General features: G+C 66.7%; 57 protein-coding genes and 2 tRNA genes (2 of these 59 cut by a window edge). 30 read left to right on the top strand and 29 right to left on the bottom strand.

Going from position 1 to position 55,949, the window contains the following annotated elements; all coding sequences use genetic code 11:
• A protein-coding gene (locus KNO15_RS09260; RefSeq protein WP_241703334.1) for a DUF4287 domain-containing protein crosses the window boundary here: on the bottom strand, positions 1–51 show its 5' portion. Its footprint begins 207 nt before the window's first position; only the first 51 of its 258 coding nucleotides appear in the window; it begins with the start codon at positions 49–51; the stop codon falls past the left edge of the window.
• Positions 52–147: 96 nt separating this feature from the next.
• Here KNO15_RS09260 and KNO15_RS09255 point away from each other — a divergent pair, with 96 nt between their 5' ends.
• The gene (locus KNO15_RS09255) at positions 148–543 is read left to right on the top strand and encodes a hypothetical protein (RefSeq protein ID WP_241703332.1); all 396 of its coding nucleotides are present in this window, start codon (positions 148–150) and stop codon (positions 541–543) included.
• A 32-nt stretch (positions 544–575) separates the two neighbouring features.
• Positions 576–1,640 (top strand): AAA family ATPase, encoded by a 1,065-nt coding sequence (locus KNO15_RS09250; RefSeq protein WP_241703331.1) that lies wholly within the window; start codon positions 576–578, stop codon positions 1,638–1,640.
• On the opposite strand, the gene KNO15_RS09245 is transcribed toward KNO15_RS09250, so the two are convergent.
• Positions 1,637–1,819 carry a hypothetical protein gene (locus KNO15_RS09245; protein ID WP_241703330.1) on the bottom strand — a complete coding sequence of 61 codons (183 nt, stop codon included), beginning with the start codon at positions 1,817–1,819 and terminating at the stop codon, positions 1,637–1,639. The two genes, KNO15_RS09250 and KNO15_RS09245, sit on opposite strands and share 4 nt — an antisense overlap.
• 161 nt (positions 1,820–1,980) lie before the next feature.
• On the opposite strand from KNO15_RS09245, the gene KNO15_RS09240 reads away from it, so the two are divergent.
• Together KNO15_RS09240 and KNO15_RS09235 are read left to right on the top strand one after the other, a co-directional pair.
• A complete protein-coding gene (locus KNO15_RS09240) occupies positions 1,981–3,783 on the top strand; it encodes a sensor histidine kinase (protein WP_241703329.1) in 1,803 nt (600 codons plus the stop codon).
• A complete protein-coding gene (locus KNO15_RS09235; RefSeq protein ID WP_241703328.1) occupies positions 3,774–4,439 on the top strand; it encodes a response regulator transcription factor in 666 nt (221 codons plus the stop codon). The genes KNO15_RS09240 and KNO15_RS09235 overlap by 10 nt, the downstream gene beginning before the upstream one ends.
• Positions 4,440–4,481: 42 nt before the next feature.
• Here KNO15_RS09235 and KNO15_RS09230 read toward each other — a convergent pair whose 3' ends face one another.
• Positions 4,482–5,762, bottom strand: a complete 1,281-nt coding sequence (locus tag KNO15_RS09230; RefSeq protein WP_241703327.1) for a serine hydrolase domain-containing protein — start codon at positions 5,760–5,762, stop codon at positions 4,482–4,484.
• Between the two features lies 1 nt (position 5,763).
• The gene (locus KNO15_RS09225; protein WP_241703326.1) at positions 5,764–6,987 is read right to left on the bottom strand and encodes a serine hydrolase domain-containing protein; all 1,224 of its coding nucleotides are present in this window, start codon (positions 6,985–6,987) and stop codon (positions 5,764–5,766) included.
• A gap of 164 nt (positions 6,988–7,151) precedes the next feature.
• Here KNO15_RS09225 and KNO15_RS09220 point away from each other — a divergent pair, with 164 nt between their 5' ends.
• From KNO15_RS09220 to KNO15_RS09210, 3 genes are all read left to right on the top strand, one after another.
• Complete coding sequence (locus KNO15_RS09220; RefSeq protein ID WP_241703325.1) at positions 7,152–8,447, top strand: serine hydrolase domain-containing protein; 1,296 nt, start codon at positions 7,152–7,154, stop codon at positions 8,445–8,447.
• Positions 8,448–8,575: 128 nt separating this feature from the next.
• Complete coding sequence (locus KNO15_RS09215) at positions 8,576–9,292, top strand: hypothetical protein (RefSeq protein WP_241703323.1); 717 nt, start codon at positions 8,576–8,578, stop codon at positions 9,290–9,292.
• 45 nt (positions 9,293–9,337) lie between these two features.
• Complete coding sequence (locus KNO15_RS09210) at positions 9,338–10,891, top strand: hypothetical protein (RefSeq protein WP_241703321.1); 1,554 nt, start codon at positions 9,338–9,340, stop codon at positions 10,889–10,891.
• A 64-nt stretch (positions 10,892–10,955) separates the two neighbouring features.
• Here KNO15_RS09210 and KNO15_RS09205 read toward each other — a convergent pair whose 3' ends face one another.
• From KNO15_RS09205 to KNO15_RS09170, 8 genes are all read right to left on the bottom strand, one after another.
• On the bottom strand, positions 10,956–11,102 hold the full coding sequence (locus KNO15_RS09205; RefSeq protein WP_241703319.1) for a hypothetical protein: 147 nt from the start codon (positions 11,100–11,102) through the stop codon (positions 10,956–10,958).
• A 134-nt stretch (positions 11,103–11,236) separates the two neighbouring features.
• Entirely contained in the window at positions 11,237–12,286 is a 1,050-nt protein-coding gene (gene glsA / locus KNO15_RS09200; protein WP_241703318.1) for a glutaminase A, read from the bottom strand.
• A 428-nt stretch (positions 12,287–12,714) separates the two neighbouring features.
• Positions 12,715–14,088, bottom strand: coding sequence for a replicative DNA helicase (gene dnaB / locus KNO15_RS09195; RefSeq protein ID WP_241703316.1), 1,374 nt, complete (start codon positions 14,086–14,088; stop codon positions 12,715–12,717).
• Positions 14,089–14,633: 545 nt separating this feature from the next.
• Positions 14,634–15,086: a 50S ribosomal protein L9 gene (gene rplI / locus KNO15_RS09190; protein ID WP_241703314.1), complete on the bottom strand. Its 453-nt coding sequence runs from the start codon at positions 15,084–15,086 to the stop codon at positions 14,634–14,636.
• Between the two features lie 11 nt (positions 15,087–15,097).
• Positions 15,098–15,361, bottom strand: a complete 264-nt coding sequence (rpsR, locus tag KNO15_RS09185; protein ID WP_018189012.1) for a 30S ribosomal protein S18 — start codon at positions 15,359–15,361, stop codon at positions 15,098–15,100.
• Between the two features lie 65 nt (positions 15,362–15,426).
• Positions 15,427–15,930: a single-stranded DNA-binding protein gene (locus tag KNO15_RS09180; RefSeq protein ID WP_179604164.1), complete on the bottom strand. Its 504-nt coding sequence runs from the start codon at positions 15,928–15,930 to the stop codon at positions 15,427–15,429.
• A 4-nt stretch (positions 15,931–15,934) separates the two neighbouring features.
• A complete protein-coding gene (gene rpsF / locus KNO15_RS09175; protein WP_055922121.1) occupies positions 15,935–16,309 on the bottom strand; it encodes a 30S ribosomal protein S6 in 375 nt (124 codons plus the stop codon).
• A gap of 239 nt (positions 16,310–16,548) precedes the next feature.
• On the bottom strand, positions 16,549–17,988 hold the full coding sequence (locus KNO15_RS09170) for a CCA tRNA nucleotidyltransferase (RefSeq protein WP_241703313.1): 1,440 nt from the start codon (positions 17,986–17,988) through the stop codon (positions 16,549–16,551).
• Between the two features lie 128 nt (positions 17,989–18,116).
• On the opposite strand from KNO15_RS09170, the gene KNO15_RS09165 reads away from it, so the two are divergent.
• The 6 genes from KNO15_RS09165 to KNO15_RS09140 all read left to right on the top strand — a co-directional run bounded on the left by KNO15_RS09165 (position 18,117) and on the right by KNO15_RS09140 (position 25,904).
• Positions 18,117–20,408 (top strand): DUF6049 family protein, encoded by a 2,292-nt coding sequence (locus tag KNO15_RS09165; RefSeq protein ID WP_242599394.1) that lies wholly within the window; start codon positions 18,117–18,119, stop codon positions 20,406–20,408.
• Entirely contained in the window at positions 20,401–22,008 is a 1,608-nt protein-coding gene (gene murJ / locus KNO15_RS09160) for a murein biosynthesis integral membrane protein MurJ (protein ID WP_241703309.1), read from the top strand. Before KNO15_RS09165 ends, murJ begins: the two co-directional genes overlap by 8 nt.
• A gap of 83 nt (positions 22,009–22,091) precedes the next feature.
• The gene (trxB, locus tag KNO15_RS09155; protein ID WP_241703307.1) at positions 22,092–23,075 is read left to right on the top strand and encodes a thioredoxin-disulfide reductase; all 984 of its coding nucleotides are present in this window, start codon (positions 22,092–22,094) and stop codon (positions 23,073–23,075) included.
• Positions 23,076–23,088: 13 nt separating this feature from the next.
• Positions 23,089–23,415, top strand: coding sequence for a thioredoxin (gene trxA / locus KNO15_RS09150; protein ID WP_055922107.1), 327 nt, complete (start codon positions 23,089–23,091; stop codon positions 23,413–23,415).
• A gap of 148 nt (positions 23,416–23,563) precedes the next feature.
• Complete coding sequence (locus KNO15_RS09145; RefSeq protein ID WP_241703305.1) at positions 23,564–24,886, top strand: aminotransferase-like domain-containing protein; 1,323 nt, start codon at positions 23,564–23,566, stop codon at positions 24,884–24,886.
• A gap of 61 nt (positions 24,887–24,947) precedes the next feature.
• Complete coding sequence (locus KNO15_RS09140; protein WP_241703303.1) at positions 24,948–25,904, top strand: D-alanine--D-alanine ligase family protein; 957 nt, start codon at positions 24,948–24,950, stop codon at positions 25,902–25,904.
• A gap of 595 nt (positions 25,905–26,499) precedes the next feature.
• Here the strand turns inward: KNO15_RS09140 and KNO15_RS09135 are convergent.
• The 8 genes from KNO15_RS09135 to rpmH form a co-directional block, all read right to left on the bottom strand.
• On the bottom strand, positions 26,500–27,453 hold the full coding sequence (locus KNO15_RS09135; protein ID WP_241703301.1) for a ParB/RepB/Spo0J family partition protein: 954 nt from the start codon (positions 27,451–27,453) through the stop codon (positions 26,500–26,502).
• Positions 27,453–28,370, bottom strand: coding sequence for a ParA family protein (locus tag KNO15_RS09130; RefSeq protein ID WP_308220433.1), 918 nt, complete (start codon positions 28,368–28,370; stop codon positions 27,453–27,455). Before KNO15_RS09130 ends, KNO15_RS09135 begins: the two co-directional genes overlap by 1 nt.
• Positions 28,371–28,512: 142 nt before the next feature.
• A complete protein-coding gene (rsmG, locus tag KNO15_RS09125) occupies positions 28,513–29,142 on the bottom strand; it encodes a 16S rRNA (guanine(527)-N(7))-methyltransferase RsmG (protein ID WP_241703300.1) in 630 nt (209 codons plus the stop codon).
• A 14-nt stretch (positions 29,143–29,156) separates the two neighbouring features.
• Positions 29,157–29,648, bottom strand: coding sequence for a Jag family protein (locus KNO15_RS09120; RefSeq protein ID WP_241703894.1), 492 nt, complete (start codon positions 29,646–29,648; stop codon positions 29,157–29,159).
• A gap of 71 nt (positions 29,649–29,719) precedes the next feature.
• Complete coding sequence (yidC, locus tag KNO15_RS09115; protein ID WP_241703298.1) at positions 29,720–30,688, bottom strand: membrane protein insertase YidC; 969 nt, start codon at positions 30,686–30,688, stop codon at positions 29,720–29,722.
• Positions 30,689–30,697: 9 nt separating this feature from the next.
• Entirely contained in the window at positions 30,698–31,009 is a 312-nt protein-coding gene (gene yidD / locus KNO15_RS09110; RefSeq protein ID WP_208038706.1) for a membrane protein insertion efficiency factor YidD, read from the bottom strand.
• Positions 31,006–31,422, bottom strand: coding sequence for a ribonuclease P protein component (gene rnpA, locus KNO15_RS09105; protein WP_241703296.1), 417 nt, complete (start codon positions 31,420–31,422; stop codon positions 31,006–31,008). Before rnpA ends, yidD begins: the two co-directional genes overlap by 4 nt.
• A gap of 23 nt (positions 31,423–31,445) precedes the next feature.
• Positions 31,446–31,583 (bottom strand): 50S ribosomal protein L34, encoded by a 138-nt coding sequence (rpmH, locus tag KNO15_RS09100; RefSeq protein ID WP_055922080.1) that lies wholly within the window; start codon positions 31,581–31,583, stop codon positions 31,446–31,448.
• 442 nt (positions 31,584–32,025) lie between these two features.
• On the opposite strand from rpmH, the gene dnaA reads away from it, so the two are divergent.
• The 10 genes from dnaA (at position 32,026) to KNO15_RS09050 (ending at position 42,962) form a co-directional block, all read left to right on the top strand.
• Entirely contained in the window at positions 32,026–33,450 is a 1,425-nt protein-coding gene (dnaA, locus tag KNO15_RS09095) for a chromosomal replication initiator protein DnaA (protein WP_241703295.1), read from the top strand.
• 426 nt (positions 33,451–33,876) lie between these two features.
• Entirely contained in the window at positions 33,877–35,022 is a 1,146-nt protein-coding gene (dnaN, locus tag KNO15_RS09090; protein ID WP_241703292.1) for a DNA polymerase III subunit beta, read from the top strand.
• Between the two features lie 36 nt (positions 35,023–35,058).
• Positions 35,059–35,946, top strand: a complete 888-nt coding sequence (gene gnd, locus KNO15_RS09085; protein WP_241703290.1) for a phosphogluconate dehydrogenase (NAD(+)-dependent, decarboxylating) — start codon at positions 35,059–35,061, stop codon at positions 35,944–35,946.
• A gap of 6 nt (positions 35,947–35,952) precedes the next feature.
• Positions 35,953–37,107, top strand: coding sequence for a DNA replication/repair protein RecF (gene recF, locus KNO15_RS09080; protein ID WP_241703288.1), 1,155 nt, complete (start codon positions 35,953–35,955; stop codon positions 37,105–37,107).
• A gap of 26 nt (positions 37,108–37,133) precedes the next feature.
• Complete coding sequence (locus KNO15_RS09075; protein ID WP_241703893.1) at positions 37,134–37,580, top strand: DUF721 domain-containing protein; 447 nt, start codon at positions 37,134–37,136, stop codon at positions 37,578–37,580.
• Positions 37,581–37,703: 123 nt separating this feature from the next.
• Positions 37,704–39,713: a DNA topoisomerase (ATP-hydrolyzing) subunit B gene (gyrB, locus tag KNO15_RS09070; protein WP_241703287.1), complete on the top strand. Its 2,010-nt coding sequence runs from the start codon at positions 37,704–37,706 to the stop codon at positions 39,711–39,713.
• A 43-nt stretch (positions 39,714–39,756) separates the two neighbouring features.
• Positions 39,757–42,315, top strand: coding sequence for a DNA gyrase subunit A (gene gyrA, locus KNO15_RS09065; protein WP_241703285.1), 2,559 nt, complete (start codon positions 39,757–39,759; stop codon positions 42,313–42,315).
• Entirely contained in the window at positions 42,305–42,718 is a 414-nt protein-coding gene (locus KNO15_RS09060) for a DUF3566 domain-containing protein (protein ID WP_208038698.1), read from the top strand. The genes gyrA and KNO15_RS09060 overlap by 11 nt, the downstream gene beginning before the upstream one ends.
• A gap of 66 nt (positions 42,719–42,784) precedes the next feature.
• Positions 42,785–42,861: transfer RNA gene (locus KNO15_RS09055), tRNA-Ile, on the top strand.
• 28 nt (positions 42,862–42,889) lie between these two features.
• Positions 42,890–42,962 (top strand) — tRNA-Ala (locus KNO15_RS09050).
• 33 nt (positions 42,963–42,995) lie between these two features.
• On the opposite strand, the gene KNO15_RS09045 is transcribed toward KNO15_RS09050, so the two are convergent.
• Positions 42,996–43,457: an Lrp/AsnC family transcriptional regulator gene (locus KNO15_RS09045; protein WP_241703283.1), complete on the bottom strand. Its 462-nt coding sequence runs from the start codon at positions 43,455–43,457 to the stop codon at positions 42,996–42,998.
• Positions 43,458–43,550: 93 nt separating this feature from the next.
• Here KNO15_RS09045 and KNO15_RS09040 point away from each other — a divergent pair, with 93 nt between their 5' ends.
• Positions 43,551–43,985, top strand: a complete 435-nt coding sequence (locus tag KNO15_RS09040; protein ID WP_241703282.1) for a rhodanese-like domain-containing protein — start codon at positions 43,551–43,553, stop codon at positions 43,983–43,985.
• Here the strand turns inward: KNO15_RS09040 and KNO15_RS09035 are convergent, their stop codons facing one another.
• Complete coding sequence (locus KNO15_RS09035) at positions 43,986–44,849, bottom strand: Fpg/Nei family DNA glycosylase (RefSeq protein ID WP_241703280.1); 864 nt, start codon at positions 44,847–44,849, stop codon at positions 43,986–43,988.
• 48 nt (positions 44,850–44,897) lie between these two features.
• Between KNO15_RS09035 and KNO15_RS09030 the strand changes: the two genes are divergently transcribed.
• Positions 44,898–45,338: an NUDIX hydrolase gene (locus KNO15_RS09030; protein WP_241703278.1), complete on the top strand. Its 441-nt coding sequence runs from the start codon at positions 44,898–44,900 to the stop codon at positions 45,336–45,338.
• 22 nt (positions 45,339–45,360) lie between these two features.
• Here the strand turns inward: KNO15_RS09030 and KNO15_RS09025 are convergent, their stop codons facing one another.
• Both KNO15_RS09025 and KNO15_RS09020 read right to left on the bottom strand, forming a co-directional pair.
• On the bottom strand, positions 45,361–45,564 hold the full coding sequence (locus KNO15_RS09025; RefSeq protein WP_241703277.1) for a PspC domain-containing protein: 204 nt from the start codon (positions 45,562–45,564) through the stop codon (positions 45,361–45,363).
• A gap of 88 nt (positions 45,565–45,652) precedes the next feature.
• On the bottom strand, positions 45,653–46,207 hold the full coding sequence (locus tag KNO15_RS09020; RefSeq protein WP_241703275.1) for a hypothetical protein: 555 nt from the start codon (positions 46,205–46,207) through the stop codon (positions 45,653–45,655).
• Positions 46,208–46,331: 124 nt separating this feature from the next.
• Here KNO15_RS09020 and KNO15_RS09015 point away from each other — a divergent pair, with 124 nt between their 5' ends.
• Positions 46,332–46,871: a peptidylprolyl isomerase gene (locus tag KNO15_RS09015; RefSeq protein WP_241703273.1), complete on the top strand. Its 540-nt coding sequence runs from the start codon at positions 46,332–46,334 to the stop codon at positions 46,869–46,871.
• A gap of 47 nt (positions 46,872–46,918) precedes the next feature.
• Entirely contained in the window at positions 46,919–47,770 is an 852-nt protein-coding gene (locus tag KNO15_RS09010) for a rhomboid family intramembrane serine protease (protein WP_241703271.1), read from the top strand.
• 175 nt (positions 47,771–47,945) lie between these two features.
• On the opposite strand, the gene KNO15_RS09005 is transcribed toward KNO15_RS09010, so the two are convergent.
• Entirely contained in the window at positions 47,946–48,206 is a 261-nt protein-coding gene (locus tag KNO15_RS09005) for a cell division protein CrgA (RefSeq protein ID WP_208038690.1), read from the bottom strand.
• Between the two features lie 108 nt (positions 48,207–48,314).
• Here KNO15_RS09005 and KNO15_RS09000 point away from each other — a divergent pair, with 108 nt between their 5' ends.
• Genes KNO15_RS09000 through KNO15_RS08990 form a run of 3 tightly spaced genes read left to right on the top strand, consistent with a single transcriptional unit; the run spans position 48,315 to position 49,919 of the window.
• Positions 48,315–49,121 carry a class E sortase gene (locus tag KNO15_RS09000; RefSeq protein ID WP_241703269.1) on the top strand — a complete coding sequence of 269 codons (807 nt, stop codon included), beginning with the start codon at positions 48,315–48,317 and terminating at the stop codon, positions 49,119–49,121.
• 4 nt (positions 49,122–49,125) lie between these two features.
• Entirely contained in the window at positions 49,126–49,284 is a 159-nt protein-coding gene (locus KNO15_RS08995; RefSeq protein WP_241703268.1) for a DUF4175 domain-containing protein, read from the top strand.
• Positions 49,281–49,919: an anthranilate synthase component II gene (locus KNO15_RS08990; protein WP_241703266.1), complete on the top strand. Its 639-nt coding sequence runs from the start codon at positions 49,281–49,283 to the stop codon at positions 49,917–49,919. Before KNO15_RS08995 ends, KNO15_RS08990 begins: the two co-directional genes overlap by 4 nt.
• 55 nt (positions 49,920–49,974) lie before the next feature.
• Here KNO15_RS08990 and pknB read toward each other — a convergent pair whose 3' ends face one another.
• The 4 genes from pknB to KNO15_RS08970 all read right to left on the bottom strand — a co-directional run.
• Positions 49,975–51,669 carry a Stk1 family PASTA domain-containing Ser/Thr kinase gene (pknB, locus tag KNO15_RS08985; RefSeq protein WP_278046497.1) on the bottom strand — a complete coding sequence of 565 codons (1,695 nt, stop codon included), beginning with the start codon at positions 51,667–51,669 and terminating at the stop codon, positions 49,975–49,977.
• Positions 51,670–51,776: 107 nt separating this feature from the next.
• Complete coding sequence (locus tag KNO15_RS08980) at positions 51,777–53,486, bottom strand: serine/threonine protein kinase (RefSeq protein WP_241703264.1); 1,710 nt, start codon at positions 53,484–53,486, stop codon at positions 51,777–51,779.
• Entirely contained in the window at positions 53,483–54,937 is a 1,455-nt protein-coding gene (locus tag KNO15_RS08975) for a peptidoglycan D,D-transpeptidase FtsI family protein (RefSeq protein WP_241703263.1), read from the bottom strand. Before KNO15_RS08975 ends, KNO15_RS08980 begins: the two co-directional genes overlap by 4 nt.
• Positions 54,938–54,940: 3 nt before the next feature.
• Positions 54,941–55,949, bottom strand: partial view of an FtsW/RodA/SpoVE family cell cycle protein gene (locus KNO15_RS08970; RefSeq protein ID WP_241703262.1) — the 3' portion only. 386 nt of this gene lie beyond the right edge of the window; 1,009 of the gene's 1,395 nt are visible here — the last part of the coding sequence; the start codon falls outside the window, past its right edge — the gene reads right to left on this strand; its stop codon occupies positions 54,941–54,943.

Genomic DNA, 55,949 nt, shown 5'->3' with positions numbered 1-55,949 from the left:
GACCTTCTCGCCCGGTGCGATGGTCGGGGCGAGGACGCGATGCTCGGACATGCCGCGATCCTATCCCGGCATCGTGCAGCCCGAGGCTGTCGATCCTGCCCCCTCACGTTCGACGTTCTGACGACGACCGACGAACGGAGAACATCCATGAACACGACATCGCGACGCGCGGCGGCGGCCGGCGTCGCCCTCCTGCTGGCGGCGCTGCTCGCCGGCTGCACGACGGGGACGAACAGCTCCGTCGACGACTTCCCGGTGCAGGCCACGAGATCGACCTCCCTCCCCGCCGACTTCCCGCGCGTCCAGGTGCCGCTGGTCGCCGGCAGGGTGGTCGCCGCGATCGGCGACGCCGCCCACGGCTGGATCGTGGCCATCGCCCCCGCGGGCGACCAGGGCCTGGCCGAGGCGACGAACCGCCTCGCCGCGGCGGGCTACCTGACCCGGTCGCTGCGGCCCGCCCCAGCGAGTTACACCGGCCCCGGGTACGACGTGCGGCTGACCGACGCGGGCGGCACGATCGTGTACGCGGTGCGGCGGAGGTGAGGGCTCGAGCCGGCGCGCCCTAGTCTGACCGGATGGATGACGTCGAGCCTCGCACGCTGCCCCGGATCCTCATCGCGATGTGCGGGCGCTCCTTCTCCGGCAAGTCGACTCTCGCCCGCGAGATCGCCGGGACGCTGGCCGCCGAGGTGGTCGGCCTGGACGCGATCAACGAAGAGCGAGGCCTCCGTGGTGGCGACGGCATCCCGGTGGCCGAGTGGGTGCGCACCAACGAGCTCGCCGCCGAGCGGGTCGCTGCGGTCCTGCGCGCCGGCCAGTCGGTGGTCGTGGACGACACCAACTCGCTGAGATTCCTGAGGGACGGGTGGCGGCGCATCGCCGACGATGCGAGCGCTGCGTTCGCCCTGGTCTACGTGCACGCTCCGGACGAGGTCATCCGGCAGCGCCTGAGGGACAACCGGCGGTCGGCCGACAGGCACGACGTCGCAGACGAGGTCATGGCGGAGCACCTCGCGCAGTTCGAGGAGCCGGACGCGGAGGAGGACGCGATCGTCGTCGAGTCCGTCGCGGGCCTGACGGGAGAGGACGTACTGCGGGCGATCGGAGCGCGGACCGGCCCGGCCGGGACCGACCTCATCGTCATCGGAGGTCGCTCGGGGAGCGGCAAGACGAGCGTGGCCGCTGAAGCATCCCGCATTCTGGCGGAGGCCGGCATCCGTCACGCGGTCATCGAGGGCGACAACCTCGACCGGGCGTTTCCGGAGCCGTGGCGTGACGGCATCGACCTCGCCGAGAGGAACCTGGCAGCCATGTGGCGCAACTATCGGGCGGTCGGCTACACGCGGCTGATCTTCACGAACACGGTCAGTGTGCTGCAGCTGCCGACGCTGACGGAGTCCCTCGGCACGAATGTGCGTTCGTTCGGTGTACTGCTGACGGCGTCGGACGAGACAGCAGCAGACCGGCTCGCATGTCGCGAGATCGGCACGGGGCTCGACGAGCACATCGCACGCAGCAGCGCGGCCGCGGCCCTGCTCGACTCCGCTTCGAGCGCGTACCGGATCGCGACGGACCATCGCTCGGTGCACGACATCGCCGGCGAAGTCCTCCGCGCCTCAGGCTGGCAGGCGAAGAGCTAGGCGCCCGGCCCCTGCCGGGAGGGGAAGCCCGTTCGATCGAGGGTGTCGCCCGGCATGCGCTGGATGACGCCGCCGCTCGGGAGGCGCTGGATCGTGTCCTCGGTCAGCCGGCCGGCCGGCGGCTGGTAGCCGCGCTGACGCCGGAGCCAGCGTGCGATGCGTTCGCGAAGAGTGCTCACGGTGTCAAGATACGCCGTGGGCGTGTGGCGCGGAAGCTCGGCGCCCTCCGGCGATGAACTCGCGCACACCGGACCCAGATCCATTGCCGTGCCCGCTACCGGACCGCGATCATGTGCGGGTAGAACCATCGTTCCCTCCAGGGAGGAAGCAGCGCCGACCCATGACGGAAACAGCGGATGCGGTTGCGACCGAAACGCCGTCGGCGGCGGCCACGGCGGCCTGGCTCACGTCTGGAACCGCCGGCCGGTCGACCGACGCAGGACTGCGCCCCGCCCGCGGTCGATCACGGTCGGCCGCGCTCACCATGGTGGCGGTCTTCGCGTTCCTGCTCGGGGGCGTGCAGATCGCGCTGGGGCTCGAGAACCCCGAGCTGGCCTGGGCGGTCGATCTCTTCACAGCGGAGTTCTGGATCTGGGTCGCGGCCGGGCTGGTGGCCTGGTGGCGCCGTCCGCACAACGCCACCGGCCTCCTTCTGGTGATCGGCGGCGTCGGCTTCTTCCTGTCCGGGCTCGCCAATCTCGGCATCCCAGCCCTCACCGTGGTGAGCGTCATCTTCGCGACGAGCCCGCTCGCTCTGACGGTCCAGCTGTTGCACGCGTTCCCGTCCGGCCGGCTCCACGGGCGCTTGTCGATCACGACCGTCGTGCTGGGGTGGGTGGCCTCGCCCGTGCTGCAGCTGGTGCCGTTCCTGGCGCCCACGAACCCGGCCGTGTACGCCACCGTCTCGACCATTCAGATGTGGCTGGGCATCGTGGTGATGGTCCTGACCGCGATCGTGCTGACCCGGCGTCTCATCGCCGCAGACGCCCGGCATCGACGGGTGCTCCTGCCCCTGTTCAGCTACGGCATCATCGCCGTGCTGCTGCTCTCGTTCGCGAACCCGGTCGTACTGTCGCTCGGGCTCGACCCGAAGCTGGGCGGTGTCATCCAGCTCATCCTGTTCGCGGCGATCCCGATCGCCTTCCTGATCGGGGTGCTGCTCGGAGGATTCCAGCGCACGGGTGAGCTCGAGCCGCTGAGTGCGTGGCTGGGGATCACGGGCGCAGGCAGGCCCGCCGTCGCGCAGGCGCTGGCGAGCACGCTCGGAGACGACTCTCTGCGCGTGGTCTACTGGTCGGACGAACAGGAGGAGTTCGTCGACGAGTTCGGCGCGCCCGTGGGGACGGAGCAGCACGGACCGGACCGAGGGTGGTGCGAGGTCCGCGTCGAATCCCGGCTCGTCGGCGCGATCGTCTATGACACGCGGATGACGGCCGACCCCGAACCCGTGCGCCGGGCGGGCGATGTGCTCGCCATCGCCGTCGATCGGGAGCGTCTCACCGCTCAACTGCTTGCGACCAACGAAGCCCTCGTACAGTCGCGCATCCGCCTCGTCCAGACCGCCGATCGCGAACGCGCCCGCATCGCGCAGGATCTCCATGACGGCATCCAGGTGCAGCTCGTGCTGCTCGCGCTCGCCGCCCAGACCATCGCGAATGCTCCGGACGCGACGCCCGCCGTGAGCGAAGCCTCCGCCCGGCTCCGGCGCGGACTGGACGAAGCCGCCGCCGACCTGCGCCGCGTCGTGCACAACGTGCTGCCGGTGACGCTCACGGAGCAGGGGCTGACCGCCGCCGTGGAGGACCTGGTCGACCGGCTGTCGATCCCGGCGACCCTCGTGGCCGACGTCGACGACGAGGCGATCCCCGCCACGACGGTTCACACCGCGTATCTGATCATCGCCGAGACGCTGACCAACGCCGTCAAGCACTCGCGCGCGTCAGCGGTGCGGGTGTCTCTGCACGCCGAGGGCGGTCTGCTGCGCATCGAGGTGCGTGACAACGGCGTCGGCGGAGCGAGCATCAACCACGGCGCCGGCCTGCGGAGCCTCCAGGACCGCGCCGACGTGCTGGGAGGCAGGCTCGACGTCCAGTCGCCGCCCGGCCACGGCACCCGAGTGAAGGTCGAGCTGCCATGCGCGTGATCATCGGCGAAGACGAAGTGCTGCTGCGCGAAGGCCTGCGGCACCTGCTCACCGACGGGGGCTTCGAGGTCGTCGCCGTCGCCGGCGATGCCGAATCCCTCCTGCGCGAGGTCGCGCTGCTCCATCCCGACCTGGTCATCACCGACATCCGGATGCCCCCGACCCACACCGACGAGGGGCTGATCGCCGCCCTCCGCATCCGCGAGTCGGATCCCGCCATCCCTGTCGTCGTGCTCTCGCAGTACGTGCAGCGGCGGTATGCGACCGAGCTGTTCGACCAGAACATCGGCGGCTTCGGCTACTTGCTCAAGCAGCGCATCGCCGATGTGAAGACCTTCACCGCCGACCTGCGCCGCGTCGCAGCGGGTGGGACCGCGCTCGACCCCGAGGTGGTGTCGGTGCTCGTGACGCGCGCGAGCCGTGCCAGCGGAGCGGTGGGCTCGCTCACCCCGCGCCAGCTCGAAGTGCTCTCGCTCATGGCGGAGGGACGCAGCAACGCACGGATCGCGAGTCAGCTGTTCCTGACCGAGAAGGCGGTCGTGCAGCACACCTCGAACATCTACACGGCGCTGGGCCTGCCCCCGGATGCCGACGACCACCGACGCGTGCTCGCCGTCATCCGGTTCCTCGCGTCAGTGGCTGACGAAGACCGCTGACGAGGACGCTGACCGGAACGCTGACCGGCTCGCCGGCACGGCCTACGAGCGCGGCGGCGGCTCGTAGGCCGTGCCCAGCTGACCGCTGAGAGCGACCAGGATCCGCACGGCGGGAGTCTGGCAGATGGCGTCGCCGGGGTCGTCGGTCAGCGTCGGCGACTGCGTGCAGCCACCCGAGGCGATATCGCTGTTGGTCTGCACCGCCACCGTCGTGTCGGTGCTGGTGTCGTAGAACAGGGACGTGTTGTAGCCGGACACGTCGCCGGTGTGGCCCACCCACCCGTTCGAGCAGCTCATCCCGAACCCGTAGCCGATCTCGGAGAACGAGGTGAGTCGTGCCTTCTGGGTCTTCGCGTCGACCAGGCCCTGCCCTGTGCCCAGGGCGCGGCCCATCGTGAGCAGATCGTCGATGTCGGAGATGATCTCACCGGACGTGAACGTCCACGACGGGTTCCAGTCCGTGGAGTCGGTCGGAGCGTCGGGCGTCGCAGTGTTGCCGTTGAGAGTGAAACCGTGGGCGTAGGGCTCGGGGATGGCGGCCGACGTTCCGGGCCACGAGGTGTTGCGCAGGTGCAGCGGGTCGAAGATGCGCTGCTGCAGCTCGTCGGCGATCGAGCGGCCGGTGACCTTCTCGATCACGAGACCGAGCAGCGCAGTGTTCGTGTTCGAGTAGTTGAAGCTCGTTCCCGGTGCGTACAGCGGCGAGAGCTCGACGCCCGCTTTCACGACCTCCTCCGGCGTGAACACCGCCGAGGGGTCGGCGAAGTACTTGTCGAGGAGTGCCTCGTTCATCGTGTAGCTGGCGAGGCCGCTCGTCATGTCGGCGAGCTGAGTGAGGGTGATCCGATCGCCGTTCGGGATGCCGGGGATGTACCTGCCGATCGTGTCATCGAGGGAGAGCTTGCCCTCCTCGGCGAGCTGAAGGACGATCGTCGCGGTGTACATCTTGGTCAGCGAGGCGATCCGGGTGTGCATCCCGACGGCCATGGGTGTGTTGGTGGCAGGATCCGCGGAGCCGTAGGCCTTGGTCCACGTGCCTTGCGGCGTGCGCACTCCCACGATCGCACCGGGGGACGCGCCGAGCTCGAAGGCCTTCTGCGCAGCCGCATCGAGCGCGGCGACCGTCTTCGCGGGCAGTGCGGACTGCGTGCGGTCGCGCGCCTTCGCTGCGACGGCCGCCGTCGGGTTCGCCACGCACCCGGCCGCAGCAGGGGTCACTGACGGCGAGGGGACGGGGTCGGACGCCGCGGTGCATCCGGCCAGCGCGAGAACGCCGACGATCGCGGTGGCGGCCGCCACCCGGAACAGGGGCGTCGAGGTCATGTCATCCTCCGTAGATGCTCGTCATGAGTCGCGTGGCGATCGTGGCCGCGGGCGGTCTGCCGTCTGCGGCCGGGGCGAGGTTGGTCCAGACGACGATCGTGACGCGGTGCACCGGGTCGTAGCCCATGAACGAGTTGTACCCGGGCAGTTCGCCGGTGTGACCGTAGAGCTGGCCGATCTTGGCGATGCCCCAGCCGTACCGGGGGTCGGGGAGGTCGACCGGCACCGTGCGGACACTGGCCAGTCGCTCCTTCTGGAGTTTCCCGTCGAGCAGTCCTCCTCCACCGAGCGCCTCGACCCATTTCGCCAGGTCGCCGATGGTCGAGATCACTCCTCCGGCCGCCCATGCCCAGGACGGATTGACGTTCGTCTGGTCGCTCGGCAGCAGCGTGCCCGCTTTCGCGCGGGCCAGTTCGTCAGCGGGCAGCTTCGCCGACTCCATCGTGTCGACGTTGTTCGAATACATGTAGCCGTGCGTGTACGGCTCCGGCAGGGACGCATCCGTCGCCGCGGGAAGGGCGGTCTGGTTCAGGCCGAGCGGTTCGAAGAGCCGCTTCTCGAAGATGGTGCTCAGCGGTTCGCCCTCCAGCTTCTGCGCGATCAGGCCGAGGAGCACGGTGTTCGTGTTGGAGTACGACCAGTCGTCGCCCGGCGCAAAGTTCGGCTTCTCGGCGAGGCCCATCGCGGCCAGCTCCTCTGGCGTCCACACGCGCTGCGGCTCCTCGTCGAGCGCGGTGTTCAGGGCGAGGGTCGCCGTGTAGTTGGCGAGGCCGCTGCGCATGTCGAGAAGCTGCTCGATCGTGATGTGGTCGCCGTTCGGCACGTTCGGCAGGTAGGTCGAAACGGGATCGTGGAGGGCGATCCTCCCCTCCTGCACGAGTTGCAGGATGACGGTGCCGGTCATGGTCTTGGTGTTCGAGCCGACGCGGAAGTGGTCGGCGAGCGAGACCGGAGTCGACCCTCCGAGTTCGGTCACGCCATAGGTCGCGGTGACGTCGCCGGCCGGACTGCGCACGAGCATCGCGGCTCCGGGCACCTGCAGGCTCTTCGCCAGCCGGGCGAACTCCGCCTTCAGAGTGGCCGCATCGACCGTGACCGGGCTCGCGGACGTCCCACGAACGGGTCCGCCCGCCGCACAGCCCACCAGCAGCAGGGCCAGCGCGACGACGACGCCTGCCGTCGATACCGCACGGCGTGATCGACGACTACGAGTCGTTGCCAACACTTCGGTTCCCCTTTGCGGCGCGCCGCGGCGGTTCGACAGTCCACGGATCCCCCCAGTGTTCCGGCTGCGTCGCTGCGCCGACATGGGCCTAGGTCCATTCCGGAGCGGGATCCACCCACGCGAGAGTGTGGTGCATCCCGTGTACCCGTCCGAAGGAGACTGCCGTGGTCCCGCCCCGTTTCGCGAAGGCGCTCGTGCTCTCCGTCGCCCTCGCCGCCCTCGTCGGCTGCACGGCGCAACCGCAGTCGGCGACGAGCACCCCGAAGACCCACGCGACCGTGATCGCATCCACCTGCGTCAGCGATCCGGCCGCCGTGGTCGCACGGACCTCGGACCTGCCGACCACGGCGATGTCCGCAGAGCTGACCGCCGCGATCGACACAGCCGCCAGGTCCGGATTCGCCCAGGCCGCGGCGCCGGGAGCGATCGTCGCGGTGCAATCGCCCGCCGGCCTCTTCCTCAAGGCGTACGGTGTCGCGGATCCCGCGACCGGCGCCCCGATGACCACGGACATGTACCAACGCGTGGGGTCGGTCACGAAGACCTTCACCGCCACACTGATCCTTCAGCTCGCCGCCGACGGCGAGCTCAGCCTCGACGATCCGGTGTCGAAGTACATCCCGGGGGTCACGAACGGCGATGACGTCACGATCCGGATGCTGGCGGACATGACCAGTGGGATCTCGAGCTACACCCGCGACGACGCCTGGCAGAACACCTACTTCACCGAGTCGTACCGCGCGTGGAGCCTGGACGAGCTGATGAAGATCGGGCTCGCACTGAAGCCGCAGGACTTCGTTCCCGGCACCGCCTTCGACTACTCCAACACGAACACGATCATGCTCGGCAAGATCATCGAGGACGTCACGGGCGAGAGCTATCAGGACGTCCTCAGCCAGCGCATCCTCACCCCGCTGACGATGTCGCAGACGAGCTACCCGGCGGACTCCGCAGCCTACCCGGAGCCCCATCCGCAGGGCTTCACCCTGCAGGGCGGCCACGGCACCCCCGAACACCCGGCGAACACCACCGACTGGAACCCGTCGTGGGGCGGGACGGCGGGCGAGCTGATCTCCTCAGCGCCCGACCTGCTCCGCTTCGCCCGCGCCGAGGCGACGGGCGCCGGTCTGCTCCCTGCGGAGCAGCAAATCGAGCGCCTCACGTCGTTCCGCGAGTTCAACGGGCCGGGCAACGGCGGCTACGGCCTCGGCTGGGGCTGCGAGAACGGCTGGGTCGGGCACGCGGGCGAGCTGCCCGGCTACAACACCTCGATGTTCTACAGCACGACGGGCGACGTCAGCATCGTCACCATGACGAACAGCGACATCCCGTCCGGAGCCTGCGAGGCCCGCACGCTCACCGACAACCCCACCGATCTGGAGTGCAGCTCACCCGCTACCCGGATCTTCACCTCGATCGCCGCCGCCCTCGACATCCCCTTCGCGCCGCAGAAGAAGTAGCGACGCGACCCAGGTCTGCGCGGTGGCGACCTGAGTCCATGGTCGCCGACTGTGGCACCACCCCAGAGTGGAGATGACGCGAGATTCCGCGTTCCATTCCCGTTCTCCATTTCAGCGAGGTAGCTCACATGGTCGCCAAGAAGCTCTGGATCGGCATCGGCATCGGTGTCGCGGTCATCGCTCTCGGGGCCGGCGTCGCCGTCGTGGCCACCGGCGCGTCCGGAAGCGCCGACAACGGGATCTCGCTCACGGCCGCGGTCGACTGTTCCGCCACCGACCGGACGACGTCAACGGTGACATGGACACTGGAGAACTCCCGCGAGACGCCGGCCGCCATCGACGGCCTCACCGGCCCTGGCTCCCTCGACCTGCTCACCTCGCCGATCGGCACGGAGATCCCCGCCGCGAAAGCAGGGAAGCCGGGCACGACCACCTTCACGCAGTCCGTGGACGGCACGGCGTCGACGATGATCGCGATCACAACCTCCCGGGGAGGCAACGACGCACAGCAGACGACGCGCGCGACGGCGACCGGCGTCGACTGCCGCCCGTCGGTGGCCGTCGGAACGCTGACCGCAACGCAGCCGTCGTGCACCTCCAGCGATCCTGGCCACGACGGCACCCTCCTCATCACCGGCGGCAGCGCCGACGTGCGCTACACCGTCAGGGCCGGCGACGGGACGCCGGTCATGGTCGATCCCGGAACGCCCTACACCGTCATCCTCGAGACGAAGTCGGTGACCGCGGTCGTCACGCCGTCGACCGATGACGACCAGAAGCTCGGCGGGTACCGCCCCCGTGACTGGACCGTCACCTTCAACGCAGTAGATCCCCACTGCTCCTGAGCCACCCGCACACACCCGCGGGTTCATCTAAGAGAAAGCACGATAATGTCCACGCCAGCCAAAATCGCCGCAGCCGCCGCGGCCCTCGCGGCCGTGATCCTCGCCGGCTTCGCCGGAACCGCCGGCCCCGCCGTCGCCGACGACAGCGTCTCAGCGCAGGTCGTCTTCAACCTCTTCCGCACAACGCTGTCGGATGGACAGGTCGTCGGGTCGGCAGGGGGCACGTCCTCCGCTCTCGTCACCGCGCCGGCATCGGGCGCGACCGCCTTCACCTTCAGCGCTCCCAAATCGGAGACCATGTCCCGCACCCTGATCTACCAACTCGGCATGGTGGGACACACGACGGGCTACTGGGTCAAGGCATCGATCCAGTACTACACCCGAGGAGTGTGGGACAGCTCCTGCTCGATCTACAAGGGACGCCCCGGTACCGCTGGAGCGGAGGCCGCGACGGAGTGGAACTGCCAGGCGCCCAGCAGCAGCCACGACGCCAAGAACCGGGCCGTCTTCACCATCTCGCAGAACCGCTTCGCCGAGGCATCCGGTACGCTGCGCACGACCGGAGCCGTATCGCTGAAGGACGGCGAGTACGACTTCAACAACCTTCCCTACGCCCAAGCGGGGTCCACGACGCTCGGTGAGAACGCGAGCACGAAGTTCGCCGTCGTGATGCGCGAGGGCGACACCACCATCACCAACGGTGCGCTCGCGCGAGCGCGCTTCAGCTATCGCATCCTCGACGGCGGGAAGCCGACGAACTACTGGGTCGTCGGCTGGTCGCAGACGGAGCGAGGCGCGATCTTCCACCACCACGCGGCGTGCTTCGTCACGAGCCAGCAGCCGGGCAAGGGCAGCGTCCCGCTGGATGAACTGCGCCGCGACGAGATCACTCCCTATGACTGCAAGATCGCACGAGAAGACACCGTCAACGGCGATCGAGGCACGTACGACGCCGAACTCGTCGTCGGCGACCGGAAGATGACCGTGATCACGAACGCCGCGAGCGCAGCCGACCTCGTGAACCGCTTCTGCACCTCCATCGACAGCCAGAACTGCACCGTGAACCTCACCGACGCGAAGCAGACGACCAAACCACTGGACGACAAGCTGAAGTACTCCTTCGCGAACTACACCAAGCACGTGTGGAAGCCGGATGTCGTCATCGAGGAGAAGATCGTGATGTCGCACAAATACGGTCTGGAGATCACGGTGCGGACGGACGCCAAGATCCTCGGCCAGAAGTTCGGTGTCGCAGTGAAGAACAAGTACGAGTTCCAGTGGAAAGAGGAGAAGACCTTCGAGGCGAAAATGCCGGTGGATGTGGAGCCCGGCGAAGTGAGCTGGGTCCAGGTGTCGATGCCGTTGATCGTGGCGGACGGAGACGTCCTGATCTTCGACCGCGCCAAGAACGTCACCTACAGACTGCCGAACGTGCACGTCGAACTGCCCGACGACCGCAAGAATGTGCAGTGGGCGATCAAGAGCGACAAGCTCGCGAAGTTCCCCCATCTGTCGCCCGACACAGAGGTGTTGAACCCCGACGACACCACGAGCACGGCTCCCTCGCCGAGCGCGGCGCCGGCCCCGACGGGTAGGTAGGAGTCGTCGCACCGCGAACGAGAAGGCCCGAGCTCTCCGGAGAACGGGCCTTCTCGTGTGTGCTTTACCTGTCCAACCAGCCGTCGGGCAGAAGCGACTTCACCTTGTCGCTGACGCTCTCCGCAGGATGTCCTGCCTCCGAGCCGGCCTCGCGCTGCTCGTCGTCGGGCTCTCTCGACTCGTGCACTGACTCATTGCGATCGTCGGACATTGACACTCCTTGCGTGGTTCACCGTGCGCGTATGCCGCACAGTTCATCCTCACGCCCGTCATTGCCGCACCGGGATGGACCCAGGTCGCCTAGAGCTCAACTAGCGTGCCCCTGGGCAGTGGAGCAGCAACGGGTCAGCCGCCACCGGGGGTCGACGCGAAAATATCGAGCCCAAGCGAATGAGAGAGGAATCGGGCCGCCCGCTGCCCCCGCACGCTGTTGCCGGCGGGGTCGAGCCGCGGTGAGAAGGTTCCTAGGCCCCCTTTACCCGGTGCGACCGTGACGATTCCGCCCGAGACACCGCTCTTTGCCGGAATGCCCACTTCGAATAGCCAGTCCCCGGAGAACTCGTAGAGCCCGCTCGTCGCCATCACGGCGAGCGTGTCACGGCAGACGGATGCATCGATGACCTTCTCCCTTGTGATCGGGTTGACACCTCCATCAGCAAGAGTGGCAGCCATGACCGCCAGGTCCTCGGCGGTCACTAGGAGTGAGCACTGTCTCGTGTAGACGTCGGTCGCCTGAAGCGGATCGAATTGCATGCGCCCATAGCTTTGGAGGAGCCGGGCAATCGCCATATTGCGCTGGTTGGTGGCCGACTCCGATGCGTAGACCTTTTCGTCGATCTCAAGCCGTCGCCCGGCGAAGCGGGAGAGTCCCCGTTGTACGAAGTCCCACTTCTCTGGCGCTGTCGAGCCGGGCGCCAGGCTCGTCGTCGTGATCGCGCCAGCGTTCACGAGGGGATTCCTCGGGTCGCCGTCGCTGAGTTCCAGAGCCATGACCGAGTTGAACGGCAGGCCCGTGTTGTTCACGCCGACGCGGCGCGACACCTCCGAATGCCCCAGTTCGTGACACACCAGGGCGAACACGAACACCTTGGAGATCGATTGGATCGAGAAGGGGTGGATAGCGTCCCCGACGCTCGTCGTTTGGCCCCCGACACTGCACACGCTGATGCCGAAGAGGGCCGGGTCTGCTTCACCGAGTGAGGGGATGTAGTCGGCGACCTTCCCGTCGTCGAGGCCACGGTACCGTTCGTGGGCGGTTTCGATGAGTGCGTGGACTCGTTCGACTTCGGGAAGCGTGCCCGTGGAGATCACATTCTCCTGCTCGGGTACTTCGTCCGAATGGACGGCGTCGGTGGAGAAATCGGGCAGCGGAGTCTGTCGTTCAAGGTAGGCCATCGGTCCTCCGTCTTGATCGCCTGAAGGCGCCCCCGGCGCCCTTGCACGGTCATGATAGGCACCCGCTACGAGGAAGGGCATGGCCCCCAATGCGGTTCATCCTCGGCGCCGTCCGCGACAACCGAATCCACGACGAGCTCGACCCGGCGAGGCGGCTCCCGTCCTACGCGGCGGCCGTTCCGCTCAACGGCGTGGTACTTAGCTCGCGAAACGCAACGTCGGTCTTGATGCTCTGCAGCATGGTGCTACTCGTTGTTGTTCGACACCACGAGCAAGGTCACGATGCTGATTGGTTGAACAGGACGGTCTGGCTGCGCCGCTCGCGAGGCTTCATCTTTTCGTTGCTTCATCCGATCCGACGCCACTAGCACCGGCCGCCGCGGCGCTTCCATGCGGATTACCCAGTTCTGGGGCCAGCACAGCCTCGATCAGATCGGCGCCATATCCGTGAAGCGCGAGTACATGCCCTGGAAGGCGACGGTCACGGTGCGCGTGGGGCCGTTGCGGTGCTTCGCCACGATCAGGTCGGCCTCGCCCGCTCGCGGGTTGTCCTTCTCGTAGGCCGACTCGCGGTGCAGCAGGATGACCATGTCGGCGTCCTGCTCGATCGAGCCGGACTCGCGCAGATCGCTCAGCGCCGGAAGCTTGTCAGCGCGCTGCTCAGGTCCGCGGTTCAGCTGCGACAGGGCGATGACGGGCACCTGGAGTTCCTTGGCGAGCAGCTTGAGTGCACGCGAGAACTCGCTGACCTCCTGCTGACGGCTTTCGACGCGCTTACCGCTGGTCATCAGCTGCAGGTAGTCGATGACGACCATCTTGAGGCCGACGCGCTGCTTGAGGCGTCGGCACTTGGCTCGGATCTCCACGAGCGTCATGTTCGGGCTGTCGTCGATGTACAGAGGAGCGTCGTTGATGCGCCCGCGGGTGGAGGCGATGGTCGTCCAGTCGCGGTTGTCCACGGTTCCCTTGCGCATGTGCTGCAGCGGGACCGTCGCCTCGGCGGAGAGCAGGCGCATCGCGATCTCGCTGCGCCCCATCTCGAGCGAGAAGAAGATGGTGGGCATGTCGTGCTTGATGGCGGCCGCCCGCGCGAAGTCGAGCGCGAGCGTGGACTTGCCGAGCGCCGGACGCGCGGCGACGATGACCATCTGGCCCGGGTGGAGGCCGTTGGTCAGCTCGTCGAGTTCGGCGAAGCCGGTGGGGACACCGGTCATCGAGCCGTCCTTGTGCTTGGCCGCCTCGATCTCGTCGATGGCGACCGTGACGGCCTCGGTGAGCGGGACGTAGTCCTCGACCTCCTGGTGGCCGGTGACGGAGTAGATCTCGGCCTGGGCGTTGTTGACGAGGTCGAGGACCTCGCCCTCCGCCTTGTAGCCCATCTGCGTGATGCGGGTGCCGGCCTCCACCAGGCGGCGCAGCAGAGCCTTCTCGGTGACGATGTTGGCGTAGTAGCCGGCGTTGGCGGCCGTGGGCACGAGGCTGGTGAGCGTGTGGAGGTACTCGGCGCCGCCCGCCCGGGAGAGCTCGCCGAGTTTCGTGAGCTCGTCGGTGACGGTGATGACGTCGGTCGGCTCGCCGTGCGAGTACAGCGAGAGGATCGCGTCGTAGATGATCTCGTGCTTGGGGATGTAGAAGTCGGTGCCGCGAACGACTTCGACGACGTCCGCGACAGCGTCCTTGCTCAGGAGCATGCCGCCGAGCGCGCTCTGCTCGGCCAGGAGGTCGTGTGGAGGGGTGCGCTCGGGGGAGCGGGCCTCGCCCGGTTCGCGACTGTCTGCGAGACCGATATGGGCGATCGACACGTTCTCTCCTCACTACTGCTGCTCAGCGCGCACCGTACGGTGCCGCCGTCTCCAGCCTGCGCCGCCGCGGGCTCGGCGGTGCGGGGGCGCGCCGACTGCGGTCACTCCGGGAGGCCGGAGAGACCGCTCTGAGGCGCGTCCGATCGCAGACTACGGACGGCCACCGACAACGTCCCGCACCACAGCTGGAGGTGGTTCGGGCCGATCCTCGGCGGTCTTCCGTCGACGTCGCTCCACCCTATGAACCGGCCAGCTCCCACCACAACTCGGCCTGTGGATAACTATGGGGATAATCTGCGCGAAACGCCGTCGGCTCTGTGCAGAACATGTGGGAATCGATGTGGAGAACCTATGAATATTTGCGGGGAAATTCGCTTTGACCAGGTTTTTAGTTCTCCCCAACCTGTGTGTAAAAATCTCCTCTCGACCTGTGGTCGAACCTCTGCGACGGTCGTACAGGACTGTGGATGGAGCCGGGGAAAACTCCTTAACGAGGTGTAGCGGCGGGCCGAAGCCCGCCGCTACACTGCGCTGTTTCGCGACCGCTACTTGGCGGCGACCACCTGCAGCGAGATGACGGCCGAGAGGTCGTCGTGCAGGCGCACGGTGGCCTCGTGGTCACCGGTCACCTTGATGGCGTTGGGCAGCTCGATCTTGCGCTTGTCGAGCTCGCCGATGCCCGCGGCCTTGACCGCGTCGGCGACGTCGCCCGTCTTCACCGAACCGAACAGACGGCCCTCGCGGCCGGCCTTGACGACGAGCTTGACGCGAGTCGCCTCGAGCTTCGCCTTGAGGTCCTGCGCCTGCTCGATGGTGTGCAGCTCACGAGCGGCACGAGCCGCCTTGATCTGCTCGACCTGCTTCTCGCCACCACGGGTCCACGCGATGGCGAAGCCCTGAGGAACGAGGTAGTTGCGTGCGTAGCCGTTCTTGACGTCGACGACGTCACCGGCCGAACCGAGGCCGGTGACCTCGTGCGTGAGAATAACCTTCGACATTCTGTCTCTCCTTAACGGCCAGAGCCGGCGTAAGGGAGGAGTGCCATCTCGCGCGCGTTCTTGACGGCGCGGGCGATCAGGCGCTGCTCCTGGACGGAGACACCGGTGATGCGGCGGGCGCGGATCTTTCCACGCTCCGAGATGAACTTCCGCAGGGTCGCGACGTCCTTGTAGTCAATGACGCCGACGCGGACGGACTTCGCCGGTGCGGCGTTCTTCCCATCCTTGCCCTTGCGGATCGGCTTGCGGCGGTCGCCGCTCGACTTTCCAGCCATGATTTCCTTTGCTTTCCGCCTGACGTGGCCACAGCCTGTCAGGCAAACTCAGTTGGAGGGACCCTTTAGAACGGGGTCTCGTCGTTGTAGGAGCCCGGAGTGTTCCAGACGTCTGCGCCCGCGGACGGGTCGGCCGGCGCCGAAGCGGCCCAGGGCTCCTCGACGGCGGGTGCACCGCCACCGAAGCCACCAGGGCCACGGGACGACTGCGTGCGCGTCACCTGGGCGGTGGCGTAACGCAGCGACGGACCGATCTCATCGATCTCGAGCTCGATCGAGGTGCGCTTCTCGCCCTCTTTCGTCTCGTAGGACCGCTGCTTGAGGCGACCCTGAGCGATGACACGGGACCCCTTGGTCAGCGAGCCTGCGACGTGCTCGGCGAACTCACGCCAGACGCTCGCGCGCAGGAAGAGTGCCTCACCGTCCTTCCACTCGTTCGCCTGACGGTCGAACGTGCGGGGAGTGGATGCGATGGTGAAGTTGGCGACGGCCAGCCCGTTCTGCGTGTAGCGCAGCTCGGGATCGGCCGTGAGGTTGCCCACCACGGTGATGACGGTCTCGCCGGCCATCGGACTAGGCGCCTGCCTTCTCGGAGGAGGACGCGGCCTTGCGGGCGGCCTTCTCGTCGGCGCGCTGCTGAGCGGCAGCGACCTGGGCGATGGCCTCTTCGGCGCGGAGCACCTTGGTGCGCATGACGGCCTCGCTGAGCTTCAGCTGGCGGTCGAGCTCCTTCGTGGTGTCACCGGTCGCGGTGAGCTGCACGACGGCGTAGATGCCCTCGGACTTCTTGTTGATCTCGTACGCCAGGCGGCGACGGCCCCAGATGTCGACGTTGTCGATCGTTCCGCCGTCGTTGCGAACGACGTTGAGGAACTTGTCGAGGCTGGGAGCAACGGTGCGCTCATCGATCTCGGGATCGAGGATGACCATCAACTCGTACTGATGCATGACTAACCCACCTCCTCTGGTCTCAGCGGCTGCAGACGTTCTGCAGCAGGAGGGTTTGACATCGGTTGCGTGGGCAGGAATCTGCCTGGGCAACTTGTCAAGGGTAACGGATGCGGGTGTTCCGCGCCAGCCAGGGCTCCGCGTGAGGGTGTCTGTCATGCTCATGCATCCAGCATCGTGGCGCGCTCACCGGGAGAAAGGGGCCGCACTCGATTCCGTGGACAACTCGAGCAGCGGGCTCACTGTGGAGGAGTCTGGCGCGCTGCCCACCACTCCAGAAGTCGGCGCGTGGCCTCCTCCTCGCCGAGCGGTCCCTCGTCGAGGCGCAGCTCGAGGAGGAAGCGGAGGGCCTGGCCGACCTCCCTCCCCGGACGGAGGTCGAGAAGGCGCATGACCTGCTCCCCGTCGAGGTCGGGCCGCACCGCGTCGAGCTCCTCCTGAGCCTGGAGCTCCGCGATGCGTCGTTCCAGATCGTCGTAGGCGAAGCCGAGTCGATCGGCCTTCCTCCGGTTGCGCGTCGTCACGTCGGCCCGGGTGAGCATGTGCAGCCGCTCCAGCTCCGGTCCTGCATCGCGCACGTAGCGGCGGACGGCGGAGTCGGTCCAGTGGGCGTCCGAATAGCCGAAGAAGCGGAGGTGCAGCTCGATCAGCCGTGCCACCGACTCCACCGTCGACTTGTCGAACCGCAGTGCCGTCAGACGCTTCTTCGCGAGCTTCGCGCCGACCACGTCGTGGTGGTAGAAGCTGACTGCGCCCCCGGCCTCGAACCGCCGCGTCGCGGGCTTGCCGATGTCGTGCAGGAGTGCCGCCAAGCGCAGCACGAGGTCGGGCGCCGCTCCAGGGTGACGCTCCTTCTCGTAGCCGATCGCCTGTTCGAGCACGGTGAGGCTGTGCTGATAGACGTCCTTGTGGTGGTGGTGCTCGTCGACCTCCAGCCAGAGCGCCGGCACCTCCGGGAGCACGTGGTCGGCCAGGCCGCTCTCGACGAGCAGCTCGATGCCCGGCCGCGGGTCGTCGGCCTGCAGCAGCTTGGTGAGCTCGTCGCGCACGCGCTCCGCGCTGACGATGTCGATGCGCTCCGCCATGCCCGCCATCGCCTCGCGCGTCTCGTCGTCCACGACGAAACCGAGCTGGGCGGCGAATCGGGCGGCGCGCATCATCCGGAGCGGGTCGTCTCCGAATGAGATCTCCGGCGTCGACGGGGTGGTGATGCGGCGCGCGATCAGGTCCTCGACACCTCCAGAGGGATCGACGAGCCGAATCTCCGGGACCCGGAGCGCCAGCGCATTGACAGTGAAGTCGCGACGCAGGAGGTCGCCGTCGAGACTCTCGCCGAACTGCACTTCTGGCTTGCGGGTCACGCCGTCGTAGCTGTCGCTCCGATACGTCGTGATCTCGACGGTGTCATCGCCGAAGCGGGCGCCGATCGTGCCGAAGGCACGGCCGATGTCCCAGATCGCGTCGGCGAGCGGGCCGACCACCGCGACGATGGCGTCAGGGCGGGCGTCGGTGGTGAAATCGAGATCGTGGACCTCCCTGCCGAGGAGGGCGTCGCGCACCGGGCCTCCGACCAGGGAGAGCTCGTGGCCGGCCGTCGCGAACGCCTGCGCGAGACGGTCGACGGTCGGTGTCGTCGCCAGGGCTCCGAGACGTTCGAGGGATTCGGCGACGGACTGCATAGTGCCTCATTTTAAGGGGACGCCGTTCCGTACGCCTGATCCGCCGGCCCGCGGTCCTCGCCGGGCTCACAGGGGTCGGCCTCTAGAATCGTCGACATGGAGGCGGAACCGGGATCGTGCGTGGGCGCATGAGGGCAACCGGCCTCTCCCTTCGGGGCACTCGAGTCCGCGCTGCGCTTGTCGGTGCCGCGGTGACGGTGGCGACCCTTCTCGCGACCGCGGGAGCGCCCGCCGCCGCCCTCGCCGAGACCCCTGCGGCCACCGCGAGCGTGGCGAGCGCACGGTCGGCGACCGATGCGTCGATCACAGCCTCGGTCACGGCGTCGAACGCCGGGATCCTGTCACCGGGCCAAGACCTGGTCGCCTCCGTGACGGTGAGCAATCCGACCGGGTCGGCCTACACCTCGGGAACGGTGAAGCTCTGGTACGACACCGAGCCGCGCTCGTCCCGCAACGAGCTGAGCTCCTGGCTGTCCTCCACTGCGGGGGACACCGACCGTGTGGACATCGGACAGGCGGCCGTCCCCACCCTGGAGCCGGGCTCCAGCGTCGTCGTCGCGCTGACGGTACCGGCTGCCGCCGTGCCCTTCGGGTCGCGCCCCACGCCCGCCGTCTTCGGGATCGGTGCCACCGTCACCGTGAGCGACCACACGGCTGAGGCGCGCGGCTCCGTGTCCTGGTACCCCGGGGGAGCGGCGACGCGCTCAGACATCGGGGTCGTCATGCCCATCGTCAGCCCGTCCACCGGAGCCGGGCTGATCTCCGCCCAGGACCTCGCCACCTACACGGGGCCGACCGGTGTCCTCACCCGCGACCTCGACGGCCTGCAGAACCACAGCACGGTGGCCGTCGGCATCGACCCGATGATCATCGCCTCCATCCGTGCGCTCGGAAACGCCGCGCCGGCGAGTGCGACGGCCTGGCTCGACCGCCTGAGCGCCCTGCCCAACGACACCTTCTCACTCGGTTACGGGGATGCCGATGTCACCGGCCAGATCCAGGCCGGCCTCCCCACCCCCCTCCAACCGACAGCGCTCGGCTACGCGCTCGACCCGAAGAACTTCTCCCCGACGCCCACCGCGATCGGCGAGCCGCAGACGCCGACCTCGACTCCTGCAGCGACACCCAGCCCCTCGCCGACTCCCGGTACCGGTACCGGTCCGACCCTGCCGTCACTCGACCGCCTGCTGGCATGGGACTACAGCCTCGCCGGCATCGCGTGGCCCGGCGACGGCACCACCCGCGCCGCCGATCTCCCGCCCCTGGCGGCCGCCGGCCTCGGCACCGTCATCGTCTCCGGCGGCAACACGAACGCCGCCAAGCTCGACGCAACGCCGAACGCCCCGATCCGCTCCGGATCCTCCACCCTCGCCGTCTCCGACCAGCGCCTGTCCGATGCGCTCCGGCAGGCGGTCTCCGCTCCCAGCGACCTCGCCTGGAACGCTGCGATGTCCAAGCTGAACGCGCAGCTGCAGCTGATCAGCGCCGAGAACTCGACGCCGCTCCATCTCCTGATCGCACTCGATCGCTCCTGGCCGTCGAGCGGCACCCAGCTGCAGCGCACGCTCGACTCGCTGTTCTCGAACCCGTGGTCGACGCCCGCCACATTCTCCGCGGTCCTCGCGTCGAAGCAGTCGACGGAACTGGCCCTCACCGATTCCCCCGAGTCGCAGACGCGCATCGACGCGATCCACACCCTCCTGCAGGACGAGAAGTCCCTCGACGAGTTCGCGACCATCCTCGCCGACCCCACGACCCTCACGGGAAGCACCCGCGCCGAACTCCTCACCCTGCTCGCCGTCTCCTGGCAGAACCCGCGATCCGACTGGACGGCGGCGGTCGCGCAGAGCAGGACCGCGACCGCACGCACGCTGCGCGCCGTGCGCATCCTGCCCACCGAGAACGTCAACCTCGTGAGCGCGCAGGGATCGATTCCGTTCACGGTGAGCAACGCACTGTCGAACGAGTCGGTCACCGTCGTGCTCAGCGCCTCGCCGTCCAACAGCCGGCTCGAGATCGATCAGCCCACGACGAAGACCATCCCCCAGGACTCTCGGGCGACGATGCTCGTCCCGGTGAAGGCGAAGGTCGGAAACGGCCAGGTCGTCCTCTCCCTGCAGTTGTACAGCCCCACGGGCGTGCCCATCGGCAGTCCCAGCTCGGTGACCGTGGAGGTCCACGCGGACTGGGAGGGCATCGGAGCGCTGATCTTCGGCATCCTCGTCGTGCTGCTCTTCGGCTTCGGGATCGTGCGCAACGTCCTCCGCCGCCGCGCTCACCGGCGCAAGGGTGAGGACGACGACGGGACCGACGACGATACGACCGAAGGGGATGCCCCCGTGGAAGCCGGAGTCCGGCAACCCGACCCGGCGGCCGACGAGCCGCACACGCCGCCCGGCCCGGGAGGAGCGCATGGCTAGCGTCGGCCGCGCCAGCGCCATGCTCGCCTCCGGCACGCTCGTGTCGAGGCTCCTCGGGTTCGCCAAGGCCTGGCTGCTCGTCCAGGCGATCGGGGCGGTGTCGTTCGCTGCCAACGCGTACGGAACGGCGACCGCCATCCCGAACAGCCTGTACGCGATCATCGCTCAGGGCATCCTGAACGCCGTGCTGGTGCCGCAGATCGTCCGCGCTTCCGTCAACCCGGACGGCGGACGGGCCTACATCAACAAGCTCGTCACGCTCGGCATCGTCGTGTTCGCGGCGATCGCGGTGGCGGCGACCTTCCTCGCCCCCCTCCTTGTCGCGCTGTTCGGCGTGCCTCCCGAGCAGCGCGAGCTCGCGACGGCCTTCGCCTACTGGTCGCTTCCGCAGATCTTCTTCCTCGGCCTGTACACGCTGCTGGGGGAGGTGCTCAACGCCCGCAAGTCGTTCGGCCCGTTCACCTGGGCGCCCGTCGCCAACAACATCGTCGCCATCGTGCTCCTGGTCGCATTCATCGTCGCCTTCGGCACGTCGTCGCGCGCCGGTCACGGCAGCGACTGGTCATTCTGGATGATCGCGCTCCTGGCGGGAGGAGCGACCCTCGGTATCGCCGTCCAGGCGCTCATCCTGTTCGTCTTCTGGCGTCGCGTCGGGCTGCGTTTCCGCTTCGACTTCGGCTGGCGCGGCGTCGATCTGGGCACTGCCGGCCGGGCCGCGGGATGGACGTTCGCGATGCTGATCGCGACACAGATCGCCGGGGTGATCGAGCTCAACGTCTCGAACTCCGGCGGCCCCGCGTACGCCGGATCGTTCGTCATGCAGAACGCCTGGCTGATCTTCATGCTCCCGCACGGGATCATCGCGGTCTCGATCGTGACCGCGTTCTACACACGTATGGCCGAGCACGCGCACCAGGGCGCTGTGGACTCGTTCCGCCAGGACTTCTCCTCCGCCGCGCGCTCGATCATGCTCTTCATCGTGCTGGCCTCTGCGGTGCTCATCGTGGCCGCCTACCCGATCGCACGCGTGTTCACGTCGGACTATCAGGCGATGGGCCTCGTCCTCGTCGCCTACCTGATCGGCTTGGTCCCGTTCTCGCTGGTGTTCATGGCCCAGCGGGCGTTCTACTCCCTCGGCGACACCCGCACGCCGTTCTTCTTCACGCTCGCCCAGGTGGTCGTGATCGTCGCCGGCGTGCTCACGTGCTTCGCCGTCCCACCGTCGGTGCGCGCCGCCTCCGTCGCGCTCGTCGTCTCCCTGGCGAGCCTTCTGCAGGCCTTCCTCGCGTTCTGGCTGCTGCGGCGGCGAACCGGGGGAGTGGACGGCACCCGGATCTTCGGCTCGCTCTGGCGCTTCCTCGTCGCGGCAGTCGCCGCGATGATCGCTGGCGCGGGCTTCCTCGTGATCCTCGGCGGCGTGTCCGCCGGCGCCTTCCCTGTCCGGAATCCGATCACGGCGATCGTCGCCTCGGCGGTCGTCGGCGTCGTCATGCTGATCGTCTACATCGGAGCCCTCGGAATCCTGCGTTCGCGTGATCTGGATGCCGGTCTCGCGCCGGTTCTGGACCGCGCCGCTTCCCGTTCCTCCACTCGCAGGTGACACGGAATAGCATCCGCCTAGGATGTGTTCTACAGGTCGGTGCCTCCGGTCGGGAGCACCGCAGACCATCAAGGAGTTCCGCCGTGCGGCAGATCATCATCATCGGTTCCGGCCCTGCCGGTTACACCGCGGCGGTTTATGCCGCGCGCGCCAACCTCAAGCCGCTGCTGATCGCCTCCTCCGTCGAGGCGGGCGGCGAACTGATGAACACCACGGAGGTCGAGAACTTCCCCGGCTTCCCTGACGGCATCATGGGCCCCGACCTCATGTTCAAGATGCAGGCGCAGGCCGAGAAGTTCGGCACGGAGGTCGTCCTCGACGATGTCGTGTCGGTCGACCTCTCCGGTGACGTCAAGACGGTGACGCTCGGCTCGGGTGCCGTGCACGAGGCGCTGGCCGTCATCTTCGCGACCGGTTCCGCGTACCGCAAGCTCGGCCTCGAAGACGAAGACCGTCTGTCGGGGCACGGTGTCTCCTGGTGCGCCACCTGCGACGGCTTCTTCTTCCGTGAGCGCACCATCGCCGTCGTCGGCGGCGGCGACTCGGCGATGGAGGAGGCGAACTTCCTCACCCGTTTCGCCGACAAGGTCTACGTCATCCACCGTCGCGACTCGCTGCGCGCGTCCAAGATCATGCAGGACCGCGCGTTCGCCAACGAGAAGATCGAGTTCATCTGGAACTCCGAGGTCGTCGGCATCAGCGGCGACGAGCAGGTGCGCAGCGTCACTCTGCGCGACCTGCAGACGGGCGAGCAGAGCGAGCTGGAGCTCCAGGGCCTCTTCATCGCGATCGGCAACGACCCGCGCGTGCACCTGGTGCACGGTCAGCTCGACCTGACTCCGGAGGGCACCATCGCGGTCGCCGGCCGGAGCTCCAAGACGAAGGTCGCGGGCGTGTTCGCCGCCGGTGACGTGATCGACCCCAGCTATCGCCAGGCGGTCACCGCCGCGGCGTCGGGTACGGTCGCGGCGCTCGACGCCGAGCACTACCTGACGACTCTTCCCGCAGACCTGCTGGAGCGCGCCGAGGGCGCGTCCGGCGATCTCGAACTCACGACCACCGCATAAGGAGAATCAAGCAATGTCAGCAGCACGTTCCGTGACGGACGCCACCTTCGAGCAGGACGTCCTCAACAGCGGAAAGACCGTCCTCGTGGACTTCTGGGCGGAGTGGTGCGGCCCGTGTCGCGCCGTCGGCCCGATCCTCGACCAGATCGCCGCGGAGCACGCGGACAAGATCGAGATCGTCAAGCTCAACGTCGACGAGAACCCGCAGACCGCTGCGAAGTACCAGATCACCTCCATCCCCGCGATGAAGGTGTACCAGGGTGGCGAGGTCGTCAAGACCGTCATCGGCGCCAAGCCGAAGCCCGCCCTCGAGCAGGACCTGGCCGCCTACCTCGCGTAGCGCGAACGCCAGGCAGCTTCACTCACTGTCAGACCCGTCCGGCGCCCATCGCGCCGGGCGGGTCTTCTGCGTTTCGCAGCCCCTCGATTTCCAGAGGGATACGTGACGCCCCTAGCATGAATGAACGACACGAGAAACGGACCGATTCGTGACAGAACAGGGCAGCCCGCGTCAGCAGGGCAACAATCTGGACCCGTGGTATCACCACTACGCACAACGCACGAGCGGCCTGGCCGCCAGTGAGGTCCGAGCCCTGTTCGCCGTCGCCAGCCGCCCCGAGGTGGTCTCGCTGGCCGGCGGCATGCCGTACGTCGCGGCGCTTCCCGAAGATCTCGTCGTCGGGGCGATGGACCGGGTGATGCGGGAGCAGGGTCCCGTCGCCCTGCAGTACGGCTCCGGTCAGGGCGTTCCCGCGCTGCGCGAGCAGATCCTCGACGTCATGGCGCTCGAGGGGATCAGTGGCAGCGCGGACGACGTGATCGTGACCACCGGTTCCCAGCACGCTCTCGAGCTCTTCAGCAAGCTCTTCATCGATCCGGGTGACGTCGTGCTGGCCGAAGGGCCGAGCTATGTCACGGCCATGGTGATCTTCCGCTCGTATCAGGCGGAGGTCGACCACATCCCCATGGACGAGCACGGCTTGATCCCCGAGGCCCTGCGCGAGCACATCGCCCGCCTCAAGGCGGCGGGACGTCGGGTCAAGTTCCTCTACACCGTGCCCACCTTCCACAACCCGGCCGGGGTGACGCTGTCGTGGGAGCGCCGCCTGGAGATCTTGGAGATCGCCCGCCAGAACGACATCCTGGTGCTTGAGGACAACCCGTACGGCCTCCTCTACTTCGGCGACAAGCCGCCTGCCGCGATGCGCTCGGTCGAGCGCGACGGTGTCGTCTACCTCGGCACGTTCTCGAAGACGCTCGCGCCGGGATTCCGCGTCGGTTGGGCGCTCGCCCCGCACGCCATCCGTGAGAAGCTGATCCTCGCGAATGAGGCCGCCGTGCTGAGCCCGAGCTCTTTCAGCCAGCTCGTCATCTCGGAGTACCTCCGCGACGCCGACTGGCGCGGGCAGATCGACACGTTCCGCGGTGTGTACCGCGAGCGCAAGGAGGCCATGATCTCCGCGCTCCAGGAGCATCTGCCCGAGCTCTCCTGGACCAACCCGAACGGCGGGTTCTACGTCTGGCTGACCCTTCCGCCGCACCTGGATTCCAAGGCGATGCTTCCGCGCGCTGTCACCGAGTTGGTGGCCTACACGCCCGGCACCGCCTTCTACGGCGACGGCTCCGGAGCGCAGAACATCCGACTGTCGTTCTGCTATCCGACACCGGAGAACATCAAGGTCGGCGTGCGCCGGCTCGCCAACGTCATCAACGGCGAGCAAGACCTCCTCGACACGTTCGCGGGCACCGGACCACTCAGCGCCCCGCGGAGCAGTCGGACCAGCCCCAATCCGCCCACCGACCTCCGCTGACGCGCCGCGGCGCCCGAAAGCGCTGCCCACAATCGGATCTTCGCCAGAGAAAGAGCAGATCATGGCAGAAAACGAAGCACTCGACATCGTCGTCCTCGCTGGCGGGATCTCTCACGAACGAGACGTGTCGCTCCGCACTGGGCGCCGCGTCGCGGACGGTTTGCAGTCTCTCGGCCACCGCGTGACGGTGCTCGAGCCGGACGGTGCTCTGCTCGGCTACCTGCGCGAGAGTCGCCCCGATGTCGTCTGGCCGGCCTTGCACGGGTCGAGCGGGGAGGACGGAGCGCTGCGTGCACTGCTGGAGCTTGCCGGCGTGCCATTCGTCGGGTCGACCACCGATGCTGCTCGCCTCGCCTGGTCCAAGCCGGCGGCGAAGACAGTGGTCGCCCGGGCAGGGGTCTCGACACCGGCGTCGGTGACTCTGCCGAAGGAGACCTTCCGCGAGCTCGGCGCGAACAGTGTGCTCGATACGGTGCTGGCCGCTTTCGAGGTGCCGTTGGTGGTCAAGCCGGCGCACGGCGGGTCAGCCCAAGGTGTCACCATCGTCACCGTCGCGGGGGAGTTGCCGCGCGCGATGGTCGATGCCTACACCTACGCTGACGTCGCGCTGATCGAGCGCAAGGTCGAGGGTGTGGAGGTGTCGGTCGCGGTTCTCGATACGGGAGACGGACCGGTCGCGCTGCCTCCGGTCGAGATCGAGCCGCTCGAGGGCGCATACACGTTCGATGCCCGCTATAACGCGGGGGAGACCCGCTTCTACGTGCCGGCGCGGCTGGAGCCCGAGGTCCTCCACGCCGTGTGCGCCGCCGCGACGGCCGCTCACAGTGCACTCGGCCTGCGGCACCTGTCGCGTGTCGATCTGATCGTCGATGCGGACGGTGTTCCATGGTTCCTGGAGGCGAATGTCCTCCCAGGACTGACGGAGACGTCGATCATGCCGCAGGCGATCGCCGCCTCGGGCCGCGACCTCGGGGATGTCTACGCCACACTCGCAGCGGCGGCTATCGCCGACGCCTGAGCGGGGGTTTCACGTGAAACGGGTTACTCCGACCAGCTGAGAGGCGCGATCGCTGCGACCGGTTCCGCGCAATCTGTCGGGTCTGCTTCCGTGCGTTGCCTCAGCAGCACCCCCGACGTGAACCGGGGGACGGCTCCCTTGTCGAATTCTGCCCGCTTCGCCAGCGTAAAGGTCGATGTCGGGCCGGCGGGCGTCCCGCCGACACTTGCGGTGTTCGCGTCCGAAGGGACGCAGGTCGCCAACTCGACCTGAGTGCTGTCGGTGAGGACCAGCCTCAGCGCTTGCCCTCCGGTGTTGAACGACGACAGTCGCACCACGATATCCGCGCCCGCTGCTTCAACGAACATGTCTCCGGAGATACCCGCGCCAGGCGCGAACGTGCCGAACGCGAGTGGTTGTGTCGCCGGACTCTGGGAAGGACCCTCCGAGTGCGACGCCACCCGCCTCGGCGCGGGGGCGTCCTGCGCTGAACAACCCACCAAACCGACACCCAGGCCCACGACGCCAAGCCAGATCACTACACGCCTCACGAGCATCCCCCTAGCCTCGCGCCCGCTGGCCCAGCGCGATCGCACCAGCCTAGCGGGTTAAGGTTTCACGTGAAACGGACGGGGGAGCTGTAGCTCGGCTGGCCGATCTCGTCCAGGATGCGATTCAGGTCCTGAATCGTGGCGAAGTCGACAACGATCTGCCCCTTGCGTGCGCCCAAGGTGATCTTCACGCGCGTATTGAGTCGATCACCCAGCCGCTCCGCCACCTCGTCGAGGTGACCGCGGTGCTTACCGGGGGAGGCCTTCGGCCGGGTCGGCTTCGGAGTCTTGCTCGCCGCCGCCTCCGCCGCACGCACCGACAGGTCCTCATTCACGATCTTGTCGGCAAGGCGAAGCATCGACTCCTCGTCGTCACCGACCGAGAGAATCGCGCGCGCATGACCCGCGCTGAGTACTCCGGCCGCAACCCGCGACTGCACCGGCGCCGGCAGCTTGAGCAGTCGGATCGTGTTGGTGATCTGCGGGCGCGACCGGCCGATGCGTGTCGCCAACTGCTCCTGAGTGATTCCAAAATCAGCGAGAAGCTGCTGGTAGGCCGAGGCCTCCTCCAGGGGGTTCAGCTGCGAGCGATGCAGGTTCTCGAGCAGCGCGTCCCGGAGCATGTCCTCGTCGGCCGTCTCTTTGACGACGGCCGGAATGCTGTCGAGCCCGAGTTCCTTCGTCGCACGAAGCCGCCGCTCGCCCATGATCAGCTCGTACTTGTCCGGCTGTCCCGTGAGCGGACGGACGACCACCGGCTGAAGCACGCCGACCTCGCGAATGCTCGCAACCAGCTCGTCCAGCGCCTCACGGTCGAACTCCAGGCGTGGCTGCACGGGGTTCGGCACGATGTCGGCGGGGGAGAGGTTGGCCAAGCGAGCACCCGGGACCGCGACGAGCGTTTCCTTCACCGTGGCGGACGCCTCCGGGAAGAACACATCGACAGGGCGCGCCGACTGATCACTCGTCGGAATGAGCGCGCCGATTCCCCGTCCCAATCCCGTACGCTTCGCTGCCATTAGCGGGGTACTCCTCTTCGTGCGATTTCTGCGGCCGCCTCGAGGTACGAGAGCGACCCTGACGAGTTGGCGTCATAGCTGATGACGCTCTGACCGTAGCTCGGCGCCTCCGAGATCCGAACGGAGCGCGGAATGATGGTGTCCAGTACCTCAGCCGGGAAGTGCGCGCGAACGTCCTCGGCCACTTGGTGGGCGAGGTTCGTCCGCGAGTCGTACATCGTGAGAAGGATCGTCGAGACCTTCAGCTTGGGGTTGAGGTGCCGCTCGATGAGCTGGATGTTCTTGAGGAGCTGACTCAGTCCCTCGAGCGCGTAGTACTCGCACTGGATCGGGATGAGAACCTCGGTTGCAGCCACAAAGGCGTTGATGGTGAGCAACCCGAGCGACGGAGGACAGTCGATGAGCACGTAGTCGATGTCGAACTCGTCGAGGAAACGCCCCAGCGCACGCGAAAGTCGCTGCTCGCGTGCCACCATCGAGACCAGCTCGATCTCCGCGCCTGCGAGGTCGATGGTCGCGGGGATCACGAACAGGCCATCGAACTCAGGGCTCTTCTGGATGACCTCCTCGAGTTCCTTGTCGTTGACGATCACGTCGTAGACGCTCGGGGTACCCTCGCGATGCTCGACGCTCAATGCAGTCGACGCGTTCCCCTGCGGATCGAGGTCGATAGCGAGCACCCGTGCACCCGACTTCGCCAGCGCGGCAGCGAGATTGACGACCGTAGTGGTCTTCCCGACCCCGCCCTTCTGGTTGGAGATCGTGAAGATCCGCGTTCGGGACGGCAGTGGAAGGGTGGTCGAAGCGATGGCTTGTCTCCTCCTCGCCAGATCCTGGATCTCCCGGGCCAGGGGAGTCGACCCATCGAAGGGCGCCTCACCCACCTCGGACGGAGCATCCTGATCAGGTTGTTTCACGTGAAACCTCGTCGCTTGATTCGGTGCACGGCCTGGCCGCGGTACTAGAACAACGGCGCTTCAAGCACCATTCGTCAACTCTAGCTTGCATGTCTGATCGGCCCGTCCAGCATCGCGGAGCTGTGGAAAACCCCTCGACTACTCAGCGGACGGTGGCACGAATCACTCGGGTGACGTCGTCCAACACACCCTCGCCGAGCGTAAGGACCTGAACATCGTGGACGGAGAACTTCCGCATCTCCTTCGTCGCCGCGTCCACCTCTGCGGCGGCGCCGGCACCCTTCATCAACACCAGCTCGCCCCCGTCCCGAAGCAGGGGAGCGGTCAATGGGATCAGCTTGCGGAATGCGCTCACCGCTCGGGCGGTGACCTGATCCAGACGATCAGTCAGCCGGACGTCTTCGGCACGGTCACGCAAGATGGAAACGTTCGACAGTCCCAGCTCCGCCACCTGTTCGTTGAGCCACGCGACCCGCCGCTCCATCGGCTCGATCAGCACGAATTGAACGTCTGGGCGCGCGATCGCGAACACCAAACCCGGGAGGCCGGCACCGCTTCCGACATCGCCGACGACTCCCGACCGCAGCAACGGAGCCACGATCGCGCAGTTCAGGATGTGCCGGCTCCAGATGCGAGGAAGCTCGAGGGGACCGATCAGCCCACGCTCTTCGCCCTGATCGACGAGGTTCGCCGTGAACACGCGCGCACGCTCGAGTTGCTCGCCGAACAGAACGGATGCTGCCGCTGGCTCGGCCTCGACGGATTCAGTCACCGTTTCACGTGAAACTACGCGGCGGTGATGACCGTGTGGCGGTCACGTCCCTCGCCACGCGAGTTCGAAATGTAGCCGCGCTCGGACACGATGTCGTGGACCAACTTGCGCTCATACGAAGACATCGACGGGAGCGCAGCCTCCGACGCGCCCTCCTCGATGCGTGCAATCGCCCGGTCGACCAGCGTCGCCAGCTCGGCCTGACGTGCGTCGCGTGAGCCCGCAATGTCGAGGATCAACCGTGAGAACTCGCCCGTCTGGTTCTGGACAGCGAGCCGCGTCAGCTCCTGAAGGGCCGTCACCGTGTCGGGCTTGGAGAGCAGGCGAAGATTCGTGCCCTCATCCGCGTTCACCGAGATGTACGCACGCCCGTTGCGGGTGTCGATGTCGATGTCGCCATCGATGTCGGCGATGTCGAGGAGCTCCTCGATGTAGTCCGCCGCGATGTCGCCTTCGCGATCGAGGTCGGCTCGCGTTGCGGGCGATGACGTCTCGGTCGTCTCCATCTCCTCGGCGGGGGAGTGGACGGCTTCCTCGTCGGAAGGCGTGAAATCGGTCTGCACGTCGGTCATGGTCCCTACTTCTTTCCGGCCTGCTTCTTCGCGCGGTTCTTGTTCACCGGCTGAACGCGCTGCGTCGTGGTCTTCTGCTGAGGCGCCTCTTCTACCGTCAGAACGACGGCGCCATCCTGCACCAGCTTGCCCTTGCGGGCAAGGCGAGCCTCGCGCGCCTTGGCGGCGTCAGACCCCGGCGTGGGCATGTTGCGGATGACCAGGAACTGCTGGCCCATGGTCCAGAGGTTCGAGGTGAGCCAGTAGAACATCACACCGAGCGGGAACGCGAAGCCCGAGAACAGGAACACGAAGGGGAGGAGGTACAGGAGGATCCGCTGCTGCTTGAACTGCGGGCTCGCCTTGGTCTCCGGCGACATGTTCTTCGACACGATCTGCAGCTGGGTGAGGAACTGCGACCCGGTCATCAGGACGACCATGACCGCGGCGATCACCATGACCGCGACCTGCGGCGGGTGGGCGTTCATCGCGCCCTGGAAGCTCTGGTGCAGAGGCGCCACACCGAACAGGGTCGCGTTACCGAACTGCTGAGCGAGCGTGGCGTTGAGCGGACCGACTCCGGCCTTGCCGCTCTGGGCGCCGTTGAGCACCTGGAACAGCGAGAAGAACACCGGCATCTGCAGCAGCAGCGGCAGGCACGAGCTCAGCGGGTTCGTGCCCGTCTTCTTGTAGAGCTCCATCGTCTCGCGGGACATCGCCTCGCGCGAGAACTGGTCCTTCTTGCCCTTGTACTTGTCCTGGATCTTCTTGAGCTGCGGCGCGATCTCCAGCATGCGTCGCTGGTTCTTGATCTGTCGCACGAAGATCGGGATGAGCGCAGCGCGGACGACGACGGTCAGACCGACGATCGCCAACACCCAGGTGATGCCGGCCGCGGGGTCCATGCCCATCGCCGTGAGCAGCCAGTGCCACGCGACGAGGATGAGCTCCACGACCCATTTGATGGGCCAGAGGATCGTACCGATGAAGTCCATATCTGGTTGCTAGGCCTTTCCCTGGCTTGTCGCGACGACGAATCCGAACGGGGTGACCCGGTAACGGCGCTTCTTCTTGAGGGGGACGTCATCGACCCCGCCCGCCGCCCACGGGTGGCAGCGGATGATCCGGCGGATGCCGAGAACACTTCCGACGATCACGCCGTGCTCTTGGATGGCTTGGAGCGCATAGGCGGAGCACGACGGGTAGTACCGGCACACGTCGCCGTAGAGCGGGGAGATCACCGCTCTATACGCCCGGAGCACGAGCACGGCAGCATTCCTCGGAAGGAGGAGCACAGCTGCGATCGCGGTGTTCATGGACGGACGTTGCCTTCGGTGGTGACGCTTCGACGGGTTTCGCGTGAACTGGTGGTGTGGCGGCGGAGGAACCGGTCTGCGGCACCCGATACCTCTTCGTGCAGGGTAGCCCACCTCACTTGGGCGGATGCTGGCAATGCCCGGATGACGATGTCGATACCAGGCCCTGCAGCAGCGCTGGATTGCAACCGCGGCAGCACCTCATAGGCCGCTGCCTTGAGTCGCCGCCGCACACGATTGCGGACCACTGCGTTCCCCACGGACTTGCTCACGATGAAACCGAATCGCACCACGTCGGAGTCGCGGTTCAGACGAACGTACGCAACAGTGTTCGCTCCGGTGAAGCGTGCACCCCGTCGAACGGTCGCCCGATAATCCGCGCCCCGCGTGATGCGATGAGGCTTCGCGAGCACGCGCCGCGCCTATCCGAGAAGGATCAGGCCGAGAGCTTCTCGCGGCCCTTGGCGCGACGAGCCGACAGGATGGCGCGGCCGGCACGCGTACGCATGCGGAGGCGGAAGCCGTGGGTCTTGGCGCGCTTGCGGTTGTTCGGCTGGAACGTTCTCTTGCTCATATCAATCTCCGTGGTGGTCTCTTCACAGGCCGGTGCTGAGGGAAAAAGGCCAGCACGGGGAGGCCAGGAAAGTTTCTGGGCAGCCGAAACGGCTGAAGTCAACTGATTAAAACTACGTCCTGAAGCCGACCGAGGTCAAACCGAACGTCCCGAAACCCTTGATTATGCACGGGATTAGCAGGAACCGCGCCGGCGACGCGCCGGAGTATTCCGCCAATCGAATTTGATCCCCACCTGTGGACAAGTTAGCGTGAGGTCGAAAGTTATCCCCAGCCCGTCCCAAAAGCGGCCGGAGATCGCTACGGTATTGCACACACAGCGGTGGATAACTCTGTGAATACCCCATGGCGGCATCCCTTGCCGCCAGCCCGACGTGAGTCACACGGGGGACGACTCGTCTCACGCCGGGCCGACGGCATCCACGATTTGAAGACGGGGAACGATGGCAGGCGGCGAAGAGTCCATTTCTGCGGCATGGCAGAACGTGCTCGACAAGCTCGAGACGGACGACCGCATCACCCCTCAGCTTCACGGCTTCCTCAGTCTCGTCGAGCCCAAGGGCATCATGGCCGGCACCTTCTACCTCGAGGTGCCCAACGAGTTCACCCGCGGCATGATCGAGCAGCGCAGCCGGGTCCCCCTCCTCAACGCGATCGGCGCCCTTGACCAGACGCTCGAGGTGAACACATTCGCCATCGTCGTGAATCCCGAGATCCAGCAGGAGTCGATGGCCGGTCCGTCCGAGCCGGAGCCCGCCCCGTATCTCGACGCCGTCGCGCCGATGGTGGCGCCTCCCACCGAGATCACGGCCCCTCCGCGCAACGGCGACACCCGGCTCAACGCCAAGTACAGCTTCGACAACTTCGTGATCGGCCAGTCCAACCGATTCGCGCACGCGGCGGCCGTCGCCGTGGCGGAGGCTCCGGCCAAGGCCTACAACCCGCTCTTCATCTACGGCGACTCCGGACTGGGCAAGACCCACCTTCTCCACGCCATCGGCCACTACGCGATGAGTCTCTACCCCGGGATCCGCGTCAGGTACGTGTCGAGCGAGGAGTTCACGAACGACTTCATCAACTCGATCGCTAACAACCGCGGCTCCTCCTTCCAGGCGCGGTACCGCAACATCGACATCCTCCTGATCGACGACATCCAGTTCCTCCAGCGTGCCGTCGAGACGCAGGAGGCCTTCTTTCACACGTTCAACACCCTCCACGACCACAACAAGCAGGTCGTGATCACGAGCGACCTGCCCCCGAAGCACCTGACGGGTTTCGAGGACCGCATGCGCTCGCGATTCGAGTGGGGCCTCATCACGGACGTCCAGGTGCCCGACCTGGAGACCCGCATCGCGATCCTTCGCAAGAAGGCGCAGAGCGAGAAGATCCTGGTTCCGGACGACATCCTGGAATTCATGGCCTCGAAGGTCTCCAGCAACATCCGCGAGCTCGAGGGGACGCTGATCCGCGTCACCGCGTTCGCCAGCCTCAACCGCACGCCGGTCGACATGCCTCTCGTGCAGACCGTGCTGAAGGACCTGATCACGCTCGACGACGACAACGTGATCGCACCGACCGACATCATCACCAACACCGCCGAGTACTTCAAGCTCAGCGTCGACGACCTCTACGGCTCGAGTCGCTCGCAGGCCGTGGCCACCGCGCGTCAGATCGCGATGTACCTCTGCCGAGAGCTCACCAACCTCTCACTGCCGAAGATCGGACAGCTGTTCGGCGGACGCGACCACACGACAGTGATGTACGCGAACAAGAAGATCAGCGAGCTCATGAAGGAGCGTCGCTCGATCTACAACCAGGTGACGGAGCTCACCAGCAGGATCAAGCAGAACCACCGCTACGGAAAGTAGTCCGCAGCGCGCCACGCCGTCGCGCCTCGGAAAGTTATCCACAGATTGATCCCCAGAGTGGGGAGAGTTCGTTATTAACACCTGGGGATAACTTGTGGAGAAGTTCCGGAAAGTCGCTCGATTAATGGGGACGGACGGCCCGACGCTGTGAAAAGACGTTCGACGCGGTTCCGCCCGCACGAGCTGTCAACAGCGGGATTCCACGGGTCATCAACAAGTCACGAGGCTGTAGTTCCCTCTGATTTCCTGGTATCCACCGAGTTATCCACATTATCCACAGCGGTTAACACCATTAATGATTAACTCTTCTGAGTTAAGGCCGGACGACAACCTCAAGCGCTCGCCCGAATGACAACTTCTCCGCCAAAGGCCAAGCGCTAGGATTTGTGTCGTTCCGTATCCGAGCGCAGAGCCAGGGGAGACTTCGTGAAGTTCCAAGCCAATCGGGATGTCTTCAGTGAGGCCGTGTCCTTCGCCGTGAAGCTTCTTCCACAGCGCACGACCCTCCCCATCCTGAGCGGTGTGCTGATCGAGACGACCGACAGCGGCCTCCAGCTCTCCTCCTTCGATTACGAGGTCTCCGCACAGACGGAGATCGCAGCGGAGGTCGAGGAGCCGGGCCGGGTCCTCGTCTCCGGGCGTCTGCTGGCCGAGATCGCGGCCAAACTGCCCAACGCGCCTGTGCAGTTCTCGACCGAGGAATCCAAGATCGTCGTCCGTGCGGGCTCGGCGAACTTCACGTTGCTCTCCATGCCCGTCGAGGAATACCCGAGCATTCCCCAGGTCTCCGGCGAGGCCGGCCTCGTCCCCGCCGAAGAGTTCGCCGAGGCCGTCGCCCAGGTCGGGGTCGCCGCATCGCGCGACGATGTCACGCCGGTGATCACCGGCGTGCAGCTCGAAGTCGGCGACAACACGCTCGGGCTCGTCGCTACCGACCGCTACCGCGTCGCCGTCCGGGAGATCGACTGGGACAACGGAACGACCACGGGTGAATCGCAGACCGCCCTCGTCCCGGCACGCACCCTCACCGAGATCGGCAAGACCTTCGGTCACTCGGGCACCGTCTCGATCGCCATCACGAACCGCGACGACCGCGAGCTCATCGCGTTCACGGCCGACAAGAAGACCGTGACCTCCCTGCTGATCAAGGGCAATTTCCCGCCGGTGCGCCGGCTCTTCCCCGAGCAGGTCGACAACTATGCGGTCATCAACACCGCCGAGCTGATCGAGGCGACCCGCCGCGTCGCGCTCGTTCTCGAGCGCGAGGCAGCGCTCCGCTACACCTTCACTGCAGACGGACTCACGCTGGAAGCGATCGGCTCCGAGCAGGCTCAAGCATCCGAGAGCATCGACGCTCTCCTCACTGGCCAGGAGACGGTGGTTTCGTTGAAGCCGCAGTTCCTGCTCGATGGTCTCGGTGCCGTGCACTCCGAATTCGTGCGCATCTCCTTCACCAAGACCGAGAACCCCAACAAGCCGGGTCCGGTGCTCATCACGAGCCAGACGTCGAAGGACCAGTCCGGTTCGGACTCGTACAAGTACCTGCTGCAGCCCAACCTGCTGCTGCGCTGATACCCGGTCCCGCTCCACGAGAGAAGAAGGACAATCATGCACATCGGCCTCATCGGTCTCGGACGCATGGGCAACAACATGCGTGCCCGCCTGGAGAAGAAGGGCATCGAGGTCACCGGCTACGACACCAATGCAGAGGTGTCGGACGTCGCGACCCTGGCCGACCTCGTCGCGGCACTCCCCGCTCCCCGCACCGTCTGGGTGATGGTGCCGGCCGGCGCGGTCACCGACGGCGTGATCACCGAGCTCGAGCCGCTGCTCGAGAAGGGCGATCTGGTCATCGACGGTGGCAACTCCAAGTTCACCGAGGACTTCAAGCACGCCGAGCTGCTCGCACCGAAGGGCATCGACTTCATGGATGCCGGCGTCTCCGGCGGCATCTGGGGCCTCGAGAACGGCTACGGCCTGATGGTCGGCGGCTCCAAGGAGCAGGTCGAGCGGGTCATGCCGGTCTTCGACGCGCTCCGCCCCGAAGGCCCGCGCGACGAGGGCTTCGTCCACGTCGGCGAGGTCGGCGCCGGTCACTACGCCAAGATGGTGCACAACGGCATCGAGTACGCGCTGATGCAGGCGTACGCCGAGGGCTACGAGCTGCTCGACACCCGCAAGGACATCATCAAAGACGTCACCGGCACGTTCAAGGCGTGGCAGCGTGGCACGGTCGTGCGTTCGTGGCTTCTCGATCTCCTCGTCCGCGCCCTCGAGCAGGACCCGGAGTTCGAGCACATCGAGGGCTTCGTGCAGGACTCGGGCGAGGGTCGATGGACCGTCGAGGAGGCGTTGAACAACGCCGTCCCCGTTCCCACGATCAGCGCGTCGATCTTCGCTCGATTCGTGTCCCGCCAGGAGGACTCGCCGGCGATGAAGGCCGTTGCAGCCCTGCGCAACCAGTTCGGTGGCCACGCCGTGAAGGCCGTGGACTAACCCTCATTGAGAGTTACACATCTTTCCCTGACTGATTTCCGCAACTATCGCACCGCGGAGGTCCCGTTCGCGGCCGGCGCCAATCTCTTCGTCGGCCGCAACGGTCAGGGCAAGACCAACCTCGTCGAGTCGCTCGGCTACCTGAGCTCCTTGGGATCGCACCGGGTGTCGAGCGACCAGGCGATGATCCGCAAGGATGCCGACTCCGCGATCATCCGGGCCCGCATCGAGCACGACGGCCGCGAGCTGCTGGTGGAGGTGCAGCTCAACCGGTCGTCCGCGAACCGCGCGCAGGTCAACCGTGGCGCGATCAAGCCCCGCGAGCTGCCGAGGTACTTCTCGAGCGTCCTATTCGCTCCCGAGGATCTCGCTCTCGTCCGCGGCGAGCCGGGGATCCGCCGGCGCTTTCTCGATCAGTTGCTCATCCAGCGCAACCCCCGGCTCTCTGCCGTGATCGCCGACTACGAGCGGGTGCTCAAGCAGAGGAACACGCTGCTCAAGTCCGCGCGCGCGTCGCGGGTCAAGCCGGACCAGCTCGGAACGCTCGACATCTGGGACGAGCGCCTGGTGGCACTCGGCACCGAACTGCTGGATGCCCGGCTCGACCTCGTCGCCCGGCTGAGCGATCCGCTCGTCGCGGCCTATCGATCGGTGGCCGGCGACGACCACCATCCGCGACTGCTTCCGCAGCTCACCATCCGGGGCGCGCACGTCGACGATGATGAGGACGACGCGGATTCCGACGTAACCGTCTCATCCGGTGACACCGCGGAGGTGTTCCGCGGTGCGCTGGCAACCGTGCGCCGGAAGGAACTGGAACGCGGGCTGACGCTCGTCGGTCCGCACCGCGACGATGTGCTGTTCGAGCTCAACGGACTGCCGGCGAAAGGGTATGCGAGCCACGGCGAGTCGTGGTCGTTCGCGCTGGCGCTCAAGCTTGCGTCGGCGGAACTGCTGCGACGCGAGTCGTCGACCGGAGACCCCGTGCTGATCCTCGACGATGTGTTCGCCGAGCTGGATCAAGCACGGAGGCGCATGCTTGCAACCGCCGTAGCCGGTTACGAGCAGGTCCTCATCACCGCGGCAGTGCTGGACGACGTTCCCGAGGCCCTCACCGCACACACCGTGCGGATCGAGGCCGGGACTATTGTGGGATCGTGAGCGAGGCGGCGACGGTCTACCTGCGGATGAAGGAGCTCTTCACCGGAACCCCGTCCCGACGCCGCAGGGACAAACGAGCCGCTGACGATCCGACCGCGTCGAAGCCGTTCGGCGCGGGCCGCGACCCGCGCGGGCTGGGCGACGTGGTGGACGCGCTCGCCATGCAGCTCGGCTGGACCGGCGCCCTCGCCAAATCCGACCTCCTCGAAGGATGGGAGGAGCTGGCGGGCGCGGAGACCGCGCGGCACGCCATCCCCGACCAGATCATCGACGGAGTGCTGGTCGTCCGGTGCGAGTCGACGGCATGGGCGACGCAGTTGCGGATGATGCGTTCCGAGCTCCTCGTGCGCATCGCAGAGCGGTTCCCGGGAGCGGAGATCGAGTCGATCCGTTTTCAAGGGCCGGACGCCCCCTCCTGGAAACGCGGTCCTAGGTCGATTCCAGGGCGCGGTCCGCGCGATACTTACGGCTGATTGCACAAAAGAGGTCGCCCGAGCAAAGAAAACGCGTCAGAGGGGCGATTCCGGGCAATTCGACTCCGCACGCTTGGTAGAATGGAGAGTCACTGTTGAGTGCGGTCAGGAGCCTAATTTCATATGACGATGGAACCGAACAGGGCCGAGGCGGAACACGACTACGGCGCCAATGAGATCCAGATCCTCGAGGGTCTCGAAGCCGTCCGCAAACGACCCGGGATGTACATCGGCTCCACCGGTCCTCGCGGGCTCCACCACTTGGTCTACGAGATCGTCGACAACTCGGTCGACGAAGCGCTCGCCGGCGCCGCCGACAACATCGAGGTGACGATCCTCCCGGATGGCGCTGTGCGCGTCACCGACAACGGCCGCGGCATCCCCGTCGACGAGCACCCGACCGAGAAGAAGTCGACCGTGGAGGTCGTGCTGACGATCCTGCACGCCGGCGGCAAGTTCGGCGGAGGCGGGTACGCCGTCTCCGGTGGTCTGCACGGCGTCGGCAGCTCTGTGGTCAACGCTCTCTCCAGCCGGCTCGACGTCGAGGTCCGGCGTCAGGGCTATGCGTGGCGGCAGAGCTATCGCAACGGTGTGCCGCAGGCGCCGCTCGAGCAGGGCGAGGCCACCGAGGAGACCGGTACGACCATCACGTTCTGGCCGAGCCCCGACACGTTCGAGACCGTGGTGTTCGACTACGACACGCTCCGCACACGTTTCCAGCAGATGGCGTTCCTCAACAAGGGCCTGCGCATCGCGATCACCGACGAGCGCGCTCCCGAAGTGGAGCCGGTCGAGGGCGAGGTCGAGGAGGACGAGCCGGTCTTCGCCTCGCGCTCCGAGGTCTTCCTCTACGAGCGCGGTCTGACCGACTACGTGCACTACCTCAACTCCGCCAAGAAGGCCGACGTCGTGCACGACGAGATCATCTCCTTCGAGTTGGAGGACACCGAGCGCAAGATCGCGCTCGAGGTCGCGATGCAGTGGACGACGAGCTACAACGAATCGGTCTTCACCTACGCGAACACGATCAACACGCACGAGGGCGGAACGCACGAAGAGGGCTTCCGCGCCGCACTGACCACGCTCGTCAACCGCTACGCGCGCGAGAAGAACATCCTCAAAGAGAAGGACGACAACCTCTCGGGCGAGGACGTGCGCGAGGGTCTGACCGCCGTCGTGTCCGTCAAGCTGTCCGAGCCGCAGTTCGAGGGCCAGACCAAGACGAAGCTCGGCAACACGGAAGCCAAGGCGTTCGTGCAGAAGGTGGTCGGCGACCAGCTCGGCGATTGGTTCGACCGCAACCCGAACCAGGCCAAGGAGATCATCCGCAAGGCACTCCAGGCCGCGACCGCGCGCATCGCGGCCCGCAAGGCGCGCGAGACCGCTCGACGCAAGGGCCTTCTCGAGAGCGGCGGGATGCCGGGCAAGCTCAAGGACTGCCAGTCGAAGGACCCGACGATCTCCGAGATCTTCATCGTCGAGGGCGACTCGGCCGGCGGCTCGGCCGTTCAGGGCCGCAACCCCGAGACCCAGGCGATCCTCCCGCTGCGCGGCAAGATCCTCAACGTCGAGAAGGCGCGGCTCGACCGCGCTCTCGCGAACAACGAGGTCCAGGCAATGATCACGGCGTTCGGTGCCGGCATCGGTGAAGACTTCAACCCGGAGAAGGCGCGCTATCACAAGATCGTGCTCATGGCCGACGCCGATGTCGACGGCCAGCACATCACGACGCTGCTGCTGACACTGCTGTTCCGGTACATGCGCCCGCTCGTCGAGCTCGGCTACGTCTATCTGGCGCAGCCGCCGCTCTACCGCCTCAAGTGGTCGAACGCCGAGCACGAGTACGTCTACTCGGACCGCGAGCGAGACGCCTTCCTGGCGGAGGGCGTCGCCGCGGGCAAGCGCATCCCCAAGGACAACGGGGTGCAGCGCTACAAGGGTCTGGGCGAGATGGACTACAAGGAGCTCTGGGAGACCACGATGAACCCGGAGACGCGCACGCTCCTCCAGGTCACCCTCGACGACGCAGCCGCCGCCGACGAGATCTTCGCCACGCTGATGGGCGAAGACGTCGAGTCGCGCCGCTCGTTCATCCAGAAGAACGCCAAGGACGTGCGGTTCCTCGACATCTGAGGACCGCGACGAGAACACACCTCGGTTACGAGAAGAGAGCACTGTGACGGACGAGACCCCCACCGGCGAGAGCTTCGGCATCCACGGCAGGATCGACCAGGTCGATCTGCAGAAGGAGATGGAGCGCTCGTACCTCGACTACGCGATGAGCGTGATCATCGGGCGCGCGCTGCCCGAGGTGCGCGACGGACTGAAGCCTGTCCACCGTCGCGTGATCTACGCGATGTTCGACGGCGGCTACCGCCCCGACAAGGCGTTCTCCAAGTGCGCCCGCGTGGTCGGCGACGTCATGGGGCAGTTCCACCCGCACGGCGACTCCGCCATCTACGACGCGCTCGTGCGCCTCGTGCAGCCGTGGAGCCTCCGCTACCCGCTCGCCCTCGGCCAGGGAAACTTCGGCTCGCCCGGCAACGACGGCGCCGCCGCCCCGCGGTACACCGAGACCAAGATGGCGCCGCTCGCGCTCGAGATGGTCAGGGACATCGACGAGGAGACCGTCGACTTCCAGGACAACTACGACGGCCGGACTCAAGAGCCGTCCGTGCTCCCGAGCCGCTTCCCGAACCTGCTGGTCAACGGTTCGGTCGGCATCGCGGTCGGCATGGCGACGAACATCCCGCCGCACAACCTCCGTGAGGTGGCCGACGGCGCCCTCTGGCACCTCGCCCACCCCGAGGCTTCCCGTGAGGAGCTCCTGGAGGAGCTGATCAAGCGGATCAAGGGCCCGGACTTCCCGACCGGCGCGCAGATCCTGGGCATCAAGGGCATCCAGGACACCTATCGCACCGGCCGTGGTTCGATCACGATGCGCGCCGTGGTGAGCATCGAGGAGATCCAGGGCCGCGTCTGCCTGGTGGTCACCGAGCTGCCGTACCAGGTGAACCCGGACAACCTCGCGATCAAGATCGCCGAGCTGGTGAAGGACGGCCGGGTCGGGGGCATCGCCGACATCCGCGACGAAACCTCGGGCCGTACCGGCCAGCGCCTGGTCATCGTGCTGAAGCGCGATGCCGTCGCCAAGGTCGTGCTGAACAACCTGTACAAGCACACGCAGCTGCAGGAGAACTTCGGCGCGAACATGCTCGCGATCGTCGACAACGTTCCACGCACGCTCGCCCTCGACGGCTTCATCACGGCGTGGGTCGACCACCAGATCGACGTCATCGTGCGCCGCACGCGCTTCCGTCTGCGTAAGAAAGAGGAGCGGGCCCACATTCTGCGCGGCTACCTCAAGGCGCTCGACGCGCTCGACGAGGTGATCGCCCTGATCCGCCGGTCGGCGACGGCGGATGACGCACGCGAGGGCTTGAAGCAGCTGCTCGATGTCGACGACACGCAGGCCGAGGCCATCCTCGCGATGCAGCTGCGCCGCCTCGCCGCCCTCGAGCGCCAGAAGATCATGGACGAGCACGACCAGATCGAGCTCGAGATCCTCGACCTCAAGGCGATCCTCGAAGACCCGACGCGCCAGCGCACGATCGTCAGCGAGGAGCTCACCGAGATCGTCGATCGCTTCGGCGACGACCGTCGCACCGAGATCATGTTCGGCTTCGACGGCGACATGAGCGTCGAAGACCTCATCCCCGAAGAGGAGATGGTGGTCACCGTCACGCGCGGCGGCTATATCAAGCGCACCCGCAGCGACAACTACCGCAGCCAGCACCGCGGAGGAAAGGGCGTCAAGGGCGCCCAGCTGCGCGGAGAAGACGTCGTCGACCACTTCTTCGTGACGACGACGCACCACTGGCTCCTCTTCTTCACGAACAAGGGCCGCGTCTACCGCGCCAAGGCCTACGAGGTGCAGGAGGCCGGTCGCGATGCGAAGGGCCAGCACGTCGCCAACCTCCTCGCCATGCAGCCCGACGAGGAGATCGCGGAGATCCTCGACATCCGCGACTACGCGGCCGCCAAGTATCTCGTGCTCGCCACCCGCGACGGCCTGATCAAGAAGACCGCACTCGACGAGTACGACACCAACCGCTCGGGCGGAATCATCGCGATCAAGCTGCGCGAGGACGACGAACTCGTCTCCGCTCTGCTCGTCGAAGAGGACTCCGATCTGTTGCTCGTCTCCCGCAAGGGCATGTCCATCCGATTCACAGCGAGCGACGAAGCGCTCCGGCCGATGGGTCGCTCGACGTCCGGTGTGATCGGGATGCATTTCCGTGGAGACGACAGTCTGCTCGACGCAGCAGTGGTCTCCGACGAGGGCTACGTCTTCGTCGTGACCGAGGGAGGCTATGCCAAGCGCACCTCGGCAGATCAGTACCGCCTGCAGAACCGCGGCGGTCTGGGCATCAAGGTCGCGAAACTGAGCGACGACCGGGGAGACCTGGTGGGTTCTCTCATCGTCGACGAGGACGACGAGGTCCTGGTGGTCCTTGCCAGCGGCAAGGTGGTACGCTCTGCCGTGGCCGAGGTACCTGCCAAGGGCCGAGACACCATGGGTGTCGTTTTTGCACGTTTCGCCGAGTCCGACAAGATCATCGCTCTCGCGAAGAACACCGAGCGCAATCTGGATTCCCAGGTTTCCGATGCAGAATCGGATGCCGACGATGAGACCGGTCGTGCCGGGAAGGATGAAGCCGTAGATGAGCAGTAGCGTCGCCGAGAAACTCGCGAAGAAGTCGACACGACGACCCGCGTCCGCCAAGCAGGTGCGGCTGAAGCTCGTGTACATCGACTTCTGGTCGACCGTGAAGCTGTCGTTCCTCGCTGGCATCTGCCTCGCGATCATCGCGATCGTGGGCTCGTTCCTGATCTGGACGGTCCTCGACCGGACGGGCATCTTCGACCAGCTCAACGGGCTCGTGAAAGACATCTCCGGTGCCGGCGGCGGCGACCTCCGGTCGGTCCTCGGGCTCGGCCAGGTGATGGGCTTCTCGCTGGTCGTGGGCATCCTCGACATCGTCGTGGTGACCGCGCTCGGCGCCGTCTTCGCGCTCCTCTACAACCTCTCGGTGAAGATCACCGGCGGCCTGCTCGTCGGCTTCACGAACAACTGAGCGGCGGCGCGTACTCGATTTCACACTCCGGGCCAGATCAGGTACCCTCGTATCTGTTGCCCATTCGGGGATATAGCTCAGGCGGTTAGAGCGCTTCGCTGATAACGAAGAGGTCCGAGGTTCAAGTCCTCGTATCCCCACCATTCCTTTGACTGGAGGCCTCCTCCACAGGGGGCCTTAGCTCAGTTGGTAGAGCGCCTGCTTTGCAAGCAGGATGTCAGGAGTTCGAATCTCCTAGGCTCCACAGTTTTCTGAACGGTCAGTCTGGCTGACCCGTCTAGGCAGGCGGCTCGATCGCCCTCGTCGGCACCGTGCTCGAGTACGCGATGCTCGTCGTAACGCTGCCGAGGGTTCCGATCGTCCCGCTCACCTGCTCGACATGGCGCATCGAGGTCGCGACGACCTTCAGGATGAAGCAGTCGTCGCCGGTCACATGGTGCGCTTCGATGACTTCGGGCGTCCGTGCCAGCAGGTCGTGCAGCGGCTCGTACCGGCTGCTGGGATACCGCAGCCGCAGGAACGCGAGGATGCCGTATCCGAGGCGCTCCGGATCGATGACGGCCCGATAGCCGGAGACCACCCCGGCCTCTTCCAGTCGCCGGATACGCTCAGCGACGGCACTGTTCGACATGTGGACGGTACGGGCGAGCTCCGCGATGGACTGCCGGCCGTCGCGCTGAAGCTCGCCGAGGAGAGCGCGGTCGACGGCGTCGGCAGTGAATGGAAGATTCGCGGGCATGACGGGATTCTGGCACGAGAATCGCGGACAGTCAGCCTCAATGCCGCGAATCACCTGTTCAGATAGTGAAACGACCTCCCTAGTGTTGGTCTCATGAAGACGACGAGTACTGAGGCCGCCCGCCACTTCGCCGCCAAGCTCCGGTTCGAGACCGACCCGTCCGACGTGAAGGCCGCCCAGGACGCCGGCGAGCGCTTCGTCCTCGTCGACAGCCGCGGCGAAGCAGCCTGGCGTCAGGGACGCATCGCGGGCGCCGTGCACCTGCCGACGGCCGAGATCCCCGAACGGGCACTCACGACCATTCCGGTCGACGTGCCGGTGGTCACCTACTGCTGGGGGCCGGGCTGCAACGGGTCCACCCGCGCGGCACTCGCCTTCAGCCTTCTCGGCTACGAGGTGCGCGAGATGATCGGCGGCTTCGAGTACTGGGCGCGCGAAGGTCTGCCGGTCGAGGACGACAACGGCGAGCTGGTCCGAGCGGCGGATCCGCTCACGGCGCCGGTGAGCGGGGTGAGTTGCGCGTGCTGACTACTTCAGCAGCCGCGACAGCACACGGTCCGCGAGGGGTTTGCCGCCGGTCTGGCAGGTCGGGCAGTACTGCAGGGTGGAGTCGGCGAAGATCACCTGCCTGATCGTGTCGCCGCACACCGGGCACGGCTGGCCGGTGCGACCGTGCACGCGCATTCCGGACTTCTTCTCGCTCTTCAACTCCGATGCCGCGAGGCCCTCCGAACGAGTGAGTGCCTCGTGCAGCGTCCACTCGAGCGCCTCGTACAGGCGGTCGACCTCCTCATCGGTCATCGCCGCCGGCTTGAACGGCGACATCTTCGCGACGTGCAGGATCTCATCCGAGTAGGCGTTGCCGATCCCCGCGATGAGGCCCTGATTGCGCAGCACGCCCTTGATCTGAGCACGGCCCTGGCGCGCGAGGATGGCCGCGAACGCGTCGCGCGTGAAATCGGGGTCGAGCGGGTCCGGTCCGAGTCGGGCGATTCCGGGGACCTCTGCCGGGTCTCGGACGATCGAGATGGCGAGGCTCTTCTTCGTGCCCGCTTCCGTGATGTCGAGGCCGCTGCCGTCGTCGAGGACGAGCCGGGCGGCGAGCGGACCTTTGGTCGGTCGTCCCGATGGCGGCGGGGGCGCCGTCTCGCGCCAGCGGATCCAGCCGGCCCTGGCCAGATGGATGACGATGTGGAGTTCGTCGGCGGCGATGTCCAGGAACTTGCCGTGGCGAGTCACGCCCGAGATCGTGGTGCCTCTGAGCGCTTCGGGCGGAGGGTCGAACGTCTTGAGGGCGGAGAATGCGACGACGCTGAGCCGGTCGATGACGCGGCCGCTCAATCGCTCGCCGAGGTCGGCGGCGAGGGCTGTGACTTCCGGCAGTTCGGGCACCACCCCATACTGCCGCTCTCCGCCGACAAGCGGCAGTAGGGTGTCGGAATGGAGATCAGGGTCGCCGCGTACGGCGTCATCGTGGATGGGTCGCGGATCCTGCTCGCCCACTGGAACGAGAGCGGCCGTTCCGGCTGGACGTTACCGGGCGGCGGGATCGAGTCCGGCGAGGATCCACGGGACGCAGTGGTGCGTGAGGTCGCGGAGGAAACCGGTTACGAGGCGCGTGCCGGCGAACTGCTCGGAATCGACTCCAAGGTCATCCCCGCCGAGGCCCGTTTCATCGCCGACGCCGGACCGCTCCACGCGCTCCGCATCGTCTACCGCGCCACCGTGACCGGAGGCAGTCTGCGGAACGAGCTCGACGGCACTACCGACGAGGCCGCGTGGTTCTCGCTCACGGCCATCCCGAACCGCCGCGTCGACCTGGTCGACGTCGCCCTGAGGATGGCGGGACTCGGGGAGCTGGCCCGTCCGGAGCGGACCTGAACCCCAACGGACGGAGGATGCGTCAGGCGACGCGCACCACGCCCGGCTTCTCGGCCGGGATGATGATCCACATCGCGATGTAAGCGATGAACTGCGGGCCAGGGAGCAGGCACGACAGCAGGAAGAGCACGCGGACCGTCCAGGGCTTCATGCCGAAGCGGTGGGCGAGACCGGCGCACACCCCGGCGAGGATTCGGCCGTCGATCGGTCGTTCGAGGTTGTTCACACATCCAGCCTCGTGTGCCCGAACGCACCGCACCATCGGGGAAACCCCCGATTCATCCCGGAGGTGATCCCTGCGGGAGAGCTGCCGACTACTCGGCAGGAGGCGTGGTCGGCTCCTCGTCGGCGACCCAGAGCTCATCGTCGGCGCGGAAGGTCTGCCAGACCGCGTACAGCAGGCCGGCCGCCGCGACGATCCCGAGGCCGACGGCGATGACCGTGCCGGCGCCGGGGCCCGACTTCTCGGTCGCGGCCGTGGCGCGCTTGGTGATCTCTTTGCGCGCCTTGGTGAATTCACCGTTGAAAGCCGCGCTGCGCGCAGCACGTGCGTGGTCGACCACCGACAGAGCCGTACCCACCGCGGTGCCGACCGCGGGGATGACGTCGCCCACGAGACGATCGCGCGCGACGCCCGCGTAGTGCCCGGCCGACTCCTTCGCCGACTGCGCAGCCGGGCGGACGTAGGACTCGTAGCCGTCGCGTACCCGCGGCGCGATCTCTTCGCGGGAGTAATAGGCAGCCTGCTTGCGGGCCGCCGCGGCCAGAGCGTTCGCGTTCGCGAGCACCTCCTGCTGCTGCCCCCACAGGTCCTGCGCGTCACTCCGCAGACGGTCGAGCTCCTTCTTGCGCTTCTTCGTCAGGCTCATTCTGGACCTCCATTGCGTCGGCTGGGCGAACTGACTCCATCTTGCCACCGAAAGGCCTGAGGATGGCCCGAGAGCATCGGGGCCTTCCCGAAACCCGGTATGGCGCTGTGCAAGAATTGGTGCCATGTCTAAGCACACCGCTGTCGCCACGCTCCACACTAACTACGGAGACATCAAGGTCAACCTCTTCGGCAACCACGCGCCCAAGACGGTCCGTAACTTCGTGGGGCTCGCGACCGGTGAGATCGAGTGGACGCACCCGGCCACGGGCGAGAAGACCAACACCCCGCTGTACGACGGTGTCGTTTTCCACCGCATCATCCCGGGCTTCATGATCCAGGGCGGCGACCCGCTCGGTCAGGGCATCGGCGGCCCCGGCTACCAGTTCGACGACGAGATCAACCCGGAGCTCGACTTCACCCAGCCGTACATCCTCGCGATGGCCAATGCGGGCATCCAGGGCGGACGCGGCACCAACGGCTCGCAGTTCTTCATCACCGTGGGCCCCACCACGTGGCTGCAGGGCAAGCACACCATCTTCGGCGAGGTGGCCGACGACGCTTCACGCAAGATCGTCGACAAGCTGGCCGAACTGCCGACCGACGCCCGCGACCGTCCTCTCGACGACGTGGTCATCGAGTCGGTCGACATCGAACAGGCCTGAGCCGGCGGGAGCCGGACACCGGGGGAGCGGGCGGAGAGCGAGTACCGATGTCCCAGCCCGTCGACGCGCCGGCGAGTGTTTGCTACCGGCATCCCGATCGCACGACCTTCGTGCGCTGTCAGCGCTGCGGCAGGGCGATCTGCGGTGATTGCCAGACCCCCGCGGCCGTCGGAGTGATCTGCCCGGAGTGCATGGCCCAGCAGCGGGCCACCGCTCCGCGGACGCGGCCCGCGTGGATCTCCCGCGCCACCGGCCCAGGAGCCCCCGTGGTCACCTACGGGATCATCGCCGTGTGCGTGGTGGTCTTCATCGCTCAGAGCCTGCCGGTGGTCGGCGACTCCGTCACCCGCGCCATTCAGTACGCGGGTCTCTACTCGACGTCCATCGTCTTCGAGCCCTGGCGGATGCTGACCTCGATCTTCGCCCACGCGAGCATCATCCACATCGCGCTCAACATGTACACGCTGTGGATCTTCGGCATGATGCTCGAGCCGCTGCTCGGTCGCGTCCGCTATCTGGCGCTGTTCCTCATCAGCGGATTCGCCGGTTCGGTGGGCGTTCTCCTGCTGTCCGATCCGCGCGTGCCGGTCGTTGGAGCCTCCGGCGCCATCTTCGGCATGTTCGGTGCGTTCTTCATCATCCAGCGTCGGCTTGGCGGAAACGCGACCCAGATCCTGGTGCTCGTCGCGCTCAACCTCGCGATCGGCTTCCTCCCGGGGATGAACATCGCCTGGCAGGCCCATGTCGGTGGACTCGTCGGGGGTGTCCTCGTCGGGCTCATCTACGTCGAGACCCGCAAACCCTCGCGGCGACGGTGGCAATGGCCGCTGATCGTGCTTCTGTGCGTCGTGCTCGTCGGACTGAGTCTCGTGCACTATTCACAGCCGGTCGGCGCCTGAGACGCTTTTCCCACAGTGCGTGGATAAGTTATCCACAGCCTTATTAACAGTGGGGATAATTACACCGGTGTAACTCTCCACAGGCTTATTAACACTGGGGAGAAGCCGACTGTGGGCGGCTGGGTTGTGGGGAGAACTGCTGTGGATAAGTGGATCGACGAGGATGGCGTCAGGCTCAGCGCCAGCGCGTCGTCATCAGGAAGCCGATGAAGGCGATCCCGAAGCCGACCAGGATGTTCCACGCGCCGAGCGCAGGAATCGGGTACTGATTCTGGCTGACGTAGAAGACGATGATCCAGATGAGCCCGAGCAGCATGAAGCCGAACATCACGGGTTTGAACCAGACGGGGTTCGGGGTGTCCTCGCCTGTTGCGGCCGAGCTGCGCTCGGTGCGGGCGGAGCGCTCGAGCTTGGTCTTGGACTTGGTGCGTGCCATAGCACACAAGTGTAGCGGGAGGGATCTGAACGTTCGTGGCGACGGAGGCTTGCGGTTCCCGGGAAACACCCGGGTTTCGCGGGTGCTGGCACCGTTAGAATCTGTCATATGACCGTCCCTCCCGAACCCGAGCGCCGTCGTGGCTCCGGTAGGCGGTCGGCCCGCGGAACGCAGCGCAAGCGGGGACCGGTCGAGGCCACCATCGGCGTCATCGGGGAGCTGCTGATCACCGCGGGCATCCTCGTCGGCCTGTTCCTGGGCTGGCAGGTCTGGTGGAACAACCTCGTGCTGTCCGGCCAGCAGACGTCGGCGGCACAGGAGCAGAGCAAGAAGTGGATCGACGAGGCCACGACGACGCCGAGGCCCACACCGACCGACTCGACGAAACCTGTTGCCGTCGACCCGCCCGTGATGGCGCAGCCGGCGAGCTACGAGCCGTTCGCAGTGATCTACATCCCGCGCCTCGGACCGGACTGGAAGCGCACGATCCGCCAGACCGTAGACGTCGAGAAGGTGCTCAACAGCTACACCGCCGGCGTCGGTCACTATCCCGACACCCAGATGCCGGGCGAGGTGGGCAACTTCGCCGTCGCCGGCCACGACTCCGGCTGGGGCAACACCTTCATCGACCTGTCCAAGCTGCGGGTGGGCGACCACATCTACGTGCAGACCAAAGACGGCTGGTACACCTACGTGTTCCGCAATTTCGAGTACGTGCAGCCCACGCAGGTGCAGGTGATCGCCGCCGTGCCCCGACATCCCGATGTGCAGCCGATCGACCGGCTGATGACGATCACCACGTGCAATCCGCCCTTCCACGCCGGTGAGCGGCTGATCGCCTACAACGTGTTCCAAGGGTTCGCGCCGACGCAAGACGTCCCCGCCGAGATCCGTGGCGCAGTGACGGGAGGCTGAGACCATGTACGGAGCGCTGTGGCGCATACTCCCCGGACCGGTGTGGGTGCGGATCCTGATCCTGATCGTCCTCGCCGTGGTCGTGCTGTGGGCTCTGGTGACGTGGGTGTTCCCCTGGGTGGATTCGCTCTTGGGTCCGCAGGAAGGTACCGTGGGCCCGTGACCCGCGTACTCGTCATCGACAACTACGACAGCTTCGTCTACACGCTCAACGGCTACCTGCGCGAACTGGGTGCCGAGACGCAGGTCGTGCGCAACGACGACATCGCGGTCGAAGACCTCGCCGACCGGCTCGCCGACTACGACGCAGTGCTGGTGTCGCCCGGTCCGGGCAAGCCGGCGGACGCAGGAGTGTCCATCCCGATGGTCGAGCTGGCACTGGCGACGCGCACACCGCTGCTCGGCGTCTGCCTCGGTCACCAGGCGATCGCAGAGGCATTCGGAGGTGTCGTCACCAATGCCGAGGAGCTGATGCACGGCAAGACCTCCCAGGTCGAACACGACGACAGCATGCTCTTCGACGGGGTCCCTCAGCCGTTCACCGCCACCCGGTACCACTCGCTTGCCGTGGTGGACGGCACGCTCCCCGACGACCTCTTCGTCACCGCACGTACCGCCGGCGGCGTGATCATGGCGCTGCAGCACCGCGACGCCCCGATCTACGGGGTGCAGTTCCACCCCGAGTCCGTCTTGACGGAGGGCGGCTACCGGATGCTGGGCAACTGGCTCGAAGACGCCGGACTCGCCGGCGCGGCCGAGGCCTCCCGATCGCTGAATCCGCTCGTCAAGCTGGGCTGACCAGGGCCCCGCGTCGCCGTGGCGTGCGGGTCGAACCGGCCGAACCGGTCTGCCGCTAGCCCGAGCAGTAGGTGAGGCCGACGGTGCTGCCCTGGGGAACATCCCCGGGAGAGACCGACTGCGTGTGCACCAGCGGTGTTCCGGCGTTCTGCGGACACGTGGAGTCCGCTTTCGGATCCGCGGTGAGGCCGAGTTGCGAGAGCAGCGCCGTCGCGGCGGTGAGCGACTGGCCGGTCAGGTCGGTCAGCGTGACCTTGCCGCTCGAGATGGTGATCGCGATCGCGTCGCCCTCGTGCGCGGTGCCTCCCGCGGCCGGGTTCGTCTGGATGACCACGTTGGCCGGAACGGTCGCAGAGTTCTCCGTCGTCACCGGTCCGAGTGTCAGTCCGGCGGCCTGCAGGGCCTGCTTGGCGGCATCCTGGGTCATATTGGTGACGTCCGGGACGCTGACCGCCTTCTTGCCCGTCGAGACGTAGAGATTGATCGTGTCGCCGGTCGCGACGACGATTCCCGCGGCGGGGTCGGTGCGCGTCACCTGGCCGGCGGCGTAGGTGGAACTCTCTTCGCTCGTCTGCGTCCACTTGAGGTGGAGGTCTTCCAACTGCTTCGTGGCCTTGTCGAGCGTCTGGCCGGAGAGGTTGGGGACCTCCCGGGAGGTCTCGGGCATGGTCGTGTTCGGCGCGAGTCTCAGCACCCACGCGAGCACGGCGACGATGACCACCGCCATGACGGCGATTCCCGCCCAGATCCAGATGACAGGGGGGCGTCGCTGTGTGCGAACGAGAGTCTGGTCCTCCGCGAGCTGACGGAACGCGGCCTCCGGGCCGGAGACAGAGCTCGGCGGCGCGCCGAAGAGCGTCTCGGCGAATTCGTCCTGCTTCTTGTGAACGGGGACACGCCCCGCCGCGGCCTCGTCGAGATCGTGGCGGAAGTCCGCGACCGTCTGATAACGCTCAAAGCGGTCCTTCGTGAGCGCGTGAGCCACGACCACGTCCATGGCGGGCGAGACCTTGGGGTTGATCGTGCTCGGCGCGACCGCGGTCTCGCTGACGTGCTGGTAGGCGATCGCGACCGGGGTGTCGCCACGGAACGGCGGCCGACCGGTGAGCATCTCGAACAGCACGACGCCGGTCGAATAGAGGTCGGTGCGCGCGTCGACGGTCTCGCCCTTGGCCTGCTCGGGCGAGAAGTAGCTGGCGGTGCCGAGCACGGCCGTGGTCTGTGCGACCGTCGCCGACGAGTCGCTGATGGCGCGGGCGATGCCGAAATCCATCACCTTGACCTGGCCGGTCGTCGTGATCATGACGTTGCCTGGCTTGATGTCGCGGTGCACGACCCCGGCGCGGTGCGAGTACTCGAGCGCCGTGAGGATGCCCTCCGTGATGCGAACGGCCTCAGGGACCTCGAGCGGCCCGCGCTTGATGAGATCCTTCAGAAGAACGCCGTCGACGTACTCCATCACGATGAAGGGGAGTTGCGCTTCGTGACCGCTCGGCTCACGGACGGTCTCTTCGCCGGCATCGAAGACGCGAACGATCGTCGGGTGCGTCATCCGCGCGGCGGCCTGGGCCTCCTGACGGAAGCGCGTGCGGAATGCCGGGTCTGTGGCGAGCGACGGCTTCAGGAGCTTGATGGCCACGGTGCGCCCGAGTCGAGTGTCGACGCCACGATGCACGTCGGACATGCCGCCCCGGCCGATGAGTTCGCCCACCTGATATCGACCTGCAAGCAGGCGGCTATCTGGGCTCAAGACGACTCCTTCTCGGGTGACGGGCTCCGGATAGTGTAGCGGGCCGACTCTGGATGTCTCCCCCGTGCAGGGGACGGGAGTTCACCGGCCGCGTCGCGCGGCGCCGCTCAGGGGCTCGGGGTGGACGACGAGCCGCCGGAGGCCACGACCGTGTACGGCACAGTTGGCGACTGCGACGACTCGACCGAATCTCCTTGGTTGCAGAAGATCGAGTAGCTGAGCGTGTAGTTTCCTGCCGCGGTCGGGGACCAGACGACCTTGGTGTCGTTGACGGGAGCCTGCGGGGCTCCGTTCACGAACAGGCGCCGACCGGTGAGGTTCTGTCCAGCAGGGCACGTCGCCGAGCCGAACGACACCGTGATCTGAGAGTTGGCCGCTCCCTGGCCCGACGGCGGGTTGGCGGACACGGTGTCTGACGGCGTCGGGATCGGAGTCACGGGGCCGTACACCTTGACGGTGATCGTCGAGCCCTTCTGCACTGGGCCGGTCGGGTTCACCGAGTAGACGGTATTGACCTCGCCGGCCGTCGATGCTGCCGAGCCGGTCTGCACGTCGGCCACCATCCCCGCCGCCTGCAGCTTCTGGCGAGCCTGGTCGGCCGTGAGACCGAGATAGTCGCCCTCGGAGATCTGGACGGTCGTGCTGGTCTCGGTCGGCGATGGCGACGGCGACGGCGACTTCGGGGTGTGCGCTGCCGTCGTGGTCGTCGTCGGCTCCGGCGTCTTGGGCTGGGCGAGCAGGGCGATGATCGTGCCGATGAGCACGAGCGCGAGGAGCGCGATGAGGGCGATCAGCGGCCACGTCCACGGGCTGCGCTTCTTCTCCTCGACGGGCTCCTCGGTCGTCTCCTCTTCGACGGCCTGCCCGGCCGCCGCGGCCGGCAGCACCGTGGTCGCCTGGGTGGGCGCGGCGTTCGGCGATGTCATCAGCACGGTCGCCGCGTCGGTCGCGGCCGCTGCCCCGAGCACAGCGGGAACGGAGGCCGCCGCTGCGCGGATGTCACCGCGACGCAGAGCCTGGGCCGCGCGCGCGAGGTGTGCGGCCGATGCCGGCCGGTCTGCCGGATTCTTCGCGATGCACGCGAAGACCAAGTTACGTACCGGCTCCGCGACTGTTGCGGGAAGCTCCGGAGGAGCCTCGTTGATCTGCGCCATCGCGATGGCGACCTGGGACTCGCCGGTGAACGGGCGGCGCCCTGCGAGGCACTCGTACGCGACGATGCCGAGCGAGTAGATGTCCGTCGTCGGCGAAGCCGGATGCCCGGACGCCTGCTCGGGTGACAGGTATTGCACGGTGCCCATGACCTGACCCGTGGCGGTGAGCGGGACCTGGTCGGCGATGCGGGCGATTCCGAAGTCGGTGATCTTGACGCGGCCGTCCGGGGTGATCAGCAGGTTGCCGGGCTTGATGTCGCGGTGGACGAGGCCGGCGGCGTGAGCGGCGTGCAGCGCGGCGGCGGTCTGCGCGACGATGTCGAGGGTGCGGTCGGTGCTGAGGATGTGCTCGCGCTCGAGGATGGTGGAGAGAGCCTCGCCGGGCACGAGCTCCATCACGAGGTAGGCGCTGCCCTCCTCCTCGCCGTAGTCGTAGACGTTCGCGATGCCTTCGTGGTTGACGAGTGCGGCGTGGCGGGCCTCTGCGCGGAACCGCTCGAGGAATCCCGGATCGCCGAGGTACTCGTCTTTGAGGATCTTGATCGCGACGGTGCGGCCGATGACGAGATCCGTCGCCTGCCACACCTCGCCCATGCCGCCGATCGCGATGCGCGACTGCAGCTCGTACCGTCCTCCGAAGGTGAGCCCTGCTGTGGGTCTCATTTATTCAGCACCGCCTCTAGTACTTTCTTAGCAATCGGGGCGGCGATGGAGTTACCCGTGCCGCTCTGACCGCGTCCACCGCCATTTTCAACGACAACCGCAACAGCGAACTGAGGATCGTTGGCCGGCGCGAACCCCGTGAACCACAGCGTGTACGGGTCGTTGTCCCCGTTCTGCGCCGTCCCCGTCTTACCGCCGACCTGAACCCCGTCTATTCTTGCATTGCTCGCCACGCCGTGATCGACGCCGTCGACCATCATCTGCTTGATGGTGTCGGCGTTCTCCTGGCTCATCGGCTGGGAGAACTGCGCAGGCGTGAAGCTCTCGATGGTCTGCAGATCGGACGACCGGATCGCGTCGACCAGGTTCGGCGTCATCAGCTTTCCGCCATTGGCGACGGCCGCGGACACCATCGCCATCTGCAGAGGGGTCGCACGGTCGTCCTTCTGGCCGAAGGACCCCAGCGCCCGCTGGGCGGGGTCGGTGTAGAGCGGATAGACGCTCTTCTCGACGGGGATCGGGATCTTGAACGACTGATTGAAGCCGAACTTGTCCGCCTGATCTTTGATCACCTGTGGCTTGAGCTGCATCCCGAGCTCGGCGAACGGGATGTTGCAGGAGAGGATCTGGGCCGTCGCGATCGAGACGGTCTCGCCAGGGCCGCAGGTGGTGAGCGAGTCGTTCTTCACGACGGTGGGTGAGCCGGGGAGCGGCAGCGACGCCGGGTTCGGGAGCTGGCTGTCCTTGGTGTACTCGCCGGTACCGAAGGCCGAAGCGCTCATCACCGGCTTGAAGGTCGAGCCCGGCGGGTTGAGGTTGCCCCCGATGGTGCGGTTGATCAGGGGGTCGCCCGCGGTGTCGAGCAACTGCTGATAGGTCGCGTTGACGGCTGCGGTGTCATGGGACGCCAGGACGTTCGGGTCGTAGGTCGGTTTGGACACCATCGCGAGGATCCGGCCGGTCTTGGGTTCGAGGAGCACCACGGCTCCCTGGTAGTTGCCGAGCGCATCCCACGCCGCCTGCTGCGCCTTCGGATCGATCGTCGTCTCCACACTGGCCCCCTGCGGGTTCTTGCCCGTGAGGATCGCGTTGATGCGGTCGAAGAACTGCGAGTTGGACGTGCCGGCAAGCTTGTCGTCGAGCGCTCCCTCCAGGCCCGTCGCCTCGCCGTTGATCGGATAGAAGCCGGTGACGGCGGAGTACAGCGGACCGTTGCTGTACACGCGCTGCCACTTGTAGACGTCGCTGGACGGCACGGACTGGGCGATGGGCTGCCCGGCCACCAGGATCGCGCCACGCTGGGCGGCGTAACTGTCGTTGCGGGCACGGGTGTTGCGCGCGTCCGCGGCCAGGTTGTCCGCCTGCACGACCTGCAGGATCGTGGTCGACACCAGCAGAGCGAGGAACATGGCGAGCACGATCGTGCTCACCCTCTTGATCTCGCGGTTCATCGCTCAGCTCACCACCAGACGGGGTTGGTTGCGGACGGTGTCGGAGAGGCGCAGGAGGAGCCCGACGATGATCCAGTTCGCCACCAGTGACGAACCGCCCGCCGCGAGGAACGGGGTCGTGAGGCCCGTGAGCGGGATGACGCGGGTGACGCCTCCGATGACGATGAAGCACTGCAGTGCCAGCGTGAACGAGAGGCCGACCGCGAGCAGCTTTCCGAAGTCGTCCTGCCCGGCGAAGCCGATCCGCAGTCCCCGTGCCACGAAGATGAGGTACAGCGCGAAGATCGCGAACAGGCCGGCCAGTCCGAGCTCTTCACCGAGGCTGGCGATGATGTAGTCGCTCTGCGAGACCGGGGTGACCCAGGGCTGGCCCTGGCCGAGCCCCGTTCCGATCAGCCCGCCGTGCGCCAGCCCGAAGAGGCCCTGCACCAGCTGGAAGCTCCCGCCCTGCTCGTCGTAGACCTTCTGAGCGAACGGGTTGAGCCAGTTCGCGAAGCGGTCGTTGACGTAGGGAAGGAGCTGGCTGGCGACGACAGCCCCTCCGACGATCAGGAGAAGGCCGAGGATGACCCAGCTGATCCGCGCCGTCGCGACATAGACCATGACGAGGAAGAGCCCGAAGATCAGGAGGCCGGTGCCCAGGTCGCGCTGGAAGACGATGACGGCCATCGACATCAGCCAGACGATCAGCAGCGGGCCGAGGTCGCGGGCGCGCGGGAAGCGGATGCCGAGGAACTTCTTGCCGACCATGGAGAGCGAGTCACGGGCCTGCACGAGGTAGCCAGCGAAGAAGACCGCGAGGCAGAGCTTCGCGATCTCGCCGGGCTGGAAGCTGAACGGGCCGATGCCGATCCACACACGCGCGCCGTAGATCTCGCGGCCGATTCCGGGAAGCATCGGCAGCAGCAGGAGCACGAGGGCGGCCAGACCGAAGATGTAGGTGTAGCGCTGAAGCACGCGGTGATTCCGGATGATCATCACGACGGCGATGGCGCACGCGATCGCCAGCGCG

This window comes from Leifsonia shinshuensis, assembly GCF_022606355.1.
GTDB lineage: Bacteria > Actinomycetota > Actinomycetes > Actinomycetales > Microbacteriaceae > Leifsonia > Leifsonia shinshuensis_B.
The sequence above is the reverse complement of the archived record's forward strand: the minus strand, read 5'-3'. Positions and strand labels throughout refer to the sequence as shown.

Excerpts from the sequence above, each read along its gene's own strand:
- KNO15_RS09255 (WP_241703332.1), top strand. The coding sequence starts at position 148 with ATGAACACGACATCGCGACGCGCGGCGGCGGCCGGCGTCGCCCTCCTG.
- KNO15_RS09250 (WP_241703331.1), top strand. The coding sequence starts at position 576 with ATGGATGACGTCGAGCCTCGCACGCTGCCCCGGATCCTCATCGCGATG.
- KNO15_RS09240 (WP_241703329.1), top strand. The coding sequence starts at position 1,981 with ATGACGGAAACAGCGGATGCGGTTGCGACCGAAACGCCGTCGGCGGCG.
- KNO15_RS09235 (WP_241703328.1), top strand. The coding sequence starts at position 3,774 with ATGCGCGTGATCATCGGCGAAGACGAAGTGCTGCTGCGCGAAGGCCTG.
- KNO15_RS09230 (WP_241703327.1), bottom strand. The coding sequence starts at position 5,762 with ATGACCTCGACGCCCCTGTTCCGGGTGGCGGCCGCCACCGCGATCGTC.
- KNO15_RS09215 (WP_241703323.1), top strand. The coding sequence starts at position 8,576 with ATGGTCGCCAAGAAGCTCTGGATCGGCATCGGCATCGGTGTCGCGGTC.
- KNO15_RS09210 (WP_241703321.1), top strand. The coding sequence starts at position 9,338 with ATGTCCACGCCAGCCAAAATCGCCGCAGCCGCCGCGGCCCTCGCGGCC.
- KNO15_RS09205 (WP_241703319.1), bottom strand. The coding sequence starts at position 11,102 with ATGTCCGACGATCGCAATGAGTCAGTGCACGAGTCGAGAGAGCCCGAC.
- glsA (WP_241703318.1), bottom strand. The coding sequence starts at position 12,286 with ATGGCCTACCTTGAACGACAGACTCCGCTGCCCGATTTCTCCACCGAC.
- rplI (WP_241703314.1), bottom strand. The coding sequence starts at position 15,086 with ATGTCGAAGGTTATTCTCACGCACGAGGTCACCGGCCTCGGTTCGGCC.
- rpsR (WP_018189012.1), bottom strand. The coding sequence starts at position 15,361 with ATGGCTGGAAAGTCGAGCGGCGACCGCCGCAAGCCGATCCGCAAGGGC.
- KNO15_RS09180 (WP_179604164.1), bottom strand. The coding sequence starts at position 15,930 with ATGGCCGGCGAGACCGTCATCACCGTGGTGGGCAACCTCACGGCCGAT.
- rpsF (WP_055922121.1), bottom strand. The coding sequence starts at position 16,309 with ATGCATCAGTACGAGTTGATGGTCATCCTCGATCCCGAGATCGATGAG.
- KNO15_RS09170 (WP_241703313.1), bottom strand. The coding sequence starts at position 17,988 with ATGCAGTCCGTCGCCGAATCCCTCGAACGTCTCGGAGCCCTGGCGACG.
- KNO15_RS09165 (WP_242599394.1), top strand. The coding sequence starts at position 18,117 with ATGAGGGCAACCGGCCTCTCCCTTCGGGGCACTCGAGTCCGCGCTGCG.
- murJ (WP_241703309.1), top strand. The coding sequence starts at position 20,401 with ATGGCTAGCGTCGGCCGCGCCAGCGCCATGCTCGCCTCCGGCACGCTC.
- trxA (WP_055922107.1), top strand. The coding sequence starts at position 23,089 with ATGTCAGCAGCACGTTCCGTGACGGACGCCACCTTCGAGCAGGACGTC.
- KNO15_RS09140 (WP_241703303.1), top strand. The coding sequence starts at position 24,948 with ATGGCAGAAAACGAAGCACTCGACATCGTCGTCCTCGCTGGCGGGATC.
- KNO15_RS09135 (WP_241703301.1), bottom strand. The coding sequence starts at position 27,453 with ATGGCAGCGAAGCGTACGGGATTGGGACGGGGAATCGGCGCGCTCATT.
- KNO15_RS09120 (WP_241703894.1), bottom strand. The coding sequence starts at position 29,648 with ATGGAGACGACCGAGACGTCATCGCCCGCAACGCGAGCCGACCTCGAT.
- yidC (WP_241703298.1), bottom strand. The coding sequence starts at position 30,688 with ATGGACTTCATCGGTACGATCCTCTGGCCCATCAAATGGGTCGTGGAG.
- yidD (WP_208038706.1), bottom strand. The coding sequence starts at position 31,009 with ATGAACACCGCGATCGCAGCTGTGCTCCTCCTTCCGAGGAATGCTGCC.
- rpmH (WP_055922080.1), bottom strand. The coding sequence starts at position 31,583 with ATGAGCAAGAGAACGTTCCAGCCGAACAACCGCAAGCGCGCCAAGACC.
- dnaA (WP_241703295.1), top strand. The coding sequence starts at position 32,026 with ATGGCAGGCGGCGAAGAGTCCATTTCTGCGGCATGGCAGAACGTGCTC.
- gnd (WP_241703290.1), top strand. The coding sequence starts at position 35,059 with ATGCACATCGGCCTCATCGGTCTCGGACGCATGGGCAACAACATGCGT.
- KNO15_RS09075 (WP_241703893.1), top strand. The coding sequence starts at position 37,134 with ATGAAGGAGCTCTTCACCGGAACCCCGTCCCGACGCCGCAGGGACAAA.
- gyrB (WP_241703287.1), top strand. The coding sequence starts at position 37,704 with ATGACGATGGAACCGAACAGGGCCGAGGCGGAACACGACTACGGCGCC.
- KNO15_RS09060 (WP_208038698.1), top strand. The coding sequence starts at position 42,305 with ATGAGCAGTAGCGTCGCCGAGAAACTCGCGAAGAAGTCGACACGACGA.
- KNO15_RS09045 (WP_241703283.1), bottom strand. The coding sequence starts at position 43,457 with ATGCCCGCGAATCTTCCATTCACTGCCGACGCCGTCGACCGCGCTCTC.
- KNO15_RS09040 (WP_241703282.1), top strand. The coding sequence starts at position 43,551 with ATGAAGACGACGAGTACTGAGGCCGCCCGCCACTTCGCCGCCAAGCTC.
- KNO15_RS09030 (WP_241703278.1), top strand. The coding sequence starts at position 44,898 with ATGGAGATCAGGGTCGCCGCGTACGGCGTCATCGTGGATGGGTCGCGG.
- KNO15_RS09020 (WP_241703275.1), bottom strand. The coding sequence starts at position 46,207 with ATGAGCCTGACGAAGAAGCGCAAGAAGGAGCTCGACCGTCTGCGGAGT.
- KNO15_RS09015 (WP_241703273.1), top strand. The coding sequence starts at position 46,332 with ATGTCTAAGCACACCGCTGTCGCCACGCTCCACACTAACTACGGAGAC.
- KNO15_RS09010 (WP_241703271.1), top strand. The coding sequence starts at position 46,919 with ATGTCCCAGCCCGTCGACGCGCCGGCGAGTGTTTGCTACCGGCATCCC.
- KNO15_RS09005 (WP_208038690.1), bottom strand. The coding sequence starts at position 48,206 with ATGGCACGCACCAAGTCCAAGACCAAGCTCGAGCGCTCCGCCCGCACC.
- KNO15_RS09000 (WP_241703269.1), top strand. The coding sequence starts at position 48,315 with ATGACCGTCCCTCCCGAACCCGAGCGCCGTCGTGGCTCCGGTAGGCGG.
- KNO15_RS08995 (WP_241703268.1), top strand. The coding sequence starts at position 49,126 with ATGTACGGAGCGCTGTGGCGCATACTCCCCGGACCGGTGTGGGTGCGG.
- KNO15_RS08980 (WP_241703264.1), bottom strand. The coding sequence starts at position 53,486 with ATGAGACCCACAGCAGGGCTCACCTTCGGAGGACGGTACGAGCTGCAG.
- KNO15_RS08975 (WP_241703263.1), bottom strand. The coding sequence starts at position 54,937 with ATGAACCGCGAGATCAAGAGGGTGAGCACGATCGTGCTCGCCATGTTC.